The sequence below is a fragment of the Kitasatospora sp. NPDC028961 genome (assembly GCF_055564815.1).
On the sequence record NZ_JBVHVO010000003.1, the window covers coordinates 479909 to 535577 of the forward strand.

Sequence of the window (55669 nt, forward strand, 5' to 3'; positions counted from 1 at the left end):
CCGGGTGCCGTGCGGGGTCAGGCCGACCGGGCGGGTGTGCGGCACGCCCATCGGGATGCCGTGGAAGTCCAGCGTCAGCCGGACCTCGAAGCGCTCGACGAGCCGGCGCACGGCCGCGCCGAAGCGCTCCCACTCGACGTCCGGCTCGGGCCCGGTGAGCAGCAGGAACGGCGAGCCGGCCGCGTCGTGGACCAGTTGGAGGAGGATCTCCGGCGGCTCGTAGGAGGCCCAGTGCTCGCGGTCGAACAGCATCGCGGGGCGGCGGGCCCGGTAGTCCACCAGGCGGTCGTGGTCGAAGCGGGCCACCACCTGCGGCTCGCCCTCCTCCAGCAGGTGGGCGACCACCTGGCCGCCGGCCTCGCCGGCGTCCATGAAGCCCTCGAAGTGGTGGAGCAGCACCAGGCCCGCGCCGGTGTCGGCCAGCGCGGCCCTCGCCGCGGCCACGGCGGCCACGCCCTGCTGATCCAGCTCGTACAGCTCCTGGGGATCACGCACCGCGCACCCACACCCCGTTCTCTACTCGTCGACCGGTACCGGCTTGTCGTCGTCTCCAGCGTGCCGGACGCCGCCGGAATTCCCGCCGGCCGCGGCCGTCGCGCGGCCGCTTCCCCGGGGAACGCCCGGCGACCCGCCGGGGTGCCCCGGCGGCGCGCCGCGATGCCCTCCGGACCATGATCGCACCCGGCGGCAAACCCGCTGGTCACGGGCGCCCGAAGCCCCTCCCGGGCGTGCGTCCGGAAGGCCCGCGCGCCCATTCGTGTGCTGCGAGGTGACGCACCGCCTTCTGGCGGGTATCGTCCTCTCGCTGCCTCGCATCGCCGCGTCGTCGTCACGTCGTCCGTAACGCCGTCGATCACGTCCCGGCCCGGTGCTCGGCCAGTCACCCACGACGCATCTTGCCTTCATCTGGCCGCCTGCTCCCCTTCGCGCTCACGTTTCCTCTTCGGCCATCTCGCGGACGCACACTGTCCCCTCGCTCATCCCGCCGGACCGGTCCGTCGACCCGTGTCCGTTCCGGCACCGCGCTGCCCGCCTCCGGGGCCGCCGCCCCCACCCCGTCCGACCGGTCCTCCGGCGTGCGCGGTCACGGGCGGGCGGATTCCGGGGCCGGGGCGAACGTCCACGCAGCCCGAGCCGCACCCCGGCGCGGGACGCGCCCTCCGACCGATGAAGGACCGATGGTTCCGTGCCCGTACCTGTCATCCTCACCGGCCGCACCGTGCGGCTGGAGCCCCTTGCCGCGCACCATGCCGAGGCCATCGCCGAGGCCGGCGCCGAGGACCGTACGACCTACGCCTTCACCCCCGTCCCGCACGGCCTGGAAGCGGCCCGCGACTACATCGCGCGCGCTCTCGCCGACCGGGCCGCGGGCCGGGCGCTGCCGTTCGCGACGGTGAACCTCGCGGACGGCCGGGTGGTCGGCTCCACCCGGTTCCTCGAACTCGACTACTGGCAGGGCCCGGTCGTCTGGCCGCCGGTGCCCGGCGTGCCGTTCGGCGATCCGGCCACGGCCGTCCCGGACGCCGCCGAGATCGGCAACACCTGGCTCTCCCCGCGTGCCCAGGGCACCGGCGTCAACGCCGAGGCGAAGCTGCTGATGCTGCGGTACGCCTTCGAGGAGTGGCGGGTGCAGCGGATCTCGATGCGCGCGGACGCCCGCAACCTGCGCTCCCGAGCCGCGATCGAGCGCCTCGGCGCGACGTCCGAGGGCGTCCGCCGGGCACACTCGCGCGGGCTGGACGGGGTGGTGCGCTCCACCGCGTTCTACTCGATCCTCGACTCCGAGTGGCCCGCCGTGCGGGACATCATCGAGCTGCGGATCGCCGCCGCCACCTCGCCGAGCGCCCCGGAACGCGCGCTCAACCAGGAGTGCCTTAGACACGGCGGCGGTGCTGGGCAGCTGATCACGGCCTGACCGGCGGCCCGCCGGTCGCGGCGTGCTCCAGCAGCCGGGCGAGCAGCCCTGGATCGGCGCCCGCCGGCGGCGACCAGCGGCCGGGGGCGGCCTCCACGACGGCCGAGACCGGACGCCAGCCGCCCCGGACCCGGGCGACCGCGACGTCCCAGACGGCGTAGCCGCTCCGGTGGCACAGCCGGACGGCGCCGTCGCGGGTGTGGACGCGCCCCAGCCGGGGGTCGAGGGCGGCCGACGACGGGCCGGTCCGCAGCCGCTGCCACTGCGCGTCCGTCCACACCACGTCGGGGACGGGATGCGGGCGCGGCACCAGCATGCCGTCGCGGCCCGGGCCGTCCGGGACGCTGCCGGGCTCCGGGAAGGCCCAGGTCGGCAGCGGCTCCCGGGCAGCCAGCCAGTCCGCCGGGATGCCGGCGGAGCCGGTGCGCGCCGCCACCACGCCGCCGGTGATCGCGGCGACCGTGTCCATGTCCCCGCCGGCCGCGATCGCCTCCCGGACGGCGGCCGGGTAGTCGGCCAGCCGCCGGGCGGCGCACCAGAGCGCGTACGGGACGGTGTCGGCGGCGCTCGTCCGGCTCCCGTTGCCGAGCACCCGGGCGGCGGCGTCGACACCGGCGCCCGGCTCGGCGAGCAGGCCGACCGCCTCGGTCAGGCCGTTCCGGACGGCGCCGGCGGGCGTGTGGTGGCGGACCGCCGCCAGGAAGGCCTCCGGCGTCACCTCCCGGGCCCGCGCGCGCACCGCGAGGGCGGCCGCCACCGCGACGGCGATCGCGCCGTCCACGGCTTGCGGGTGGGTGTGGGTGATCACCGCCGTCGCGGCGGCCAACCGGACGACCTCGTCCAGGTCCGCGGCGCACGCGGCCCCCAGCGGTGCCACCCGCATCGCGGCGCCGTTGCCGTACGAGCCCTGGCCGTCGAAGAGTTCGGCGGCCAGGGCCCGGGCGTCACCGCCCTCGCGGATCAGCCGGAGCAGCCGGTTGGCCGCCGGGCCGTACCCCCGGTCGAAGTCGTGGCGGCAGGCGAAGGCGTAGGTGAGGTCGAAGCTGTCGAGGGCCCCGCGTTCGGTGTGGGCCGCGTACACCGAGCAGGCCATCTCGGTGTCGTCGGTCCACGGCCAGGGGCCGGGCGGGGCGGTGCGGGCGGCGAAGTGGGCCGCGGCGGTTCCGGGGACGAAGAACTGGGCGCCGAGGGCGTCGCCGACGGAGAGGCCGTTGAGCGCGTCGAGCGCGGGACCGGTGTGGAGGGAAGTCATCGCGGCCAGCCCACCCGCTGGAGCGGCGCGCGTCAACCCGATTGACGGCCCGCTCCCCCGACGGGCGATGTTCCGCATACCCCCGACCCGGGCGGGAAGCACCCCGGCATGACCCGCACGGACCTCCTCGACCCCCTGCTGCTGCTTGGCGCCGACCAGCAGCACATCGTCACCCGGGCACAGCTGCGCCGGCTCGGGGTGCCGTCCGGCACCATCGCGCACCGGCTGCGGCCCGGCGGCCCCTGGCAGCAGGTGCTGCCCCGGGTGATCTGCCTGCAGAGCGGGCGGCTGACCCCGCATCAGCGGCTGCGCGCGGCGCTCGCGTACGCAGCGCCGAAGGGGCGGTCGGCGCGGCCCGGCGAGGTGCTGCTGACCGGGGAGGCGGTCCTGGCCTCGGCCGGGCTGCCGTCCGCCGGGCACCCGGCGGACCTCGGGGACGTCGACGTGCTGATCGCGGGCCCGCGCCGGGTCTCGGACCGGGGTTTCGTCCGGATCCACCGGGCCGCCGGGCCGCTGCCGGGCGGGTTCGAGCGGGACGACGGGCTCTGGAGCACGACGGTCGCCCGGGCGCTGGCCGACCTCGTACCGCGGGAGGGCGGCCGGCGCCGGTTCCGGGCGCTCTGCGCGGAGGCGGTCCAGCGGCGGCACTGCGACCTCGGCGAGCTGCTGGACCAGTTGCTCGCCCGGCCGGGGGCGCCCGCACTGCCGCAGGTCGCCCAGGTGGTGGAGGACCTCACCGCCGGAGTGCGCTCGGTCGTCGAGGGCGAGGCCCGTGAGCTGGTCCGCGGGGCCGGCCTGCCGGAACCGCTCTGGAACCCGGTGCTGTTCCTGGACGGGCGCTTCCTCGCCGTCCCCGACGCCTACTGGCCGCAGGCCTGCGTGGCACTGGAGATCGACTCCCGGGCCTGGCACCTGCGCCCGGCCGACCACGAGCGCGGGCTGGCGCGGGCCAACCGCCTCACCGCGGCCGGACTCCCGGTCGTCCGCGCCACGCCGGTGCAGCTGCGGCGGGAGCCGGAGCCCGTGCTGCGGGAGCTGCGGACCCTGCTCGCCACCGGCCCGCACGGGCCGCACGCGCGGATCGGCTGGCGGCGGGCCCGGTAGGGCGAGGGCGGCGGGCCCGCGGGGGCGGCGGTGTGCGGGCGTAGCGACGTGCGGGCGTACCGGTGGGCGGGCGCGGTCCGGTCGGCGCGTGGGCTCAGGCCGGGTCCTGGGCGGCGCCGGCGGACTCGGCCGCGGCCACCAGCCGCTGGAGTTCGGCGAGGTGGGCGGCCAGCGCCTTGCGGCCGGCCTTGGTGGCGCCGAGCCAGGTCCGCGGACGCTTGCCGACGTACCCCTTCTTCACCACCACGTATCCGGCCTCCTCCAGGGCGGCCGCCGCCTTGCTGAGCGTCGAGTCGGAGACCTCGCAGTGGTCCCGGACGGTGGCGAACTCGGCCTCGGTGCAGGCGCTCAGGAAGGCCAGCACGATCAGCCGGGTCGGGTGCTGGAGCAGCGGGTCGAGCGCGGCCGGCATCAGCGGGCCGCCGGCATCCGGCGGATCGACGCGGTGAGCCGGTCCGTGGCCACCCAGAAGGCCGCGCCCGCCGCCAAGCCCGCCGCCGCGCCCATCCAGCGCGCACCGCCGCCCGCCAGCCAGGCGAGCAGCAGGGCGGCCAGGCCCACCAGGATCACCGCGAGGACGGCCAGGACCACCGGCCGACCGATGCCGGACGGCGCCATGCGGTGCACGATGCCGCCCTGGTTCACGGCGACCCGGGCCAGCGCACCCGTCAGGGCGGCGAAGAGCGCCCCGAACAGCCCGCCCAGCCAGCCCATCCCGGCTCCGATCGCCTGTCCGACGCCGGTGCCGTAGACGGTGAACGCCACCGCGAAGGCCGGTCCGTACCAGCCGGGAAGGCGGCCCGGTGCCTGGGCGGCGGCCCTGGCCCGGTCGGCCAGGCGCAGCGCCTCGGCGGCGGGCAGGTCGACGGCGGACCGGTCGGCGGCGGGCGGGTCGGCGGGTTCGGCGGCGTTCATGGATCCCCCTGGAGTGCCCGGAGCCCCGTGGGCGCCCCGGCGTTGCTGGTACTTCCACTATGGCATCTACTTTCCGATGTGGAAAGTACTTTCCAGGGCCGATGACTCAGCAGCGGGCGTCGATCTCCTGGAAGGAGCCGTAGTGGTCGGCCGTCCAGTACTGCTCACCGGTACCGCCGGTGACGACGCGTCGGGCGCCGCGGTCGCCGGAGCCCGGGGTCACGACGGTGTACTCGTGGTAGTAGCCGGAGGCCTTGCGCGGGAGGCGGTTCTCCCGGTTCTCGAAGACGATGCCGTCCGAGCGGTACGGGTAGGGGCCGCCCTTGGCGATCAGGCCGAGGGTGTCGACGGCCTGGGCGGGCAGTTTGGTGCGGCAGACGTCGGCCAGCGCGGGGTCGGTGGGCACCCAGACGCCGGCCGGGGCCGGGGTGGTGCCGGCGGGCGGGGAGGGCTTCGGAGCGGAGGGCTTCGGGCCGGTGGCGCTCGCTCCGGTGGAGGCGGCGCCGGTGGTTTTCGGGCTGTCCGCCCCGTCGTTCGAGAGCCGGCACCCGGCGAGCGCGGCGAGTGCGCAGAGGAGGACGGCCACCAGGGCGAACAGGCGGTGCTTGCTGGTCATGCGCTCCAGCTTGGCAGCCGGCCGGGCTGTGGCCGGCCAGCCACACGCGTGGCCGCGGCCACACCCGCGGCCGCTCGTCGGGTGCGACGGGCGGGCGGCGCGGGTGGGCAGAGGGACGCTATGGCGGACCGGACGGGCAGACCCGGGCGGCCGGGCGGGCACGCTCTTCGGCCCGGCGGCGGCCGGGCGCGCAGACCTTCGGGCAGAGTCCCCGCCGTTGCCCGCCGTTCTCCGCGGGCCCTCCGCACAGACAGACGAGCGGGGCGGGGACGGACGCCATTGTCCGTTCCCGCCCCGCTCGCGTTACGTACGCCGGTTCTCCTGCGCCGAGCTCCGGTGTACGCCCCTCCCCGGTGGGAGGGGGTGCGGTCAGTGACCGCGTCGGCGGTGCCCCGGCCGATGCCTGGCCGGGGCTCCGCGTCAGCGCGAGTCGCTGCCCGCCGTCTCGATGGCGGCGCGGCCTGCCTCCAGGCGCGCCACCGGGATCCGGAAGGGGGAGCAGGAGACGTAGTCCAGCCCCACCTCGTGGAAGAAGTGCACCGACTCCGGGTCGCCGCCGTGCTCGCCGCAGACGCCCAGCTTGAGGTCGGGGCGGGTGGCCCGGCCGGCCTCGACGGCGTGCTTGACCAGCGCGCCGACACCGTCGCGGTCGATCGTCTCGAACGGGGAGACCCCGAAGATGCCCTTCTCCAGGTAGGCCGTGAAGAACGAGGCCTCCACGTCGTCCCGGGAGAAGCCCCAGACCGTCTGGGTGAGGTCGTTGGTGCCGAAGGAGAAGAACTCGGCGGCCTCGGCGATCTGGCCGGCCGTCAGGGCGGCCCGGGGCAGCTCGATCATGGTGCCGAGCTTGATGTCCAGCTGGACGCCGGTGGACTGGGCGACCTCGGCCAGCACGCGATCGCACTCGTCGCGCACCAGCTCCAGCTCCTGGACGGTGCCGACCAGCGGGATCATCACCTCGGGACGGGGGTCCCCGCCGGCCAGCTTGCGCTCGGCGGCGGCCTCGGCGATGGCGCGCACCTGCATGCCGAACAGGCCGGGGATGACCAGGCCGAGGCGGACGCCGCGCAGGCCGAGCATCGGGTTCTGCTCGTGCAGCTTGTGCACCGCCTGGAGCAGTCGCAGGTCGTTCTCGTTCGGGTCCTTGCGGGCCTCGGCGAGGGCGACGCGCACCGAGAGCTCGGTGATGTCCGGCAGGAACTCGTGCAGCGGCGGGTCGAGCAGGCGAACGGTGACGGGCAGCCCGTCCATCGCCTGGAAGAGCTCCAGGAAGTCGCCCTTCTGCAGCGGCAGCAGGGTGGAGAGCGCGGTCTCGCGGTCCTTGTCGTTGTCCGCCAGGATCAGGTGCTCGACCTCCTTGCGGCGCTCCTCGCCGAGGAACATGTGCTCGGTGCGGCAGAGGCCGATGCCCTGGGCGCCGTAGCGACGGGCGCGGCCGCCGTCCTCGGAGTTGTCGGCGTTGGCCCGCACGGCCAGCCGGCGGCGGCCGTCGGCGTGCGACATCAGCCGGTGCACGGCCTGGACGAGACCGCCCTGGACGTCGGCGCCGGCGTGCAGGGTGCCCTCGAAGTACTCGACCACCGGGGACGGCAGGACGGGTACCTCGCCCAGGTAGACCTTGCCGCTCGCACCGTCGATGGAGACGATGTCGCCCTCTTCCAGCACCAGGCCGTCGGAGGTGGTCATCCGGCGGCGCTTGGTGTCGACCTCCAGCTCCTCGGCACCGCAGACACAGGTCTTGCCCATGCCGCGGGCGACGACGGCGGCGTGCGAGGTCTTGCCGCCGCGCGAGGTGAGGATGCCCTCGGCGGCGATCATGCCGTCCAGGTCGTCCGGGTTGGTCTCGCGGCGGACCAGGATGACCTTCTCGCCGGACCGGGACCACTTGACGGCGGTGTAGGAGTCGAAGACCACCTTGCCGATCGCGGCGCCGGGCGAGGCGGCCAGGCCCCAGGCGATCTGCTTGGACTCGGCGTTCGGCGCGAAGCGCGGGAACATCAGCTGGGAGAGCTGACCGCCGGTGACCCGCATCAGGGCCTCGTCCAGGTCGATCAGGCCCTGGTCGACCAGCTGGACGGCGATCCGGAAGGCGGCGGCGGCGGTGCGCTTGCCGACCCGGGTCTGGAGCATCCAGAGCTTGCCGCGCTCGATGGTGAACTCGATGTCGCAGAGGTCGCGGTAGTGGTTCTCGAGCTTCTGCATGATCGTCATCAGCTCGTCGTACGACTTCTTGTCGAGCTGTTCGAGATCGGCGAGCGGCAGGGTGTTGCGGATGCCGGCGACGACGTCCTCGCCCTGCGCGTTGGAGAGGTAGTCGCCGTAGACGCCGACGGCGCCCGTGGAGGGGTCGCGGGTGAAGGCGACACCGGTGCCGGAGTCCTCGCCGAGGTTGCCGAACACCATGGAACAGACGTTGACGGCGGTGCCCAGGTCGTTCGGGATGCGCTCCTGGCGGCGGTAGAGCCGCGCGCGGTCGCCGTTCCAGGAGTGGAAGACGGCGTGGATGGCGAGATCCATCTGCTCGCGCGGGTCCTGCGGGAAGGCCCGGCCGGTCTCGCGCTGGACGATGCCCTTGAACACCTCGACCAGTTCCTGGAGGTCGGAAGCGTCCAGGTCCAGGTCGTTGACGGTGCCCTTGGCGTGCTTGGCCTCGTCCAGGGCCTCCTCGAACAGCTCGCCGTCGACGCCCAGCACGGTCTTGCCGAACATCTGGACCAGGCGGCGGTAGGAGTCCCAGGCGAAACGCTCGTTGCCGGACTGCGCGACCAGACCGACCACCGAGGTGTCGGAGAGGCCGATGTTCAGGACGGTGTCCATCATGCCGGGCATGGAGAACTTGGCCCCGGACCGGACCGAGACCAGCAGCGGGTCGTCGGCCTGGCCGAGCTGCTTGCCCATCTCCTGCTCGAGGGCGTCCAGGTGGGCGCTGATCTCCTTGTGGAGGGAGGCGGGCTCGCTGCCGGTCTCCAGGAAGACCTTGCAGGCCTCGGTGGTGATGGTGAACCCCGGAGGGACGGGGAGGCCCAGGTTGGTCATCTCGGCCAGGTTCGCGCCCTTGCCGCCGAGAAGATCCTTGAGGTCCTTGTTTCCTTCGGTGAAGGAGTAAACAAACTTCTGCTGGGACGGCACGGGTCGGTCTCCTCGCACACGGTTGCCCTGACGCCGGAGAACATACCCATTTCGAAGGCACTTCCGCGCCGCCAATAGGCCGTATGAGGCCGGTACCCAGTGGTAACCCAACAGATCGAATGCACGTAAAGGCGTTCACCTCTGTTGGTGAAATCGTCCGGATGACGCGAGCATTCCTTCAAGTCTTGAACTCAAGGAAACAGGAAGATCACACGAGGGGGACGCAGGGTAGCGGTCGGCGGTCCAGCGTGTTGCCCCGGCTTGATTTCCTGCACCCCGAGCACCCGATCCCGCGCCACCCCCTTCGGGAAGCGATTCCCTGCCGACCTGTCCATTTCGTCACCTGAAGGGCCGTCAGTCGCCACCGTATGTGGCAAGCGTCACGGACGCATCTCGCCCGTCGGGCGTAGGTCTCCTCCGCCGATCGTCGCACTGCGTCCGGATTCGTGCCCGTTCCGTGATACTCGCGCACCAAAAAGGAGCCCTCTTGTCCAGATGGGACAAGAGGGCTGGGACGCGATGGCGAGAGGTCGCCGAGCGCCATTTTTGCCGAAGCGGCCAGATCAACCGCCAGAGGTGTCCGATTCGGCGTCTGCGCTGGGGAGAGCGCAGTCATACGGATCGTCCAACCAGCCTTCCGGCAGAACCACCCGGTTGTTGCCGCTCGTACGCCCGCGCGGCCCGTCCGCACCGGCCGGCCAGAGCTGTGACTGCTCCACCATGGACAGGGTTTCGGCCAATTCGGCCAAGGAGGAGGAGTTCGCCAGCTTCACCCGCAGCTCGGAGCCGACCGAGAAGCCCTTGGTGTACCAGGCGACGTGCTTGCGGAAGTCGATCACGCCGCGGGTCTCGTCCCCCAGCCACTCCCCGAGCAGCTGCGCGTGGCGCACCATCGCCCGCGCCACGTCGGCGAAGCTCGGGCGGGCGTAGTCGACCTCGCCCTCGAAGATCGAGACCAGGTCCTTGAACAGCCACGGCCGGCCGAGGCAGCCGCGCCCGACCACCACCCCGTCGCAGCCGGTCTCGCGCATCATCCGCACCGCGTCGTCCGCCGACCAGATGTCGCCGTTGCCGAGCACCGGGATGTGCGCCGGGACGGACTCGCGCAGCCGGGCGATCGCCGACCAGTCCGCCGTGCCCCCGTAGTGCTGGGCGGCGGTGCGCCCGTGCAGGGCGATGGCGGCCACGCCCTCCTCGGCGCCGATCCGACCCGCGTCCAGGTAGGTGAGGTGGTCGTCGTCGATGCCCTTGCGCATCTTCATGGTGACCGGGAGGTCCCCCGCGTTCGCCACGGCCTCGCGCAACAGCTCGCGCAGCAGGTTGCGCTTGTACGGCAGCGCCGAGCCGCCGCCCTTGCGGGTCACCTTGGGGACGGGGCAGCCGAAGTTGAGGTCGATGTGGTCGGCCAGGCCCTCGTCGGCGATCATCCGGGCGGCCTTGCCGACGGTCACCGGGTCCACTCCGTACAGCTGGATCGAGCGCGGCTTCTCGCTCGCGTCGAACTTGATCAGCTGCATGGTCTTGGCGTTGCGCTCGACCAGGGCCCGGGTGGTGATCATCTCGCTCACGTACAGGCCCTTGCCGCCGCTCTGCTCGCGGCAGAGGGTGCGGAAGGGTGCGTTGGTGATGCCGGCCATGGGTGCCAGGACGACCGGCGGCCACACCCGCATCGGGCCGATCGTCAGCGGCGCGAACTCGGAGCTGGTCGCGGGCGCGGCGGCGGTCGCGTTCGCGGCGGCGGGTGCCGTGGCGGACGCGGTCGCGGGCGCGGATGCCGTGGCGGGCGCGGTGGTGTCGAGCGTGGCTGTCATGCGCGGCTGACCTCGTGGACGGGGGCTCGGGACTCTTCATTGTCCCCCACCGCGCGCCGGGGCCGGTCGGCGCTGCTCACCGGGTCCTTCCGGGGGCCGGGCGGTGGGCCTTTGTCCGTCGGCCCGCGTCCGTCGGCCCGCGTCCGTCAGCCTTTGTCCGTGGGCCCGCGTCCGTCGGCCCTTGTCCGTCAGCCCGCCGCGGTGACGATGCGCACCGAACCCGAGGTAGTCACCACCCGGACGGTGTCGGAGCTGGTGGAGTCGGCCAGCTCGGGATCGATGTGGCGGTCGCCCGGACCGGCGGCGCCGCTGAAGTCGAAGGCGTACCGGGAGCCCTTCGGGAGTCCGATCGCCACCGACCCGGAGGTGGCACCGGCGTCCACCAGCTGCGGCGGCCGCACGAAGCCCAGGTCGATCTCCCCGGAGAAGGCCCTCACCTCCACCCGCGGCGACCCGAGGCCGGCGGCCTTCAGCTCCCCGGAGGTGGTGCGTGCGTACACCTGTCCGGAGAGCCCGGTCAGCCGGATCGCGCCCGAGGTCGCGGTGAGCCGGACGTCCCCGGTGAGGTCCCGGACCTCCAGGGCACCGGACGTCCCCCCGCCGGACACCGACGCCGCGGCCGGTACCTCCAGATCGATCGAGGCGCCGCAGCCGACGTCCACCGCCGGCAGCAGCTGGTTGCAGCGCATCCGGACGGTGAGGACGTCCCCCTGGAAGATCGCCGAGACCGTGGGCTTGCGGACCGTCCAGTCCAGGTAGTGCCTCATCGTCACCCGTCCGGGGACGCCCGGCTTGATCCGGACCTCCGCCGTCCCGGTGTCCAGCTCCACCCTGGTCACCGCGACCTGGTAGGAGTGCTCGGACACCGCCTTCTGCTGCACCACCACCGCCCAGGTCTGCACGGCGCCGAACAGCATGGCGAAGGCCAGCGTGAGCGTCCCGGTGATCTGCCAGGCCCGACGTGCGCCCACGGCTACCCGACCTCCAGGAACCGCAGCACCGCGAGCACCCGGCGGTGGCTGTTGTCGGCCGGCGGCAGTTCGAGCTTGGTGAAGATCGAGTTGATGTGCTTCGCCACGGCGCTGTCGCTGACCACCAGGGCGGCGGCGATCGCCGCGTTGGAGCGGCCCTCCGCCATCAGGCCGAGCACGTCCCGCTCGCGCGGGGTCAGCTTCTCCAGCGGATCGCGGTGGCGGCGGACCAGCAGCTGGGCCACCACCTCCGGGTCCAGCGCGGTGCCGCCCTCGGCCACCCGCTGGAGGGCGTCCACGAAGTCGTCCACATTGGCCACCCGCTGCTTGAGCAGGTAGCCCACCCCACTGGTGTTCGTGGCCAGCAGATCGGCCGCGTACCGCTCCTCGACGTACTGCGAGAGCAGCAGCACCGCGACCTCCGGCCACTGCCGGCGGATCATCAGTGCGGCCCGGACGCCCTCATCGGTGTAGTCGGGCGGCATCCGGACGTCCGCCACCACCACCGCCGGACGGTGCTCCTCGACGGCGGCGAGCAGCGCCTCGGCGTCCCCGACCGCGGCCGCCACCTCGAAGCCCACGGCCTCCAGGACCTTGACCAGACCGACCCTCAGCAGGACCGAGTCCTCGGCGATCACAGCACGCACGGCAACTCCACGGTGATGGTGGTGGGGCCCCCGAGGGGGCTCAGAACGGACAGCGTGCCGTCGACCGAGGCGGCGCGCTTGCGCAGCCCGGTCAGGCCGGTGCCGCGCGCGGCGTCCGCGCCGCCGACACCGTCGTCGCTGACGACCAGGCGCAGCCGGCCGCCCGCCGTCCGCACCGAGAGGTCGACCCGGGAGGCACGGGCGTGCTTCGCGACGTTGGTCAGCGCCTCGGAGACGGTGAAGTAGGCGACCGCCTCGACGGTCGGGGCGACCGGCTCGGTCAGGGCGACGTCGACGCGCACCGGTAGCGGCGAGCGGGCGGCGATGCCGGACAGCGCCGCGTCCAGGCCGCGGTCCTCCAGAACGGCGGGGTGCAGGCCGCGCACGAGGTCCCGCAGTTCGTCGATGGCGGCCTGGGCCTCCTCGTGCGCGTCCACTATCACCTGCATGACCTCGGGCGGGGCGTGTTTGAGGGTGCGCCGGGCCAGGCCCAGGTTCATCGCCAGTGAGGTGAGCCGCTGCTGGGCGCCGTCGTGCAGGTCGCGCTCGATCCGGCGGCGCTCGGCGTCGACGGCGTCGACCAGGCCGGCCCGGCTCTCGGCGATCTCCTCGACCCGGCGCTCCAGGGCCTCCGCCCGGCCGGGGCCGAGCAGCCGCAGGGCCGTCCACTCCTCCAGCCGGGCCAGCAGGACCGTCGCCCACGGCAGGACGAGGAGCAGCAGCACGCCGCCCACGGTGATCGCGACGTCCAGCGTGACCAGCGCCCTGCGGACCGGGCTCGACGACGGCATCATCCACGTCCAGCCGTAGACGGTGGCCATCACCAGGCCCGCACCCCAGGCGTAGAGCAGCCCGACGGCGCCGAGCGCGAGCAGCGGGCCCGCGAGCAGGTGGTAGCCGACCTGGCGCCAGCTCACCCCCGTGCGCAGCCCGGTCAGCAGACCGGCCGAGGTCCGGACCGGACGGAGCAGCGGCGGCACCTCGACCCCCCGCAGGGCGCGCAACCGGCCGCGCTGGGCCGTCGTCAGCAGGCGCATGCCGGCCAGGCTCAGGCCGAGGATCAGCAGGAACACCTTGAAGTAGAGGACGGCCAGCCAGATCGGCGCGGCCAGCGGGACGCCGGCGGCTATGAACCGGGTGTCGCGCCAGACGGCCGCCCACAGCGGCCGCCCGACGCTCCTGGCGAGCGCGCGGCGCAGCGGGGTGGAGGGCATGACGGACAGCGTAGGGCGCGAAGATCGACGGCCGCCATGAAGGGGAGTGGAGACCTGGGGTGTAGCTGGGTACACCCCTGATTCGGTGTGGTGCACTACCGACAGCGAGCGCCGTCCACGGAAGTCTTGACGGCATGACGAGCACTCCTTCGCACCCCACCACCGCGCCGCACCCGCGGCCCGCCGCCGGTCTCGGCGACGCCGGCGCCGCGTGGGCGCGGCCGGTCGGCCTGCTCGGGTCGGCGGGCCCGCTCGGGCTGCTCGGGCCCTGGTCGGTGCGGGGCGTCCCGGCGTCCCGGGGGCGGGCCGCGCTGGAGGTGTACGAGCACGGCGAGTTGGTCGACGTCGTGGTCGCGGCCCGGCTCGCCCCGGAGCTGCTGCGCGGCGCCCGGCGGTGCCCGGTCCTCGGCGCGCGGGAGTCGTACGGGCTGGTCTGGGGCCGGCTGCCGCAGGGCGGCCCGGCGCCCGCCGTGGGCTTCACCGCCGGGCGGCTGTGCCGGGCGGGGCGGCGGGCCAGGGTGGTCGAGGCACCCGAGGTGGTCACGGTGACCGGGGAGTTCTGGCTCGCCTGGGCACGGGGCCCGTTCGACGGCGTCCTGGTGGAGCACCCGGCCGGCCGGGTGCGGCGGTCGCTGGAGCGGGTCCGCCCGCGTGGCCGGAGCGCACGATGAGCGCCGTCCTGCCGGGAGCCCGGCCGACGCCGTTCAGCTGGCCGGCTCCGCGCGTCCGGCCGACCCGGCCGACCGCCCCGGCGCTGCCCGGCTGGGCTCCGCAGGTGCCCGCCCTGGCGGCGCTGGCCCTGCTGCCCTGGCTGGCCGTGCTGGTGCTCTGCCACGAGACCGTCTGGGTCGTCCTCGATCTGGGCGAGCTGAGCGCCCTGCTCTGGCTGGACGCGCTGCTGCGCCGCCGCAGTCCGGCCGCGCTCGGGCCCGCCTGCGTGGTGGCGCTGCTGCTCGCGGGCGACGCCCTGGCCGACGTCGGCACCGCCGGACGCGGGCTGCCGCTGCTCGCCGCCCTGGTGATGGCCTGCGGTGTCGAGCTGCCGCTGGCCGTCCTCTGCCTGGCGCTCGGTCGGGGCGCGGCGGCTGCCGAGCCGGTGTCGGGGCCGGTACCGGGCACGACGGGCCGGCTCGGCGGCGGCCGGGCCCGACGGGCGGCCCGACGGCCGTCCGGGTCAGAGGCCGCCCGCCATGAGGGCCATCCGTGCCCGGGTCTCCTCGTCCTGGGGGGTGTAGGCGATCAGGCGGGTGCTGGGGCGGGGCCCGAGCCAGAAGCTCGTGTAGTCGCAGTGCAGCAGCCCGACCCCCGGGATGAGGAACTGCTTGAGTCCGTTGCCGGGCCGCTGGACGTCGTGCCGCTGCCAGGCCGCCTCGAAGTCCGGCGAGGCCTTGCGCAGCCGGGCGAGCAGTGCCTTCCAGGCCGGTTCGGCGCTGTGGTCCGCCATGCCCGACCGGAACCGGGCCACCATTCCCTCGCGCTCCTGCTCGTGGTTCACCAGCACGTCCCGGAAGCGCGACGGTGTGAACGCCATCCAGACCAGGTTCCGCTCCTCGAACGGCAACTCGTCGACGTTCCCGACCAGGTGGGTGTAGGAGGGGTTGTGCGCCAGGATGTCGTACCGGGCGTTGATCACCGCCGCCGGCATCGGCGCCATCTGCTCCAGCACCAGCCGCACCGCCGGGGTCACCGTCGGGCACTCCAGCACCGGAGCGGGGTCCTCGGCGGCCGCCAGGGCGAACAGGTGCGACCGCTCGGCCGGATCGAGCCGCAGGGCACGGGCCACGGCGTCCAGTACCTGGGTGGAGACCTGGATGTCCCGGCCCTGCTCCAGCCACGTGTACCAGGTGACCCCCACGGCGGCGAGTTGCGCGAGCTCCTCGCGGCGCAGCCCCGGCGTCCGGCGGCGGCCGGTCGTCGGCAGGCCCACCTGCTCCGGTGCGATCCGCTCGCGGCGGCTGCGCAGGAACGCCGCCAGCTCGTGCCGTCGGGCCTCGGCGGCGAGCGGGGTCGACGGAGCGGCTGCGGGGCTCGCGGTCGCGGTCGACCCGGCGGGCGCGGCGGTGCTTCGGACGGGCGCGGTGGTCAGGCTCATGGACTCAGCATGCGCCATGCGGGAGCCGGGTGCCAGGTACTTCTGATACCTGGATAAGCACACTCTGGTACCAGGTTGTCGGACGGAAGATCGTATGACCCGTGACCCAACAACTCGCCGTCGCCACGACCACCACCGCTACCGCGTCAGCCCGCCCCACCGGCTCCACCACGGCCGGTACCACCACCTCTGCCGCCTCCGGCATCACCTCGCCGAGCACCACCTCGCGGGGCACCACCTCGCCGGGCACCACCTCGCCGAGCAGCGCTTCGATCGGCAGCGCTTCGATCGGCACCGCCGGGCTGGTCACCGTACTGCTCGGGGCGTTCCTGCCGATGCTCGACTTCTTCATCGTCAACGTCGCCCTGCCCACCATCGACCGCGACCTCGCCGCCGGCCCCGCCGTGCTGGAGCTGGTCGCCGCCGGGTACGGCATCGCGTTCGCCGTCCTGCTCGTCCTCGGCGGACGGCTCGGCGACATCTTCGGCCGCCGACGGCTCTTCGTGGTCGGCGCCGCCGCGTTCGCCCTCACCTCGCTCGCCTGCGGGCTCGCCCCCGGGGCCTGGTCGCTGGTCGCCGCCCGCGCCGCCCAGGGCGCCTCGGCCGCCCTGATCGTCCCCCAGGTCCTCGGCACCATCACCGCCGCCACCCACGGCGCCCGCCGCGGCCACGCGCTCAGCGTCTACGGCGCGGTCGCCGGGATCTCGGTGGTGGTCGGCCAGGTGCTCGGCGGGATGCTGGTCGCCGCCGACGTCCTCGGCACCGGCTGGCGCTCCGTCTTCCTGCTGAACGTCCCGTTCGCCCTGCTCGCCCTCGTCCTCGCCCTCCGGTACGTGCCGGAGAGCCGCTCCCCGCAGGCCGCCCGGGTGGACGTCCTGGGCACCCTGCTGCTCACCGCGACGATGCTCGCCCTGCTCGTCCCGCTGATGGAGGGCCGCGCCGCCGGCTGGCCGCTCTGGTCCTGGGTGCTGCTCGCGCTCTCCCCGGTGTTCGCGGTCGCCTTCGCCCTGGTCGAGACCCGCGCCGAACGCCGGGGCGCCACCCCGCTGGTGCCGCCCAGCCTGCTGCGGATCCCCGAGATGCGGCGCGGGCTCGGCATCGCCCTCCCCTACTTCGGCGGCTTCGGCGGCTTCATGTTCGTGATCGCGATCGCCCTCCAGCAGGGCCTGCGGCTCGGCCCGGTGGCGGCCGGCTGGGCGCTCGTCCCGATGGCCGTCGGCTACTTCGGGGCCTCGCTCGCCGGCCCCCGGCTGATCGGCCGCTTCGGCAGCCGGGTACTGACCGCCGGCGCCGTCGTCCAGGCGCTCGGCCTGGCCGCCCTGATCCTGACGGTGCTCGCCGACTGGTCGCACTTCTCCCCGCTGCGGATGGCCCCCGGGGTCGCGCTCGCGGGCATCGGGCAGGGCCTGATCGGCACCCCGCTGTTCCGGGTGGTCCTCTCCAAGGTGCCCGCCGACCGCGCGGGCGTCGGCAGCGGCGTCCTCGCCACCAGCCAGCAGTCCAGCCTGGCCCTCGGCGTGGCCACCCTCGGCAGCCTCTACCTGGCCCTCGCCCCGACCGTGGGCATGGACCGCGCGCTGGCCCTCTGCCTCGCCGTCCAACTGCTGGGCTCCTTCAGCATCCTGTACCTGACCACCCGGCTCCCCCGCTCCATCGGGTGACCCCGGACGGCCGGGTCACGACCGGCACCCGCACAGCCCGCGCGCCCGCCCGCGAAGTCGCGGTCGGGCGCGCTCGGGTGCGCGGGGCGTCGTCAGCCGGACCCGGCGACGGTCAGTCGGCACTGGCCGTCCGCCGTGCAGGAGCGCTCCAGGCGGCCCCGCGAGACGGTCTGGATCAGCCCGATCGTCCAGCACATCGGGCATCCGCGCAGGGCGAGCACGCCGATCGGGAGGAGCGGCAGCGCGGCCGGCCCCACCACCGGGAGCAGCGCGAAGGCGCCGATCAGGCCGCCGAACCCCACCGCGCCGCGCACCAGGTGGCGGGGCAGGGACGCACTCGCGAAGTCGGGTCGATCACTCACCGATGCCTCCAAGGACGGTCTCCGGCGCGGCCCGCAGCTCGCAGCGGACGGCCGATCGCGCCCGGTGCAGTCGTGACTTCATCGCCGCGCTGCTCAGCCCCAGCGCGTCGGCGACCGTCCGCCCGTCGAGGCCCTGGATGTCCCGCATGACCAGCACCCGCCGCTGGTCGGACGGGAGCGCGGCGATCGCCGCCGCCACCCGACCGGCCTCCAGGCGTCGCAGCACCTCCTCCTCGGCCGACAGCACGGTGTCGTCGGCCGACGGCACGGGGTCGCGCCGCAGTACCCGCGCCCGGCGCAGACACTCGTTGCGCACGATGCGGAACATCCACGACGCCAGCGCACCGGAGGCCCGCAGCATCCCGATCTTGCGGTACAGGATGATCAGCGCCTCCTGCGCCGCGTCCTCGGCATCCTCCGGCGAGGCGCACAACGTCCGGGCGAACCGCCGCACATGCGGGTGCGCTCCCGACACCAGCGCGGCGATCGAGTCGACGTCCCCCCGCTGCGCCGCGTGGACCAGGCGCTCCCCCGGCCAGCCCCCCGCGTCAGCCACGGCCCCGCCCCCGCTTCCTCATCACGACCACGGTGCAGGTGCACAGCAGCAACAGGGCGACAGCCACGGCGATGCCAACGATCACGAGAACCTCCCAGTCCGGTCCGACCCTTTCGTCGGAGACATCCATAAGAGGCACACCCCTGCGCAAAGGATTCAGCCCCGTTCCCGGAGCCGGTCACGGGCGGACCGCCCCGATCAAATCACTGGCACCACGGGCCCCTTTACGTCAGGATGACGATATGAGCAGCCTGGAGAAGGGGAACCCCCTCGACACCCGCAACCGGGCCGAGTTGGTGGCGGCCGTCGCCTCCGGCGCCGAGCCGAAGTGGCTGATGTTCTGGGGGCATCAGCCGCAGCAGGACGGTTCGGTCGGGCAGGGGGCGCTGAGCCAGTGGTGGCCGTCCCCCTTCACCGTGGACGGCGTGACGTACGCGAGCGCCGAGCACTGGATGATGGCCGGGAAGGCCCGGCTGTTCGGCGACGAGGCGATCGTGCCGCGGATCCTCGCCGCCCGGACCCCGGCCGAGGCGAAGAAGCTGGGGCGCCAGGTGCGGGGGTTCGACGAACCCATCTGGGCCGCCGGGCGGTTCGAGCTGGTGGTGACGGGCAATGTCGCCAAGTTCGGGCAGGACGAGGCCCTCCGCGACTACCTCCTCGGCACCCGGCAGCGCGTGCTGGTCGAGGCCAGCCCGGTGGACCGGCTCTGGGGCATCGGTCTCGCCGCCGACGACGAACGGGCCGCACGACCGGCCGACTGGCGCGGGGAGAACCTGCTCGGCTTCGCCCTGATGGAGGCCCGCACCCGGCTGGCCCGGTGAGCATCGCGAGCGCCACGAGCACGAGGAGCCGGACGAGCCGATGAGCACGATCGCCCCGGTCCTGGACGCCACCGCGGTGCTGTCGGTGGGCGCCGCACTCGCCCTCACCCCGAGGGTGCTCCGGCGGGAGGTCCGGCCCGGGCGCGGGGGAGCGCCCGGGCCGGAGGCGTTGCTCGCCGCCGTCGTAGCGCTGATCCTCCTCAACCAACTGGCCTTCGCCGTCTACGTCCAGCGCGTGCACGACGGCAGCACCGCGTTCGTCGCGCGCTACCTGCCCCCCGGATGGTTCGCCGTGCCCCGCGGCAACCCGTTCGTCGACTGGGTCGCCGCCCACACCCCCGCACCCGAGCTGCTCGCGCCGTCCGTGCTGCGGGTCCAGGCCTTCCTCGAACTCCCGCTCGTCCTGCTGGCCTTCCTCGCCGTGCTGCGCCGGCTCGACCGGCAGCTGTACGTCCGGGTGGCCCGCTCACCGCTGCTCCCGCTCGCCGCCACCTCGTACACCGTCGCGTTCTGCGCGGTGGAGTGGGAGCTGCGCAACCCGTACACGGTGGACGACCTGGTCATCCGGGTCGTGTCGGCGCTGGTCACCGCGCCGCTGCTCGCCCAGATGGCGGGGCGGGAGGCGGACACCGCGCCCCGCTCCCCCGGGCCGCTCGTCCTCGCGGTCGAGCTGTGGGCCTTCGGCTCCCTGATGCTGGCCCTCTACGACACCCTGCTGCTCTACAACCTCTCCCGGCTCGACGAACGGCTCGCGGGCATGATCACCGCGGTCGCCGTGCTCGGCGCGACCCGCTTCCTGGCGGCGAAACGGCCCGGCGCCCCGGCCGGCCCCCGCGTGGCCGCGCTCACGGACTCCCTCGGCCGGGGCCTCGCGCTGTTCCTCGTCCCCGCCCTCGCCCTCCGGTACGCCGGGAGCTTCGGCACGCCCCGGCTGGCCGCGGCGGCGGGCGCCGCGGTGCTGATCGCCGCCGTCGGCCGGCGCGCGGGCCGGCTCGCCCTGCCCGCTGCCGTCGGCGCGGTGGCGGGATACCTGGCCGTCCGGTGGTCCACCGACCCGTACTTCGAGGCGGCTCTGCTCCGGGCGGCCGTCGTCGGCTTGCTCACCGCCGGTGCCGTCTGCGCGGTCCTGGACGGCAGTCGCAAACATTTCGACGCACTCCCGTAACTCTGTCGCCGTATACCGACGCCAGGATGACCCGCAGTCAGGGTCGAGATGGACAGGGTGCGGCGATCATGCGGATACGGCACACGGAACAACCCCCGGCTCAGCACAGCGGCGAGAGCGAACAGGACGCGCTCGACCTCCGTGCCGAGCTGGACGAATTACTGCGAGCCCGGCAGTACGCCAACCAGCGCGAACGGCGGCTCGCCGAGGCCGTGCGGGCCGTCCCGGAGCGGCAGCGGCCGGACGCGGAACTGCTGCGGCAGCTGGCCCAGGCGCGGACGCTGCGCGAGGGGCTCGGCACCCGCTGCCTGGAGCTCAGCGAGCAGTTGACCGCGCTGGAGGACCGGCTGCGCCAGCCGCCGGTCCGCAATCCGGTGCCCCGGCAGCCCACCGGCGCCCGCTTCGGAGGCGTGCGGGGGGAGGAGGAAGGAGCGCACGCCCCGTCGGCGCGCCCAGCCGCTCCGCCGCCACCCGCCACTGGGGCCCGGTTCGGCGCCCCGCGGTCCCGCCCCGAGGAGGCCGGCGAACCGACCCCGCCCCGGACGGTCCCGGCGCCCCAGCCACCGCCCGCGCCCGAAGAGCCACCGGAGCCGCCCCGGCGCCGCTCCCCCGCCGAACTCACCGCCCTCGCCGAGCGGATCACCGCTCTGCACCGCCAGGGCGCCACCCAGGAGATCACCTCTCTGCTGGGCCAGGCCGCCGCCCTGCTCCTCCCGCTCGACACCGCCCGGCTGGCCGGGCTGCTCGCCCGCGGCGGCCCGCCCGACGCCTCCGTCCAGCTGGCCCGCGGCGCCGCGGCCGGCACTCCGACGCAGGCCGCCAGCACCCTCGCCGAACTGCGCTCCGCCGGCCTGGCCCAGGAGGCGACCGAACTGTTCCACGCCCTCTGGGCCTACCCGGCCGAGGCGCTGCCGGCCCTGCTGGTGGCCCTGGAACGGGCCGGCCAGCACGCGGACAGCGCCACCCTGCTCTGGGAGTGGGGCTCCGCGCCCACCGCCGAGCTGGCCGCCCTCGCGGCCGGACTGGAGCGGGCCGGCCGCTCCGAGGACGCCCGGACGCTGCTGCGCCAGGCCGCCGGCCGGCCCGCCGCCGAACTCACCGACCTGGCCGGCACCCTGCCGGAGCCACTGTCCGGCGTCCTGCTGCGCGACCTCGCGGCGCTGCGCCCGCCGGCCGAACTCGTCCGGCTCGCCACCGCGCTCGCCCCGCACCGGCGGCTCTACGACGGCCTGCTGGCCGCCCTCCTGGAGGACGAGGGCCGCCACCGCAGCACCCTCGCCTCGCTGCGCGGCGCCGGCCTGCCGACCGCCCCGGCCGGCCCGCCGCGCTCCCGCTGGGGCCGCCGGTAGGCCGGGGCCGGCGGGTTCGACGGGCCGGACGCGGGGAGCCCCCGCCCGCCGGAAGGCGGACGGGGGCTCCCTCGGCGCGACGGCCGGGTGTGCTGCGGTCAGCAGCCGATCAGCCGCGCGGCCAGGTACGACTTGACCTGGTCGAGCGAGACGCGCTCCTGCGACATGGTGTCGCGCTCGCGCACGGTCACCGCGTTGTCCTCAAGGGTGTCGAAGTCGACGGTGACGCAGAACGGCGTGCCGATCTCGTCCTGGCGGCGGTAGCGCTTGCCGATCGCGCCCGCGTCGTCGAACTCGACGTTCCACGCGGTGCGCAGGTCGGCGGCCAGGCCGCGGGCCTTCGGCGAGAGGTCGGCGTTGCGCGACAGCGGCAGCACCGCGACCTTGACCGGGGCCAGCCGCGGGTCCAGCCGCATGCCGACGCGCTTCTCCAGGACGCCCTTGGCGTTGGGCGCCTCGTCCTCGAAGTAGGCGTCGATCAGGAAGGCCAGCATGGCGCGGTTGAGGCCCGCCGCCGGCTCGATGACGTACGGGAAGTACCGCTCGCCGGACTCCTGGTCGAAGTACTTGAGGTCCTGGCCGGAGGCCTCGCTGTGCACCGTGAGGTCGTAGTCGGTGCGGTTGGCGACGCCCTCCAGCTCGGAGAACTCCTGGCCGCCGAAGTTGAAGCGGTACTCGATGTCCACCGTGCGCTTGGCGTAGTGGGACAGCTTCTCCTTCGGGTGCTCGAAGAAGCGCATGTTCTCGGTCCGCAGGCCGAGGTCGACGTACCAGTCCCAGCGCTGCTGGAGCCAGTAGTCGTGCCACTGCTCGTCCTCGCCCGGCTTGACGAAGAACTCCATCTCCATCTGCTCGAACTCGCGGGTGCGGAAGATGAAGTTGCCGGGGGTGATCTCGTTGCGGAAGCTCTTGCCGGTCTGGGCGATGCCGAACGGCGGCTTCTTGCGCGAGGTCGTCTGGACGGCCTTGAAGTTGGTGAAGATGCCCTGCGCCGTCTCCGGGCGCAGGTAGGCCAGGCCGCCCGCCTCCTCGGTGACGCCGAGGTGCGTCTTCAGCATGCCCGAGAACTCCCGGGGCTCGGTGAAGGAGCCCTTGGTGCCGCAGTCGGGGCAGTTGATGTCCTTGAGGCCGTTCGCCGGCGGGTAGCCGTGCTTGGCCTCGTACTTCTCCTCCAGGTGGTCGGCCCGGTGGCGCTTGTGGCAGGAGAGGCACTCGGTCAGCGGGTCGTTGAAGGTGGCGACGTGACCGGAGGCCTCCCAGACCTCACGGGCCAGGATCACCGACGAATCGAGCCCGACGACGTCCTCACGGGCCTGGACCATCGCGCGCCACCACTGGCGCTTGATGTTCTCCTTCAGCTCGACGCCCAGCGGTCCGTAGTCCCAGGCGGCACGCGTGCCGCCGTAGATCTCGCTGCAGGGGTAGACGAAGCCACGGCGCTTGCTCAGGCTGACGATCGTGTCGATCTTGTCGGCGGCCACAGTGCTCTCTTCAGTACGACGGCACGGTCAGGGCACGGCTGGTTGCGCGTACCCGAATACCTCAGGTTACCGGCCATACGGGTACGGGGTTCAAATCGGTATCGCCCGGCCCCGCCCAACCATCACCATCCACCGTTCACCCGTCCGAGTGATTTGACAATCATTTCCATCTAACCTGAGAATGGTTGTCATGATGATCCGACGACCTACCCGCACCGTCCTCGCCCTGACCGCGACCACCCTCGCCGGCGCCCTCCTGCTCACCGCCTGCGGCGGGGACGGCGGCGCCAAGGGCACGGACGGCAAGCTGGGCGTCGTCGCCTCGTTCTATCCGATGGAGTTCCTCGCCTCGCAGATCGGCGGCGAGCACGTCAAGGTCACCACCCTGACCCCGGCCGGCACCGAGCCGCACGACCTCGACCTCACCGCCAAGCAGGTCGCGAGCGTCAAGAAGGCCGACGCCCTGCTCTACCTCAAGGGCCTCCAGCCGACCGTGGACAAGGCGGTCGCCGACTCCGGCGCCAAGCACGTCGTCGACGCCACCGCCGCCAGCCCGCTGGTCGACCACCACCTCGGCGAGGGCGAGGAGGGCCACGCCGAGGGCGACGGCCACCAGCACGACGGCGCCCCCGGCGACCCGCACATCTGGCTCGACCCGACCCGCTACGCGGCGGTCGCCCAGAGCGTCGGCGCCGAGTTCGCCAAGGCCGACCCGGCGCACGCGGCCGACTACCGGAAGAACACCGACGAACTGGTCGGCAAGCTCACCACCCTGGACCAGCGGTTCCGGGACGGCCTCAAGGACACGAACACCAGGACCTTCGTCACCAGCCACGCCGCCTTCGGCTACCTCGCCGAGCACTACGGCCTCACCCAGGTCGCCATCAACGGCGTCGACCCGGAGTCCGAGCCCACCCCGGCCCGGCTGGCCGACGTCCAGAAGGCCGCCAAGGACAACGGCGTCACCACGATCTTCTTCGAGACCCTGGTCAGCCCCAAGCTCGCGGAGACCGTCGCCAAGGACCTCGGCCTCCGGACCGCGGTGCTGGACCCGCTGGAGGGCGTCAAGGACCCGGCCAAGGACACCTACCTGACGGTGATGGAGCGGAACCTCGCCAACCTGCGGGCCGCGCTCGGCACGGCCGGCGCCACCACCAGCTGAGGGGACGACAACACGCCATGACCCACCCGATACCCCCGGCCGTCCGCCTGCACGACGCCGTCGCCTCGCGCGGCGGCCGGCCGGTGCTGCGCGGCGTCGACCTCACGGTGCAACCCGGCGAGGTGGTCGCCCTGCTCGGCGCCAACGGCTCCGGCAAGTCCACCACCGTCAAGGCCGTCACCGGCGCCGTCCCGCTGGAGCACGGCAGCCTGGACCTGTTCGGCATCCCGTTCGCCAAGTTCCGTGCCTGGCACCGGGTCGGCTACGTGCCGCAGCGCACCACCGCCGCCTCCGGCGTCCCGGCCACCGTGCGCGAGGTGGTCTCCACCGGGCGGCTCCCGCAGCACCGGCTGCTGCCCTTCCGCCGCCGGGACCGGGACGCGGTGGACCGCGCGCTGACCGCCGTCGGCATGCTGGACCGGGCCGGGGACGGCGTCGCCGACCTCTCCGGCGGCCAGCAGCAGCGGGTGCTGATCGCCCGCGCCCTGGTCGGCACCCCCGACCTGCTGATCATGGACGAGCCGATGGCCGGAGTGGACGCCACCAGCCAGCAGGTGCTCGCCGACACCCTGCGCGCCGAGGTCGGACGCGGCGCGGCCGTGCTGCTGGTGCTGCACGAACTCGGGCCGCTGGAGCCGCTGATCGACCGCGCCGTGGTGCTGCGCGACGGCTGCGTGGCGCACGACGGCCCGCCCGTCCCCAACACCGGCCTGCACGCCCTGCCCGGCCACGACCACGTCCATCCGCACTCCGACCACACCCCGCCGAGGCTGCTCGCATGACCGAGATGCTCTCCTACGACTTCATGCAGCGCGCCCTGCTCGCCGCCGTCCTGGTCGGCATCACCGCGCCGGCCGTCGGCATCTACCTGGTGCAGCGGCGCCAGGCACTGCTGGGCGACGGCATGGGCCACGTCGCGATGACCGGGGTCGGCCTCGGCTTCATCTTCGACACCAGCCCGGTCTGGATGGCCGTCCTGGTCTGCGTCCTCGGCGCCGTCACCATGGAGCTGGTCCGCTCGCGCGGCAACCAGCGCGGCGACATCGCCCTCGCCATGCTGTTCTACGGCGGCATGGCCTGCGGCAAGCTGCTGGTCTCGAAGTCCGCCCAGGCCGGCGCCGGCAGCCTGGAGAGCTACCTCTGGGGCTCCATCCTGACCGTCGCCCCCGCCGACCTCGTCACCATCGGCGTCCTCGGCGCCGTGGTCATCGGCGTCACCGTGGGCCTGCGCCGCCAGCTCTTCGCGATCTGCCAGGACGAGGACTTCGCCCGGGTCACCGGCCTGCCGGTGCGCCTGCTCAACCTGCTGCTCGCGGTGATGGCCGCGATCACCGTCACGGTCGCCATGCGGGTGGTCGGGCTGCTGCTGGTCAGCGCGCTGATGGTGGTCCCGGTGGTGGCCGCCCAGCAGCTCACCCGCTCCTTCGCCGCCACCCAGGCCGCCTCGATCGGCCTCGGCGTCCTGGTCTCGCTGGCCGGCGTCACCGGCTCCTACCAGCTCGACGTCCCCTCCGGACCGGCCATCGTGCTGCTCGCCATCGCGGTGTTCGCGGTGTTCAGCGCGATCGCCGCACCGCTGGCCCGCCACCGGCACCGGACGGCGAAGGCCGACCCCGGCCCCGCGGTCTGCGACGTCCAACTGCCCGGGCAGAGCGCGTCCGACGCGACCACTCCGGACCGGAGGGCGGGGCTGGCACAATGAGGTGCGAGATGCCCACACCCCCAGGAGGACCCACGGTGACCACCGCAGGCCCGTCGCCGCGCGCCCGCTCGACCCGGCAGCGAGCCGCCGTCTCGGCGGCCCTGGACGAGATCGAGGACTTCCGCAGCGCGCAGGAGCTCCACGACATGCTCAAGCACCGAGGCGACTCGGTGGGTCTGACCACGGTCTACCGCACCCTGCAGTCGCTCGCCGACGCCGGCGAGGTCGACGTGCTGCGCACCGCCGACGGCGAGGCCGTCTACCGCCGCTGCAGCAGCGGGCACCACCACCACCTGGTCTGCCGGCACTGCGGCGCGACCGTCGAGGTGGAGGGGCCGGCCGTCGAACGCTGGGCCAACTCGGTAGCCGCCGAGCACGGGTTCAGCGACATCGCCCACACCCTGGAGATCTTCGGGACCTGTGCGGAGTGCGCCAAGAAGGCCTGATCCGGCCGCGCCGAAGGGCCCGTGGGAGCTGTCTCCCACGGGCCCTTCGGCGTACCCCGTCGGGCACGGTCCGCGTCCCGGCGCCGGGACGCGGAGCGCGCCCGACGGCGGCTCAGCGCTGCGCGGGGACCTCTGCGGCCTCGCCGGGGGCGACCTCGTTGGGGATCGCCCCGCCGAAGCGGCGGTCGCGCCGCGCGTACTGCTCGCAGGCCCGCCAGAGGTCCCGGCGGTCGAAGTCCGGCCAGAGCACGTCCTGGAACACGAACTCCGCGTACGCCGACTGCCAGAGCAGGAAGTTGGACGTCCGCTGCTCGCCGCTCGGGCGCAGGAAGAGGTCCACGTCCGGCATGTCCGGGTGGTACAGGTACTTGGCGATGGTCTTCTCGTTGACCTTCTTCGGGTCCAGCCGGCCCGCCGCGACATCGGCCGCGATGGCCGCCATGGCGTCCGCGATCTCCGCCCGGCCGCCGTAGTTGACGCACATGTAGAGCGTGACGGCGTCGTTCTCCCTGGTCTGCTCCTCGGCGACCTTGAGCTCCTGGACGACGCTCTTCCACAGCTTGGGCATCCGGCCGGCCCAGCGGACCCGCACGCCCATCGCGTCCATCTCGTCACGGCGGCGGTGGATGACGTCCCGGTTGAAGTTCATCAGGAACTTCACCTCGTCGGGCGAGCGCTTCCAGTTCTCGGTGGAGAACGCGTACAGCGAGATGTTCTTCACACCGAGCTCGATCGCGCCCTTGAGCACGTCCAGCACCACGGACTCGCCGACCTTGTGGCCCTCCGTGCGCGGCAGCCCGCGCTCCTTGGCCCAGCGCCCGTTCCCGTCCATCACGATCGCGACGTGGTTGGGGACCAGCTCGCCGGGGATCTTCGGGGGCTGTGCGCCGCTGGGGTGCGGGGTCGGGGGGAGGTACTCCCTTTGCTTGCCACCGCCGAAGAGCCGTCGCGCTGCCATGTGCTCACTTCTCCACGTATCTCATCGAGCGGATGCCCCGCTCCAGGTGCCACTGCAGATAGGCCGCGACCAGGCCGCTGCCCTCCCGCCAGTACCTCGGCTCGCAGGTGTCGGCCGTCCGCCAGTCCCCTGACAGCAGCGCCCCGAGCAGTACCAGTGTCTCAGGGGAGGGTACGGCACAACCGGGGACTCGGCAGTCTCCGCACAGCACGCCGCCCGCCTGGAGCGAGAAGAACCGGTTCGGGCCCTCCAGGCCGCACTTGGCGCAGTCGGTGAAGCTCGCGCCGTACCCGTTGACGGCCAGCGAGCGGAGCAGGAAGGCGTCCATCACCAGGTGCGACTCGTGCACCCCGGCCGCCAGCGTCCGCAGGCCGCCGACCAGCAGCAGGTACTGCTGGACGGCCGGCTCGCCCTCGTTCTCGGCGAACCGCTCCGCCGTCTCCAGCATCGCCGTCCCCGCGGTGTAGCGGCCGTAGTCGGTGACGATCGAGCCGCCGTACGGGGCGATCGTCTCCACCTGGGTGCAGAGCGGCAGCCCGCGCCCCACCAGCTCGCTCCCCCGGCTGAAGAACTGCACGTCCACGTGCGAGAACGGCTCCAGCCGGGCGCCGAACTTGGACTTGGTCTTGCGCACCCCGCGGGCCACCGCACGCACCTTGCCGTGCTGGCGGGTGAGCATGGTGATGATCCGGTCGGCCTCGCCGAGCTTCTGCGCCCGGAGCACCACGCCGTCGTCCCGGAACAGGCTCATGCGGCGGCCTCGCGGCCGGCGTCGAACAGTGTGGACATCCCACCATTGTCCCCCACCGGCCGACCTCCGGGCGGCAGCCGTGTGGCCCGCACCGGGGCCGTGGGGGAGACCCGATCGGTGCGGGGCACGGCGGGCCCGGGGTGGGGCGCCGCCCGGCCGGGGGGCCGGGGGGCGGTTCGGGCCCGGTTCGTGGGGGTCCCGGGGGGGCGGCCGTACGAGGGCCGCGTGGTGCGACGGCCGAGGCCCTTCCCGCGCGGCCGGGACGTGGCCCGCGCGGCCTAGTACGAAGCGCGGGTGGCCGCCTCCAGCAGCACCCCGACCCTTGCCTGCGGCAGGTCCAGGCAGCGCCCCACAGCGGCCAGCGCCTCCCGCTCCTGGGGCAGGTAGCGCCCGTCGGCCAGCGCGATCGCGGCCCCCTGCAGCAGCAGCCGCTCCCGGCCGTGGTGGGCCAGGTGCGGGGCGAGCGGTTCGAGCACCGCGTGCAGTTCCACCGCCAGCGCGCCGGCGTCCCCGAGCCCGGAGGACGCCTCCAGGTCGTGGGCGTCCCGGAGTTCGCCGCCGAGCCCGGAGAGCGCGGCCAGCGCGGCGAGCACCTGGGCCTCGCCGCAGTCGTCGAAACCGGCCTCCCGGACGGCCGCGCAGGCCGCCTCGCGGGCCGCCCGGTGCGCCGTCCCACCGGCCGCCAGCAGCGCGAGGGCCACGGTGTACTGCGCGTCGCGCAGCATCCCGCCGAGGCGCACGCAGGTGGGCTGGTCCAGGCTCTCCACGCCGTAGCGGCCGTGGCAGGTGGTGCACTGCACGCTGCGGACGACCGGGCCGAGCGGCAGCACCGCCGCGCCCAGCAACCGCAGCCACCGCCGGCCGTGCTGCCGGCGGTAGTTGCGGTCCCCGCCGCAGCCTGGACAGAAGAAGTCACCGAGAACGTCAGTCCGCCACCGCGGGCGAACACCCCACAACCCTGTCACGGCGCCACTCCCCAGACATGGCAGGCGGCCTGCACAACAATGGGCAGGTCACGCGACCGGACCCCGAGGCCGTCCCACCGACCCGGATTTCCGGTGGGTCGATGTTGCCATGGTTACCGGCACGTGTCAGTACCTCGAACGGCTTCCGGGCCGAAAAAATGTGGCGCAGGCCACAGCCGCCCACCCGGGACCGCCCACGACGACGGCGGGCCGCCCCGGAGGACGGCCCGCCACTACCACTCGTACGAACTACCCGCGCTGCGCCCGGTTGACGGCGCTGATCATCGCCTTCAGCGAGGCCAGCACCGTGTTGCCGTCGATGCCCACGCCCCACAGCACCTTGCCGTCGACGGCGCACTCGACGTACGCGGCGGCCTGGGCGTCGCCGCCCTCGCTCAGCGCGTGCTCCGCGTAGTCCAGCACCCGGACGTCCACCCCGATCCGGCCCAGCGCGTCGGCGAAGGCGGAGACCGGGCCGTTGCCGGTACCGGCCAGGGTGACCGGCGCGCCCTCGACCACGGCCTGGGCGGTCAGCGCGTCCCTGCCGTCCTCGGTGGTCAGGCTGCGCGAGCCGCTCAGCGAGATCCGGCCCCACGGGTTGTCGGTGGTCGGCAGGTACTCGTCCTGGAAGACCGCCCAGATCGCCGCCGGGGTGACCTCGCCGCCCTCGGCGTCGGTCTTGGCCTGGATGATCCGGGAGAACTCGATCTGCATCCGGCGCGGCAGGTCCAGCTTGTGGTCGTTCTTCAGGACGTAGGCGACGCCGCCCTTGCCGGACTGGCTGTTGACCCGGATGACCGCCTCGTAGGTGCGGCCGACGTCCTTCGGGTCGATCGGCAGGTACGGCACACCCCAGGTGTGCTCGCCCACCGGCACGCCGGCCGCCTTCGCGTCGGCCTCCAGGGCGTCGAAGCCCTTCTTGATCGCGTCCTGGTGCGAGCCGGAGAAGGAGGTGTACACCAGGTCGCCGGCGTACGGGTGGCGCGGGTGCACCTCCATCTGGTTGCAGTACTCGGCGGTGCGGCGCACCTCGTCGATGTCGGAGAAGTCGATCTGCGGGTCGATGCCCTGCGAGAACAGGTTCATGCCCAGGGTCACCAGGTCGACGTTGCCGGTCCGCTCGCCCTGGCCGAACAGGCAGCCCTCGATGCGGTCGGCGCCGGCCATGTAGGCCAGCTCGGCGGAGGCGACGGCGGTGCCGCGGTCGTTGTGCGGGTGCACCGACAGGCAGACGTGCTCGCGGCGGGACAGGTTGCGCGACATCCACTCGAACTGGTCGGCCTGGACGTTCGGGGTGGCCCGCTCGATGGTGGCCGGCAGGTTCAGGATGATCTCGCGGCCCTCGCCCGGCTGCCAGACGTCCATCACCGCCTCGCAGACCTCCAGGGCGAAGTCCAGCTCGGTGTCGACGAAGATCTCCGGCGAGTACTGGTAGCCGAAGACGGTGTCGTCGCCCAGCAGCTTCTCGGCGTACTCCATCACCAGCCGGGTGCCGTCGGTGGCGATCGCCTTGGTGGCCGCCCGGTCGTTGCGGAACACCACCCGGCGGAACAGCGGCGCGGTCGCGTTGTACAGGTGCACGGTCGCCCGCGGCGCGCCGACCAGCGACTCGACGGTCTTCTCGATCAGCTCCTCGCGGGCCTGGGTCAGCACCGAGATGGTGACGTCCTCCGGGATCGCCCCCTCCTCGATCAGCGACCGTACGAAGGCGTGGTCGGTGGCGCCGGAGGAGGGGAAGCCGACCTCGATCTCCTTGTAGCCCATGCCGACCAGCAGGTCGAACATCTTGCGCTTGCGGGCCGGGGACATCGGGTCGATCAGCGCCTGGTTGCCGTCCCGCAGGTCGGTGGAGAGCCAGCGCGGCGCCTTGGTGATGACCTTCGACGGCCAGCTGCGGTCCGGCAGGTCGACCGTGCCGAACGGCAGGTAGCGGCCGTGGCGCATGCCGGCGCCCCGCTGGCGCACGGTCGCGGCGGTGATCGGCGTCGGACGGTCGACGAACGCGCGACCGGCGGGGATGGACGCGGCGGAGCTCTGCTCGGTCATGGAGGTGACTCTCGGCTTCCTGTGATGCGGGGCTTGTCGGGGTGAGATGGACACCCGACCGGCCGGCCTGCTGCCGCGCACGACCCCTCGGTGGGCCGCAGTATTGCAACGCGCACAGCACAGTCCCCGCGGCGAGGGAGCCGGCCCTGGTGGACTACAGGCCCTCGACGCGGCAGCTAAGAAGAAGCAGCCCGTTGCGCATGATGTCGTCCAGCGTAACCGAGGAGCACGCGCCCCCGAAGTGAGCCGGGCGGACATTCCACCCCTTGAGACGGCGCCCGATTCCGTCCACGCCGGTGACAAGGGGTCACGAATGCCTCACTCTTGGCCACATGACCGCCGAACCGCCGCTCTGCGCGATCGTTCCGCCGTACGTCCTGGACCGCCTCGCCGAGGCCGGTCACGAACCCGCCGCCCGCTCCCTCGCCCTGGATGCCGCGCACCGCACGGCCCGCCTCACCGCCACTGCGCCGCAGCCCGGCGGCACCCGCCTGGAGCGGGTGATCTGCGACGCCGGACACAGCGAACGGCTGCCCGGCCGCACCGTCCGCCGGGAGGACCAGGGGCCCGTCCCCGACCGGTCCGTCAACCACGCCTACGACGGCCTCGGCGACACCTTCGCCCTGTTCGCCGACGCCTTCGGCCGCCGTTCGATCGACGACCAGGGTCTGCGGCTGGACGCCACCGTGCACTACGGCCGCGACTACGACAACGCCTTCTGGGACGGCCGGCGGATGGTCTTCGGCGACGGCGACGGCGAGGTGTTCGGCGACTTCACCGCCTGCGTCGACGTGATCGGCCACGAACTCACCCACGGCGTCACCCAGTTCACCGCCGCACTGGAGTACCGGGGCCAGCCCGGCGCGCTCAACGAGTCCGTCTCCGACGTGTTCGGCTCGCTCGTGAAGCAGTACGCGCTGCGCCAGGACGCCGGCGAAGCGGACTGGCTGATCGGCGCCGGCCTGCTCGCCCCGGGCGTGCAGGGGGTGGCACTGCGCTCGATGAAGGCGCCCGGGACCGCGTACGACGACCCCCGGCTCGGCAAGGACCCGCAGCCGGCCCATCTGCGCGACTACGTCCGCACCGCCCAGGACAACGGCGGCGTGCACATCAACTCCGGCATCCCGAACCACGCCTTCTACCTGCTGGCCACCGCGCTCGGCGGGCCGGCCTGGGAGCGGGCCGGGCGGATCTGGTACGACGCGCTGACCGGCCGGCAGCTGCCCGGGGACGCCGACTTCGCGGCCTTCGCCCGGGCCACCGTGGCGGCCGCCCGGGCCCGCTACCCCGAACCCGCGGTGGGCGACACCGTGACGGCGGCCTGGGCGAAGGTCGGGGTCAGTACGGCCTGAGCCGCCCGACCGCGGTCGAGCCCGACTTGAGCGGTCATAAGGTTTAAGAGCGCATAAGGTCAAGGTCCTGGAAAAGCCCGGCAAACGCCATCCCTGCGTAGCACCATGGACACCATGCGTATCCAGGTGACCCGGACCGGCGGCCTCGCGGGGAACGTCCGCCGCGCGGAGCTCGACACCACCGCGCGGACGGACGCCCCGCACGTGCACGCGCTCGCCCGCGAGGCCGTCGCGGGCGGGCTGCGGGCGCCCTCCTACGGGGTGCCGGACGGCTTCCACTACGAGATCACCGTCGACGGCCGGACGGTGCACTGCGCCGACCCGAAGCTCACCGAGTCGCAACGGGAGCTGGTCTCGCTGGTGCTGCGCGAGGGCGCCTAGGGGGGACGCCGCAGGGCCCGTCCGGACGCGGTCGTCCGGACGGGCCCTGCTCGGTGCGGGCGGGGTCAGAAGCCCAGCTTGCGCAGCTGCTTCGGGTCGCGCTGCCAGTCCTTGGCGACCTTGACGTGCAGGTCCAGGTAGACCGGCGTGCCGAGCAGCGCCTCGATGTGCTTGCGGGCGGTGGTGCCGACGTGCTTCAACCGGGCGCCCTTGGCCCCGATCACGATCGCCTTCTGGCTCTGCCGCTCGATGTAGACGTTCGCGTGGATGTCCAGCAGCGGCCGGTCCGCCGGGCGGTCCTCGCGCGGGATCATCTCCTCGACGACCACGGCCAGCGAGTGCGGGAGCTCGTCCCGGACGCCCTCCAGGGCGGCCTCCCGGATCAGCTCGGCGACCATGATCACCTCCGGCTCGTCGGTGAGGTCGCCGTCCGGGTAGAGCGGCATGCCCTCCGGGAGCAGCTTGGTGATCAGCTCGGCGACCAGCTCGACCTGCTTGTCGCCGACCGCCGAGACCGGGATGATCTCGGCCCACTCGATGCCCAGCTCGGCACCGAGCTGGTGGACGGCGATCAGCTGCTCGGCCAGCCGCTTGGAGTCGACCAGGTCGGTCTTGGTGACGATGGCCACCTTGGGGGTCTTCTTGATGTCGGCGAGTTCCTTGGCGATGAACTTGTCGCCGGGGCCGAGCTTCTGGTCGGCGGGCAGGCAGAAGCCGATCACGTCGACCTCGGCCCAGGTGGAGCGGACGAGGTCGTTCAGCCGCTCGCCGAGCAGGGTGCGCGGCTTGTGCAGACCGGGGGTGTCGACCAGCACGAGCTGGGCGTCCGGGCGGTGCACGATGCCGCGCACGGTGTGCCGGGTGGTCTGCGGACGGTCGGAGGTGATCGCGACCTTCGTCCCCACCAGGGCGTTGGTCAGGGTCGACTTGCCCGCGTTGGGCCGGCCGACGAAGCACGCGAAGCCGGAGCGGTACGAGGAGGAAGGGGCACTCATGGGCTCCATTCTCCCTGATCACCGGGCGCCCGGCGGACAGCCCGCCCCCGTCAGCCCTTTTTGCCGCCCAGAACGGCGGAGATCCCGCTGATCAGGACGATGAGGAGGAAGGCGACGGAGCCCCAGAGCCAGAACGGCGACCCGGTCTCCTGCCACTTGCCCATCCCCATGACGCCCAGCAGCAGGCCCGCGAAGAACGCGAACGGTCCCATGCCCCCAGCCCCCTCACCGCGACCTGCTCACCATCTGTACCGGTGAGATTATCTGCGGATCCTGGAGGCCCGGGCGCCCGGGCTGCCCCGGGCTGCCCCGGGCGCCCCGAGCCGTCCCCCGGCGGACCCCGGCGGCGCCCGGTACGCCGTCGACGCGCCTCAGCGCGCCTCGGCCGCCACCTTGAGCGCCCCGTCCGGTCCGGCGAGCAGCACCGGCGTCCCGGCCCCGCCGAGGTCCCGCACCGCGGCCAGATCGGCCTCGGCCGGCTCCCCGGCCTCGCTCACCACGGCGGCCGCCTCCAGCGACCTGGCGCCGCTGGCCACCGCCATCGCCACCGCCGTCTGCAGCGCGCTGAGCCGCAGCGACTCCAGCGCGACCGTGCCCGCCACGTAGGTGCGCCCGGTCTCGTCACGCACCGCGGCCCCCTCCGCGACGCCGTTGCGGGCGCGCGCGGAGCGGGCCAGGGTGATGATCTTCTTGTCTTCGGGATCCAGCTCGACGATGTCACTCATGGCGCCGAGCATAGGACGCCCCGCCGACCGGCCGTCCGCGCCCTGCGACGCGGACGGCCCCGCCGGCCTCAGTGGCCTCAGTGGCCTCAGTGGCCGATCGGATTGGGCGGCCCGGGCCGCATGACCTTGACGAAGGTCTTCGGACCGTTCGGCAGCGGCTCCTCCTCGGCGGACCGCTTGCGCCAGTACGGGTTGTCGTGCGGCAGATGGCTGCTGACCCTGCCGTACATCCCGAAGGTCACCACGACCAGTCCGAAGATGAACGCGAACAGCACGTTGGACATCCGGAAGTTGAGGATGTTGGCGTCCGGCCGGCCGAGCACCGTCAGCCCGTAGAAACCGGAGAGCACGAAGAGGATGCCGACCACCATGTTGAGGTTGGCGGCGAAGTTCCCGCCGATCACCGCGCCGGCCACCAGGACCGCGCCCATCACGATGGAGAGGATGCTCAGCGCTCCGTTGGTCGACATCCCGGCGATGTCGTCGCCCTCGGTGGACAGGAAGCCGGGATGGTCCGCCAGCCCGAGGATGCCGAACACGATCAGGAAGATCCCGCCGAGTCCCGCCCCGGTCCGCCAGACCAGGAGCAGCCGGTGGTCGACCGGCAGTTCGTCTTGCAGCTTCATGGTGACCTCCACCATGGCGACGTCGAAACGGCCTTCGTTCACGCTACTCCGACCGCGGAGCGGGCGCACGGCCTGGCTTCCGGGGGGCGGTACCCCCGCATGTGCCTAGCTGTAGGGGTGGCTCCCCTGCATGTGCGGCACCTCGTGCATGTACAGCGAGCCGCACTGCTGACAGCAGCGCAGCCCGGTGCCCCACTCCTGGTCCGGCCGGGTCTCGGCGTCGGTGTCCATCGTGCGGCCGCAGAGGGCCGCCGCGGGTTCGGCGGCCCGGACGACGTGCCAGGTCTTCGCCCCGGCCGACCGACCCTGCGGGCCGTACTCCGCACGCAGTAGATGAGTCATGACGCCATCGTCGCCCCGCGGCCGCCCGAACGCTACTCGCCGGACTCCTGGAGGGCCTCGGCCGAGACCCGGACCGGGATCGCGACCATCGAACCGATCCGGTTGCGGCGGCCGGCCGAGCTCTCCGCGGTCAGCCGGATGGCGGTCAGGTCGGTGGCCGCGTCCTCGGGCAGCGGGATCTCGCAGGACGAGCCCGGGATCGGCACCCGGCCGAGGTGCTTGGCGAGCAGGCCGCCGACGGTCTCGACGTCCTCGTCCTCCAGCTCGATCCCGAAGAGCTCGCCGAGGTCCTCGACCAGCAGCCGGGCGGTGATCCGGTACGAGCCGTCACCGAGGTCCTCGACCGGCGCGATCTCCCGGTCGTACTCGTCGGTGATCTCGCCGACGATCTCCTCCAGGATGTCCTCGATGGTGACCAGTCCGGCCGTGCCGCCGTACTCGTCGATCACGATCGCCACGTGCGAACGGCGCTGCTGCATCTCGCGCAGCAGGTCGCCGGCCGGCTTGGAGTCCGGGACGAAGACGGCCGGCCGCATCACCGCGCCGACCTCCTCCGACTCGGCCTCGCGGTTGATGTGGGTGCGCCGCACGAGGTCCTTGAGGTAGACGATGCCGACCACGTCGTCCTCGTTGTCGCCGACCACCGGGATCCGCGAGAAGCCCGAACGCAGCGCCAGGGTCAGCGCCTGACGGACGGTCTTGTGACGCTCGATCATCACCAGGTCGGTGCGCGGCACCATCACCTCGCGGACGATGGTGTCGCCCAGCTCGAAGACCGAGTGCACCATCCGGCGCTCCTCGTCCTCGATCAGGTCGTCCTTCTCGGCGAGGTCCACCAGGGCGCGCAGCTCCGCCTCGGAGGCGAACGGCCCCTCGCGGTAGCCCTTGCCCGGGGTCAGCGCGTTGCCGAGCAGGATCAGCAGCCGCGGGATCGGGCCGAGCACGCCCGCCAGCGGCAGCAGCACGAAGGAGGCCGCCGTGGAGGTGGTCAGCGGGTGCTGGCGCCCGATCGTGCGGGGCGAGACGCCGACCGCCACGAAGGAGACCAGCACCATCACGCCGAACGCCAGCAGCACGGCCTGCCAGGTGGAGTCCAGGCTCCGCACGCAGACCACGGTGACCAGGACCGCCGCCGCCATCTCGCTGGCCACCCGGATCAGGGTGGCCAGGTTGAGGTAGCGGATCGGGTCGGAGGCCAGCGCCAGCAGCCGGGCCGAGCCCCGCCGGCCGGCCCGGACGGCCTCCTCCGCGCGGAACCGGGAGACCCGGGAGATACCCGCCTCGGCGCAGGCCGCCAGCCAGCCGAGGACGACCAGCAGCACGGCGCCGAGGATGAAACTCGTACTCTCACCACTCACAGGGGTTCGGGCTCCGCGCTCAGTGGGTGGTGGGGGCCGGGGAGATCCCGCCCAGGCCGCGGCCGGCCCGCCAGCCGTCGAGGATGGCCTTCTGGAGGCCGAACATCTCCTCCTCCTCGTCCGGCTCCTCGTGGTCGTACCCGAGCACGTGGAGCACCCCGTGGACGGTGAGCAGCTGCAGCTCCTCGTCCATCGAGTGCTTGGACGGAGCCGCCTTGCCCTGCTGCTCGGCCACCTCGGGGCAGAGCACGATGTCGCCGAGCAGGCCCTGCGGCAGCTCCTCGCCCTCCTTGCCGGGACGCAGCTCGTCCATCGGGAAGGACATCACGTCGGTCGGGCCGGGGAGGTCCATCCACTGGATGTGCAGCTCCTCCATCGCCGCACCGTCCACCAGGATCACGGACAGTTCTGACTGCGGGTGGATCCGCATCTTGTCCAGCGCGTAGCGGGCGACGTCGAGGATGGACTCCTCGTCGGCGTCCCAACCGGACTCATTGGCGATGTCGATCGACATGACGGGCTGGTTACTCAGCTTTCGGTGCGATGGGACTGTCGGGGTGCGCGCGGTGCGGTCGTCTTGCCGGGGCGCCGCTGGCCGGGCTTGCGGGCCGACGGAGCGTTCTCCTCGGCCTCCTGCCGGGCGTCCCAGCGCTCGTAGGCGTCCACGATCCGGCCGACCAGCTTGTGGCGGACCACGTCGGTGCTGGTGAGCACGGAGAAGTGGATGTCGGGCACGTCGACCAGGATCTCCTGGACGACCTTGAGGCCGCTGCGGGTGCCGCCCGGGAGGTCGATCTGGCTGGTGTCGCCGGTGACGACCACCCGGGAGTTGAACCCGAGGCGGGTGAGGAACATCTTCATCTGCTCGGGCGAGGTGTTCTGGGCCTCGTCGAGGATGATGAAGGCGTCGTTGAGGGTCCGGCCGCGCATGTAGGCGAGCGGGGCGACCTCGATGGTGCCGGCCGCCATCAGGCGCGGGATGGAGTCCGGGTCCATCATGTCGTGCAGCGCGTCGTAGAGCGGGCGCAGGTACGGGTCGATCTTGTCGAAGAGGGTGCCGGGCAGGAAGCCCAGCCGCTCCCCCGCCTCGACCGCCGGACGGGTCAGGATGATCCGGTTGACCTCCTTGGCCTGGAGGGCCTGGACGGCCTTGGCCATCGCGAGGTAGGTCTTGCCGGTACCGGCCGGGCCGAGCCCGAAGACGATGGTGTGCTTGTCGATCGCGTCGACGTAGCGCTGCTGGTTGAGCGTCTTGGGGCGGATGGTGCGGCCCCGGTTGGACAGGATGTTCGCGGTGAACACCTGCGACGGCGCCGGGCTGTCCGGGTCGTCGACGGCGCTCCGGAGCATGGCGATGGAGCGCTCCACGGCGTCCTCCGTGAGGGGTTGGCCGGTGCGCAGCACCAGCATCATCTCGTCGAAGAGCTGCTTGACGAGGGCGACCTCGGCGCGCTCTCCGGTGGCGGTCACCTCGTTGCCGCGGACGTGGATGTCCGCGGCGGGGAAGCCTCGCTCGATCACCCTCAGCAGCGAGTCCGCGGTGCCGAGCAGGGTGACCATCGGGTGCTTCTCGGGGATGACGATCCGGGCGCTGGTACGGCCCTCGTCGGCCGGTTCGGGGCGCGGCTGTCCGTTCGTACGGGTCTGCGATGTGTCACTCATAGGTCGGCGCTGGGGCCTGCCTCATCCCAATCCGTGGTCTCGTGGTGCCGCGCGGTCCTTCCGGGGCACCAGGGTACGCCGCGAGCGTGATCGCTGCGGCGGGCGGCGGGGCCGCTCCCGACGATGCTGGGGCAGATCGCGGAGCGGCGCGAACGGTTTTCCGCCCGGGACCGGTGCCCCGCCCGGGCGCACGGCCACCGGCCCGCGGCTCCGCGCGCCCGGCCGCTCACGGCCGCCGGCGGGGCGGCACGGGCACCCGGGCGAGGTCCTCGGCGAGCACGACGGTGCCGTCGAAGTGCTTGCGGGCGTCGGCGAGGTGCTGGCCGAGGTCCGGGTAGCGCTGCGAGAAGTGGGTCAGCACCAGGGTGCCCGCGCCGGCCTCGGCGGCGACCTTGCCGGCCTGGCCGGCGGTGAGGTGGCCGTGCTCCTCGGCGAGCCGGGTGTCGGCGTCGGTGAAGGTGGACTCGATGACCAGCAGGTCGGCGCCCTCGGCGAGTTCGTGGACGCCCTCGCAGAGCCGGGTGTCCATCACGAAGGCGAACCGCTGGCCCCGGCGGAACTCGCTGACCTCGTCGAGGGTGACCCGCCGGCCGCCCGACTCGATCGCTCCCCGGTGCTGGAGCCGGCCGACGTCCGGGCCGGCGATGCCGAGCGCGGCCAGCCGCTCGGGCACCAGCCGGCGGCCGTCCGGCTCGGTGAGCCGGTAGCCGAAGGACTCGACGGGGTGCGAGAGCCGGACGGCGTCCAGCGCGAAGCGGGCGCCGGGCGCCGGCAGCGGCCCCGGCCCGTCGATCGGGCGGGGGCGCAGCACGGCGGTCTCGTGGAACGCGGTGGCGTGCCGCAGCCGCTCGAAGTAGACCTCCCCGGAGGCCGGGAAGTAGATGTCCACCGGGTGCGGGACGCGGTCCAGGTTGATCCGCTGGATCACCCCGGCGAGGCCCAGGCTGTGGTCGCCGTGGAAGTGGGTGACCGCGATCCGGGTGATCTGGGTGGCGGAGACCCCGGCGTGCAGCATCTGGCGCTGGGTGCCCTCGCCGGGGTCGAACAGCAGGCCCTCGCCGTCCCAGCGCAGCAGGTAGCCGTTGTGGTTGCGGTGCCGGGTCGGGACCTGGCTGGCCGTGCCGAGGACGACGAGTTCGCGCTGTGACACGTCGTTCAGACCATGCGCTCGTTCATCGGCATGCCGCCGAGCACGTGGACGTGGGCGTGGAAGACGGTCTGGCCCGCGCCCGCGCCGGTGTTGAAGATCAGCCGGTAGTCGTCGAGGCCCTCGTCCCGGGCGACCTCGCCGGCCTCGGCGAGCAGCTCGCCGGCGATCCGCGGCTCGGCGGCGGCCAGCGCGGCGGCGTTCGGGTAGTGGGCGTGCGGGATGACCAGGACGTGGGTCGGAGCCTTCGGGGCGATGTCCCGGAAGGCGAGGACGCGCTCGGTCTTGCGCACCACGGTGGCCGGGATCTCGCCCGCCACGATCTTGCAGAACAGGCAGTCGGACTGCGGCTCGCCGGCCATCGGGGTCTCCTCGCGGTGTCGCACGGTGTCGGTCGGGGCGTACGGCCGCATGCTAGCCGAGCGGCCCGGTCGCCTGCTGGCAGTCGCGCCCGCCCCCGCGGACCCGCCGCCCGCGAGGGGCGTACGGCCCGTGGGGGTGCCCGGTCAGCTGCCCGGGCACCCCCGCCGGACCTGCGCCCGTCCTACCCGGCGTCCTGCCCGGCACCGTGCCCGCCCTCCTGCCCCGCGCCCCGCGGGGCGTCCGGCGCCGGGCCCTGCTCCCAGGGCAGCGGCGGCGGCGTGCTGCCCGGGGTCTCGGTCAGCGCCGCCAGGGCGATCCGGACGCCCTCGGCGAGCTGCGGGTCCTCCCCCGCGGCCCACTGGTGCGGCGCGACCGGCACCTCGACGTCCGGGTCGACGCCGTGGTTCTCCACGCCCCAGCCGTAGCCCTCCAGCCAGAACGCGTACTTCGGCTGGGTGACCAGGGTGCCGTCCACCAGGCTGTACTTGCTGTCGATGCCGATCACGCCGCCCCAGGTCCTCGTCCCGACCACCGGGCCGAGCTTCAGCGCCTGGATGGCGGCGTTGACGATGTCGCCGTCCGAGCCGGAGAACTCGTCGGCCAGCGCCACGATCGGCCCGCGCGGCGCGTCACCGGGGTAGGGCACCGGGTTGGCGAGGTCGCGGGCGACCGTCCAGCCGACGATCCGCCGGGCCAGCTTCTCGATCACCAGCTGCGAGGTGTGGCCGCCGCGGTTCTCCCGGATGTCGACGATCACGCCCTCCCGGGCCATCTCCGACCGCAGGTCGCGGTGGATCTGGGCCCAGCCGGTGCTCTGCATGTCGGGGATGTGCAGGTAGCCGAGCCGCCCGCCGGACAGCTCCCGGACGGCGGCCCGCCGCCCGGCCACCCAGTCGTGGTAGCGCAGCGGCTCGTCGTCGGCGAGCGGGACGACCACCGGGTACCGGCGGTCGGTGCCGTCCTTGCCGGCCACGGTCAGCTCGACCGGTTGTCCGGCGGTGCCGGCCAGCAGCGGGGCCGGGCCGGCGGTCGCGTCCACCGGGCGGCCGTTGACGGCCAGCACCGCGTCGCCCGGGCGGACGGCGGCGCCCGGCGCGGCCAGCGGCGAGCGGGCCCGCGGGTCCGAGGACTCGCCGGGCAGGATCCGGGCGATCCGCCAGACCTCGCCGTCCTTGACCAGGTCGGCGCCGAGCTTGCCCTGCCGGCGGGCGGCCTCGGTGTGGATGCCGTAGGGCTGCACGTAGGCGTGCGAGGTGCCCAGCTCGCCGTGCACCTCCCAGAGCAGGTCGACCAGGTCGTCGTGCGAGCCGAGCCGCTCCACCAGCGGCCGGTAGCGGTCGAGGATCTCGGCCCAGGGCAGGCCGCCGAGGTCCGGGCGCCAGAAGTTGTCGCGCATCAGGCGGCCGTTCTCGTCGTACATCTGCCGCCACTCGGCGGCCGGGTCGACGGTCACCCGCAGCCGGTGCAGGTCGACGTCGATCTCGTCGTCGTCGCCCACCGCCTTGTGGTCGGCCGGGACGATCCGCAGCTCGCCCTCGTCCAGCACGGCGACCCGGGTGCCGTCGCCGCTGACCGCGAACTCGTCGAGCCCGTCGACCAGTTGCTCGACCCGGCGCTTGCGCAGGTCGAACCGCTCCAGGGTGGGGCGCGGCTGCTCGTCCTCCGGGGTGGCCGCGTCGTCGCCGAGTTCGCCGGTGAGCGGGATCCGCGTCCAGAGCACGCCGTCCTTGGCGGCCGCCAGTTCGCCGAACCGGCCGCCCTCGACCGGGAAGGGGATGATCCGGTCGGCGATCCCGTCCAGGTCGACCCGGGTGGCGGGCGGGGCGTCGGCCGCCCCCTCCTCGCCGTCCGCCTTCTTGCCCTTGGGCTCGTCGTCCTCCCCGCCGGCCGGCCGCCCGGCCCGGCGCGGGCCGAACGGGGAGGGGGTGTCGGCGGCCAGGGTGACCAGGTACGGGCGGCAGCCGTTGGGGAACGACAGGTCGAAGACGTGCGAGTCGTAGACCGGGTCGAAGTTGCGCACCGAGAGGAAGGCCAGGTGGCGGCCGTCGGCGGTGAAGGCCGGCGAGGTGTCGATGAAGCGCGCCGGGGTGACCTCGCCGACCGTGCGGGTGGCCAGGTTGGCCAGCACGATCTGGCGCAGCGACCAGGCCCCGAAGCCCGGGCTCGGCCGTGACCAGGCGAGCCAGGCGGAGTCCGGGCTGAACGCCAGCCCGCTGACCTCGCCGTCCGTGCTGCGGTCCAGCTCGTGCACCGTCCCGTCGGCGAGCGACACCAGGAGGACCCGGCCGTCGTGCGCGCCGACCGCCGCCTGCTTGCCGTCCGGCGAGACCGCCAGCGCGCGGACCCGGCCCAGCTGTCCGCCGGCCAGCCGGCGGCGCTCCTCGCCGAGCACGGCGGGGGCGTACTCGACGGCGTCCTCGCCGTCGGCGTCGGTCACCCAGAGCACGCCCTGCGCGCCGTCCTCGCCCGGCACCACGTGGGCCCGCCGGGCCCGGACGCCGGGCGTCTCGTCCAGCACCCGGGCGGGGCCCTCCCGGTGCGGCAGCCAGTGCACGCTGCCGCGCACCACCACGGCGCCGGCCCGGCCGGTGCGGTCGGGGGCGGCGCTCTCCAGCCAGTGCGCGGCCGGCACCGGGCGGGGCCGCCGGCCGGCCCGGGGGCCGGACGGCCGGACGTCCAGCCGGCGCGGCTCGGCGCCGTCGAGGTCGTCCAGCAGCCAGAGGTCACCGGCCCGGTGCCAGATCACCCGGGTGCCGTCGCTGGTCGCGCCGCGGGCGTAGAAGCCCTCCGGGGAGGTGGTGTGGCGGCGCAGGCCGCTGCCGTCGGGGAGGCTGGAGTAGAGCTCGCCGACGCCCTCGTGGTCGGCCAGGAAGGCGATCCGGGCGCCGCCGGGCGCGTCGACCCAGAGCGGCGCCTCGATGTGCCCGTCCAGCTCCTCGTGGACGCGGGCGAACCGCTCGGCGCCGATCCAGAGCTTGCCGACCCGGCCGCCCCGGTAGCGCTTCCACCGCGCGGGCTCCGCACCGGCCGCCGAGAGCAGCAGCACCCGGTCGCCGCCCGGCTCGTACGCCACGCCGCCGACCGGCCCGTACGGCAGCCGCCGCGGCTCGCCGCCGTCCAGCGGTACGGCGTGGGCCCAGGTGCGGCGCAGGGTGGCCTGTCCGGCGGAGGTGGTGGCGACCGGGCTGCCGTCGGCCGTCCAGCCCTGCAGCTGCGTCTGGTCGCTGCCCCAGTACGTCAGCCGCCGGGACGGCCCGCCGTCCACCGGCGCGACGTGCACCTCGGGCGCGCCGTCCCGGGTGGAGACGAAGGCGATGTGCCGGCCGTCCGGCGAGAAGCGCGGGCGGCGGACCGGGACGTGATCGGCCGTCAGCCGCCAGGGCCGGCCACCGTCCAGCGGGGCGAGCCAGACGTCGTTCTCCGCGACGAAGGTGATCAGGTCACCGTGCAGGTGCGGATGGCGCAGGTAGGCGCCGGCAGGGGTGCTCGGGGATTCGCTCACAGCCGCACCCTACGCACCCGCCGGGGCGGCGCGCCTCCGGTTTCGCGCAGGCCGCCCCCTACGGGGGACGAACCGCCGGGGAACGAACCGCCGGGGAACGAACGGTCCGTGCGGCGACCGGCCCGCTCAGCCCCAGCGGCCGGTGCGGCCCAGCAGCAGGGCGCCGGCGGCCACTCCCGCGGTCGAGGTGCGCAGCACCGAGGACCCGAGCCGGTACGGCCTGGCACCGGCCTCGGCGAAGGCGGCCAGCTCCTCCGGGGAGACCCCGCCCTCGGGGCCGACCACCAGGACGATGTCCCCGCCGCCGGGCAGCGCGGCGCCGGCCAGCGGCTCGGCGCCGTCCTCGTGCAGCACCGCGGCGAGCGCGGCCCCGGCCAGGACGGGCGCCAGCTGGCGGGTGGTGGCGAGTTCGCGGACCTCGGGGAAGCGCAGCCGGCGGGACTGCTTGCCCGCCTCGCGGGCGGTGGAGCGCCACTTGGCGAGCGCCTTGGCGCCGCGCTCGCCCTTCCACTGGGTGATGCAGCGGGAGGCGGCCCAGGGGATCACCACGTCCACGCCGACCTCGGTCATGGTCTCCACCGCCAGCTCGCCGCGGTCGCCCTTGGGCAGCGCCTGGACGACGACGATCCGCGGCGCCGGCTCGGCCTCCCGGCGGACCGCGGCGAGCGTCACCTCGACGGCGTCCTTGCCGTGCACGGCCGTGACGGTGCCGTCGGCGCCCAGGCCGAGCCCGTCGGCCAGGGTCACCGCCTCGCCCGGCTCCAGCCGCTTCACGGCGGCCGCGTGCCGCCCCTCCGGGCCGTCCAGCCGGACCACCGCACCGGGGGCGGCGGAGGCGAGCTGCGCGGTCTCGACGATGAACACGGGCGCGGTCATGGCGGTTCCTGGAGTGGGGGTGGGGGGACGGACGGGGGAACGACGGCGCCCGGTGACCCGCCGGGAGCGGGGCACCGGGCGCCGGTACGGTCAGCGGCCGTTGAAGGCGTCCTTCAGCCGGGAGAACAGCCCCTGCTGGCCCGGCGCGAACTGCCCGGAGGGCCGCTCCTCGCCGCGCAGCACCGCGAGCCGGCGCAGCAGGTCCTCCTGCTCGGGGTCGAGCTTGGTGGGCGTCTGCACCTCGACGTGCACTATCAAGTCGCCCCGGCCGCCGCCGCGCAGATGGGTGATGCCGCGGGCGTGCAGCGGGATCGACTGGCCGGACTGGGTGCCGGGCCGGATGTCGACCTCCTCCAGCCCGTCCAGGGTCTGCAGCGGCACCTGGGTGCCGAGCGAGGCGGCCGTCATCGGGATGGTGACCGTGCAGTGCAGGTCGTCGCCGCGGCGCTGGAAGGTCGGGTGGGTGCTCTCGGCGATCTCGACGTAGAGGTCGCCGGCCGGGCCGCCGCCGGGGCCGACCTCGCCCTCGCCGGCCAGCTGGATCCGGGTGCCGTTGTCGACACCGGCCGGGATCTTCACGGTCAGGGTGCGGCGGGCCCGCACGCGGCCGTCGCCGGCGCACTCCGGGCACGGGGTCGGCACGACGGTGCCGAAGCCCTGGCACTGCGGGCAGGGCCGGGAGGTCATGACCTGGCCCAGGAAGGACCGGGTGACCTGGGAGACCTCGCCCTTGCCGCGACACATGTCACAGGTCTGCGCGGAGGTGCCGGGGGCGGCGCCCTCGCCGCTGCACGTGGTGCAGGTGACGGCGGTGTCGACCTGGAGTTCCTTGGTGGTGCCGAACGCGGCCTCCTCCAGGGTGATCTCCAGCCGGATCATGGCGTCCTGGCCGCGCCGGGTGCGCGAGCGCGGGCCGCGCTGACCGGCGGCCGCGCCGAAGAACGCGTCCATGATGTCGGAGAAGCCGAACCCGGCCGCGCCCGCGCCGAAGCCGCCCGCGCCCCCGCCGTTGGGCGAGAGGGGATCCCCGCCGAGGTCGTAGACCTGCCGCTTCTGCGGGTCGGAGAGGACCTCGTAGGCGGCGTTGATCTCCTTGAACCGCTCCTGCGTCTTCGGGTCGGGGTTGACGTCCGGGTGCAGTTCGCGCGCCAGGCGCCGGAACGCCTTCTTGATCTCGTCCTGCCCCGCATCCCGTCGGACGCCGAGTACCGCGTAGTAGTCCGTGGCCACCAAATGCTCCGCTTGTTCCGCCTGTAGAAGTGCTTGCGACTGGTACCGGTGTCACCTGTGTGACACCGGTCGTTCCCTACGACTCGGCCAGGATCTGGCCCACGTACCGTGCCACCGCTCGCACCGCCCCCATTGTGCCCGGATAGTCCATCCGGGTCGGACCGATCACACCCAGTTTGGCCACGCTCTCGTCGCCCGAACCGTAACCGACCGAGACGACCGAGGTGGAATTGAGCCCTTCGTACGCGTTCTCCCGGCCGATCCGGACCGTCATCCCGGCGTCCGCCGTCTCACCCAGGAGGCGCAGCAGGACGACCTGCTCCTCCAGCGCCTCCAGCACCGGCTGGATGGTGAGCGGGAAGTCGTGGCCGAAGCGGGTCAGGTTGGCCGTACCGGCCAGCATGATCCGCTCCTCGTTCTGCTCGGCGAGCGCCTCGAAGAGCGTCGCCAGGACGATGGTGACGGCCGGCCGGTCCACCGCCTCGAACATCGCCGGGAGCTCGTCCAGCAGCCCCGGCACGTCGGGCAGCCGCACGCCGACGGCCCTCGTGTTGATCTTGGCACGGAGGTCCGCGAGGACCACCTCGCCGACCGGACCCGGGCAGTCGACCATCCGCTGCTCGACCCGGCCGGTGTTGGTGATCAGGACCAGCATGACCTTGGCCGGAGCCAGCGCGACCAGCTCGATGTGGCGCACCGTGGAGCGGGAGAGCGACGGGTACTGGACCACCGCCACCTGCCGGGTGAGCTGGGCGAGCAGCCGGACCGTCCGGGCGACCACGTCGTCCAGGTCCACCGCGCCGTCCAGGAAGTGCCGGATCGCCCGCCGCTCGGGCGCGCTCATCGGCTTGACCTCGGCGAGCCGGTCGACGAAGAGGCGGTACCCCTTGTCGGTGGGGATCCGCCCGGCGCTGGTGTGCGGCTGGTGGATGAAGCCGTCCTCCTCCAGCGCGGCCATGTCGTTGCGGACGGTGGCCGGGGAGACCCCGAGGTTGTGGCGTTCGACGAGAGCCTTGGAGCCGACCGGCTCCTCGGTGCCCACGTAGTCCTGGACGATGGCGCGGAGCACGGCGAGCTTGCGTTCGTCGAGCTGGCGGACCTCACCGGCCATGGGGCACGCACCTCCCTCTTCGCACGTTGTCCGTGGTGACGTGTGTCGTTCCGGCATGGTGCGGTCCGCCGGGCGGACCGCGGCCTTTGGCACTCTGAACAGAGGAGTGCCAGAACCGTACCTGCCAGTGTAAGGCCCGGGTCCGACGGCAGGAACGGCACCGCCGGGGTGATCCTGCCCGCATCGCGCGGCGCGCGGGTGATGCCGCGGGACCGGCCGGGTGGCAGCATCGATAGCGAACGGCGAACGGAGGACCAGCGATGTCGACCTCGGGCCAGCCCACCCGCTTCGCCCCGGACCGCGGCCTGACCGGCCGGATGGTCGGGACCATGTTCGTGATCGGGCTCCTGTACGTGGGTTTCACCGGCCTGCTGATCGCGCTGCTGCGCGGCGCCTGGCCACTGATCGTGCTGATCTCCGGCGGGCTGTTCGTGGCCCAGTTCTGGTTCAGCGACAAGATCACCGAACGGGCGATGGGCGCCCACCGGGTGACCCCGGAGCAGTACCCCCAGCTGCACGGCACCGTCGACCGGCTCTGCGCCCTCGCCGACATGCCCAAACCCCGGGTGGCGGTCGCCGACAACGACATGCCGAACGCCTTCGCGACCGGCCGCAACCCGCAGAACGCGGTGGTCTGCGTCACCACCGGGCTGCTGCGGCGGCTGGAACCGGAGGAACTGGAGGGCGTCCTGGCGCACGAGCTGTCGCACGTCGCCCACCGGGACGTCGCGGTGATGACCATCGCCGGCTTCCTCGGCGTACTGGCCGGGGCGATGACCCGGATCGCGATGTACGGCGGCTTCATGGGCGGCGGCCGCAACAGCAACGACTCCAACGCCGCGATCGCCGCGCTGGTCATCCCGCTGGTGTCGGTGGTGGTGTACGCGATCAGCTTCCTGCTGACCCGGCTGCTCTCCCGCTACCGGGAGCTGGCCGCCGACCGGGCCGCCGCCCAGCTCACCGGCCGGCCCAGCGCACTGGCCTCGGCGCTCACCAAGGTGACCGGCCAGATCGCCGCGATCCCGACCAAGGACCTGCGCCAGGCCCAGCCGTACAACGCCTTCTACTTCGCCCCCGCGCTGAGCGCCCGGGAGGCCGCCTCGCAGCTGTTCTCCACCCACCCCTCGCTGGAGAAGCGGCTGGAGCAGCTGGCGAAGATCTCCACCCAGCTCGGCCGCTGAGCCGACGACACGCCCCGGAGGGGACCGCCGTGGGAATCCTGGACGCACTGTTCGGCCGCACCAAGCCCGTCCGGCCCGACCTCGATCAGCTGTTCGGCGTGCCCTCGGCCGCGCTGACCCTGGAGGCGGCGGCCGGCTTCCGGCCGACCGGCGTCGGGTCGGTCTGCTTCTCCTCGGTCGAGGGCGGCGCCTTCGTCGAGGTCGAGCGGCAGGTCCGGGCCCTGCTGGACGCCGACACCGAGCGCGGCGGCGTCCCGGTGGAGGCCTCCAAGGACGCCTACGGCTACTCCTGGCTGCTCGCCCGGCACACCCCCGAGGAGCTGCCGGAGCTGGTCAACGACCTGCACGCGGTCAACAGCGAGCTGGAGGGGAACGGCTTCGGCCCGCAGCTGCTCTGCTCGCTGGTGGCCTTCCGCGGCGCCGAGGGGCAGCCGCTGGCGCTGGTCTACCTGTACAAGCGCGGCACCTTCTACCCGTTCGCGCCGGTGCCGGGCGGCGGGGAGAAGCGCGACAGCCCGCTGGAACTGCAGGTCAACGCCATGCTGGGGAACGACCTGCGGCTGGAGAAGGACCTCACCCGCTGGTTCCCGGTCTGGGGCGCGCCGGGCCTGTGACGCCCCGTCGGGCCTGCCTATAGTCACCTGCATGCGCAGCCGCCAGTACGGACCCGACCTCACCCCGCCGTGGAAGCGGCAGCAGCCCGCCCCCGAGGTGCCCGCCGACCGGGACCTCGTGGTCGAGGAGGCCGCGACCGGCTTCTGCGGCGCGGTGGTGCGCTGCGAGAAGACCGCCGAGGGGTTCACCGTCACCCTGGAGGACCGGTTCGGCAAGCGGCGGGTGTTCCCGCTGGTGCCGCGCGGCTTCCTGCTGGAGGGCCGGACCGTCACCCTGGTCCGCCCCGCCGCCGCGGCGCCGGCGCCCCCGCGCGCCCCGGGCCGGACGGCCTCCGGCTCGGTCGCCGTCCCCGGAGCGCGGGCCCGGGTGGCCCGGGAGTCGCGGATCTACGTCGAGGGGCGGCACGACGCCGAACTGGTCGAGCGGGTCTGGGGGGACGACCTGCGGATCGAGGGCGTCGTCGTGGAGTACCTGGAGGGCATCGACGACCTGCCCGCGATCGTCGCCGACTTCGCCCCCGGCCCGGGCCGCCGGCTGGGCGTCCTGGTCGACCACCTGCTCCCCGGCACCAAGGAGCACCGGATCGCCGCCCGGGTCACCGGCGACGCCGTGCTGGTCGTCGGCCACCCGTACATCGACGTCTGGCAGGCCGTGAAGCCCTCCTCCGTCGGCATCCCCGGCTGGCCGGACGTCCCCTACGGCGAGGACTGGAAGGGGGGCGTCTGCCGCCGTCTCGGCTGGCCGGCCGACACCCCCGCCGCGTGGAAGCGGATCCTCGCCTCGGTCGACTCCTTCAAGGACCTGGAGCCCGCCCTCCTGGCGAAGGTCGAGGAACTGATCGACTTCGTCACCCTGGAGGACTGACCGGTCAGCCGTGGGCCCGCGACCGCGAGCCGGCGGCTGACACCACGGCAACGACTCTCAGTCCACCAGGTCGCGGACCACGGCGTCGGCCAGGAGGCGGCCCTGGAGGGTCAGGGTGGCCCGGCCGCGCTCGTGGGTGGTGCGGTCGAGCAGGCCGTCGGCGAGGTGCCGGTCGGCGGCCGCGCGGCCGGTCGCCGTGAGCAGGTCCAGCGGGATGCCCTCGGCGAGGCGCAGTTCCAGCAGGATGCGCTCGACCCGGCGGTCCTCGTCGGTGAGCCGCTCGCGGCCCTGGGCCGGGGTGCGGCGCTCGGCGAGGGCGCGGGCGTAGCCGGCCGGGTGCTTGGCGTTCCACCAGCGGACGCCACCGACGTGGCTGTGCGCGCCGGGGCCGGCGCCCCACCAGTCGCCGCCGGTCCAGTAGAGCTCGTTGTGGCGGCAGCGGCCCTGCGGGGTGGTGGCCCAGTTGGAGACCTCGTACCAGGAGTAGCCGGCGGCGGCGAGCGCCTGCTCGGCGATCAGGTAGCGGTCGGCGTGCACGTCGTCGTCGATCATCGGCAGCTCGCCGCGCTTGACCCGGGCGGCCAGCTTGGTGCCGTCCTCGACGATCAGCGAGTAGGCCGAGACGTGGTCCGGCCCGGCGCCGATCGCGGCGTCCAGGGAGGCCCGCCAGTCGTCGTCGGACTCGCCGGGGGTGCCGTAGATGAGGTCCAGGTTGACGTGCTCGAAGCCGGCCGCGCGGGCCTCGGCCACGCAGGCCTCCGGGCGGCCCGGGGTGTGGTGGCGGTCGAGCAGCCGCAGGACGTGCGGCCGGGCGCTCTGCATGCCGAAGGAGACCCGGTTGTAGCCGCCCTCGCGCAGTTCGGCGAGGTAGGCCGGGTCGACCGACTCGGGGTTGGCCTCGGTGGTCACCTCGGCGTCGTCGGCGAGCCCGAACTCCGCCCGGATCGCCGCCAGCATCTTCACCAGGTCCCGGGCGGGCAGCAGGGTGGGCGTGCCGCCGCCGAGGAAGACGGTCCGCACGGGCAGGTCGGTGTCGCCGAGGACCTCGCGGGCCAGCCGGATCTCGGCGACCACGTTGTCGGCGTAGGTCTCCTGGGAGGCGACGGCGCCGGAGGAGCGCAGCTCGGTGGCGGTGTAGGTGTTGAAGTCGCAGTAGCCGCAGCGGCTCGCGCAGTACGGCACGTGCAGGTAGAAGCCGAACGGCCGCGACCCGAGCCCGGCGAGGGCGTGCGCGGGCAGGGAACCGTCGGACGGCACGGGTTCGCCGTCGGGGAGTGCGGAGGGCATGACCCCATTGTCCCGTACGGCCCCGGTGATCATCGCGGCCGTACGGGACGACGGACGGATCAGGCCTCGTTCGCGCCCGCGTACATCTCGGTGACGGCGTCCGCGTACGTCCGCTCGACCACCGGCCGCTTGATCTTCAGGCTCGGCGTCAGCTCGCCGTGCTCGATGTCCAGGTCGCGCGGGAGGAGGGTGAACTTCTTGATCGTCTGCCAGCGCTGGAGGTCGCCGTTGAGGCGCTGCACGAAGCCGTCGACCAGCTGGTGGACCTTCGGGTCGCCGACCACCTCGGCGTAGGACTTGCCGGCCAGGCCGTGCTCGGCCGCCCACGGCATGATCACCGACTCGTCCAGGCCGATCAGCGCGGTGCAGTAGTTGCGGCCGTTGCCGATCACCAGGATGTTGCTGACGAACGGGCAGACCGCCTTGAACTTGCCCTCCACCTCGCTCGGCGCGACGTACTTGCCGCCGGAGGTCTTGAACATATCCTTCTTGCGGTCGGTGATCCGCAGGAAGCCGTCCTGGCCGATCTCGCCGATGTCCTCGGTGTGGAACCAGCCGTCCGGCTCCAGCACCTCGGCGGTCTTCTCCGGCAGGTTGTGGTAGCCGCGCATGACGCCGGGGCCGCGCAGCAGGATCTCGCCGTCCTCGGCGATCCGGATCTCGCTGCCGGGCAGCACGGTGCCGATGGTGCCGACCCGGAGGTCCTCGGCGGGGTTGACGCAGATCCCGGCCGAGCTCTCGGTCAGGCCGTAGCCCTCCAGGACGGGCACGCCGACGCCGGCGAAGAAGTAGCCGATCTCGGGTGCCAGCGCGGCACTGCCGGAGACCGAGCCGCGCATCCGCCCGCCGAACGCGGCCCGGATCTTGGCGTACACCAGCTTGTCGGCCACCGCGTGCCGCACCCGCAGCCCCAGCGGGGCGCTGTCGTGCCCGGTGGCGATCCGGTTGGCCTGGGTGACCCGGGCGTAGTCGCGGGCGGTCTTCGCCGCCCACATGAAGATCTTGTACTTGGCGCCGCCCTCGGCCCGGGCCTTGCCGGCGATGCCGTTGTAGACCTTCTCGAAGATGCGTGGCGCCGAGGCCATCATGGTCGGGCGGATCACCGGCAGGTTGTGGATGATCCGGTCCACCCGGCCGTCCAGCGCCATCACGTGACCGGTGGCGATCTGGCCGCAGATCAGACTCTTGCCGAACACGTGCGACAGCGGCAGCCACATGAACTGCACGTCGTCCGCGCGCAGCAGCCCGCTCTCCTCCTGCGCCCGCCCCTGGTACGCCCAGCAGTCGTGGACCAGCCGCACGCCCTTGGGGCGGCCGGTGGTGCCGGAGGTGTAGATCAGGGTCGCCAGCTGCTCCTTGTCGAGCGCGTCGACGGCCTGCCGCACGGCGTCCGGGTGCTGCTCCAGGTACTCGGCGCCGAGCTGCTCCAGCTCGGCCAGGGTGAGCACGTTCAGCCCGGGCGCCCCGGCGACCGGGCCGGTGCCGTCGAAGAGGACGGCGGTGCGCAGCTCGGGCAGCTGGCCGAGCTCGCCGACGACCTTGGCGAGCTGCTTCTCGTTCTCGACGAAGATCGCCCTGGAGCCCGAGTCGGAGAGGATGTAGGCCGTCTCGTCGGCGTTGGTGCTCGGGTAGACGGCCGTGGTGGCCGCCCCCGCGCACATGTTGCCGAGGTCGGCGATGACCCACTCCAGCCGGGTGGAGGACATCAGCGCGACCCGGTCCTCCGGGCTGATGCCCAGCGACAGCAGGCCGGCGGCCACCGCGTACACCCGGGTGGCGGTCTGCGCCCAGGTCAGCGAACGCCACTGCTCGGCGCCGGGGGCGCCGTCCGCCGCGTGCTCGTCCACCGGGACGGGGAAGCGGTAGGCCTCACCCGCCGGCGTGGCGGCGACCCGCTCCAGGAACAGGTGGGCGACGGAGGCGGGCCGCCCGGCGACGATGTCGGCACGGCCGGAGTCGATCAGGGACTGCGCGGAACTCAACGAGGACCTCCGGGGGCGGGTGGCCGTCTGAGGGATGTCGCGGCGCCCGTGGGGGCGGTCGCCGGGCCCCCGGGCAATCGATCCGATACCGGTGAGTAACAAGGGGGCAATCAGCAGCCTAGGGGGAAACCGGTCATTCCGTAAGAGGGTGAGGACAGCTGGCACACTGGCGAGCCGCCGGTGCACGGCGCAACCGGGCCCGCCGGTGCGTTCAGCAAAGGACTGGACAAACCTCGGGGCGCGGGGCCGGAATCAACTGTGCGAGTCCACAGAAGCATGAGAATTGGGATGCGAACCCCACTGCCGAAGACAAGAGTGTGCCAGTGCTGATCAGACTGCTGAGGGCGTACCTGCGCCCGTACTCCCGACCGATCTCCCTGCTGGTGCTCCTCCAGCTGGTGTCCACGCTCGCCCTGCTCTACCTGCCGACGCTGAACGCCGACATCATCGACCAGGGCGTGGTCAAGGGCGACACCGGTTACATCCTGCGCATCGGCGGTGTGATGATCGCCGTCACCGTCGCCCAGGCGCTCTGCTCGATCGGTGCCGTCTTCTACGGCGCGCGCACCGCCATGGCGTTCGGCCGGGACGTCCGGGCCGCCGTCTTCGACCGGGTGCAGACCTTCTCCGCCCGCGAGGTCGGCTCCTTCGGTGCCCCCTCCCTGATCACCCGGACGACCAACGACGTCCAGCAGGTCCAGATGCTGGCCCTGATGACCTTCACCCTGATGGTCGCCGCGCCGATCATGTGCGTCGGCGGCATCGTCATGGCGCTCAACCAGGACGTGCCGCTCTCCGCGCTGCTGCTGGCCGTCGTCCCCCTGCTGGGCGTCGTGGTCGCCCTGCTCGTCCGCGCGCTGCGCCCGAAGTTCCGCAGCATGCAGAAGAAGATCGACACGGTGAACCGGGTCCTGCGCGAGCAGATCACCGGCATCCGGGTCATCCGCGCCTTCGTCAAGGACGACCACGAGCAGGCCCGGTTCGCCGGCGCCAACCGGGACCTGACCGGGGTCGCCCTCCAGGTCGGCCAGCTGATGTCGTTCATGTTCCCGGCCGTGATGCTGGTGGTGAACGCCTCCAGCGTCGCCGTGCTCTGGTTCGGCGCCATGCGCATCGACAGCGGCGGCATGGAGATCGGCGGGCTGACCGCCTTCCTCTCCTACCTGATGCAGATCCTGATGAGCGTCATGATGGCCACCTTCATGTTCATGATGGTGCCGCGCGCCGAGGTCTGCGCCGAGCGCATCCAGGAGGTCCTGGACACCAGCTCCAGCGTCGTCCCGCCGGCCACCCCCGTCACCGAACTCCTGGCCCGGGGCAAGCTCGAACTGCGCGCCGTCGAGTTCCGCTACCCCGGCGCCGAGGCCTCCGTCCTGCGCGGCGTCGACATCACCGCCCGCCCCGGCGAGACCACCGCCGTCATCGGCTCCACCGGCAGCGGCAAGTCCACCCTGCTCGGCCTCGTCCCCCGGCTCTTCGACGCCACCGCCGGACAGGTCCTGCTGGACGGCGTGGACGTCCGCGAACTCGCCCCCGAGACGATCGCCGAGACCGTCGGCCTCGTCCCGCAGAAGCCCTACCTGTTCACCGGCACCGTCGCCAGCAACCTGCGCTACGGCCGGCCCGACGCCACCGACGAGGAGCTCTGGCACGCCCTGGAGGTCGCCCAGGCCAAGGAGTTCGTCGAGCGCTTCCCCGAGGGCCTCGACGCGCCCATCGCCCAGGGCGGCAGCAACGTCTCCGGCGGCCAGCGCCAGCGCCTGGCGATCGCCCGCGCGCTCGTCCGCAAGCCCGGCGTCTACCTGTTCGACGACTCGTTCTCGGCGCTGGACTACGCCACCGACGCCAGGCTGCGCAGGGCCCTCTCCCGGGAGACCGCCGACGCCACCGTGCTGATCGTCGCCCAGCGCGTCTCCACCATCCGCGACGCCGACCGGATCGTCGTCCTGGACGAGGGCGCGGTCGTCGGCAGCGGCACCCACGGCGAACTGATGGCCGACAACCCGACGTACCGGGAGATCGTGCTCTCCCAGCTCACCGAGCAGGAGGCGGCGTGACCACCCCGCAGAAGAAGGCGCCCATGACGAAGGGCCCCGGCTCCGGCGAGGTGCCCAGCGACTCGCAGGCCGCCGCCGCCCGCCGCGGCCCGGCCGGCCCCGGCCGGTTCATGGGCGGCCAGGGCTCCGAGAAGTCGATGGACTTCAAGGGCTCGGGCAAGCGGCTGCTCGCCCTGCTCCGCCCCGAACGCGCCCTGCTCAGCGGCGTGCTGGCCCTCGGCGTGCTCAGCATCGGCTGCGCCGTGACCGGGCCCAAGGTGCTCGGCAGGGCCACCGACCTGATCTTCGCCGGCGTGGTCGGCCAGCAGTTCCCGGCCGGCATCTCCAAGGCGCAGGCCGTCGCGGACGTGCGGGCGCACGACGGCGGCGCCGCCGACCTGCTCTCCGCGGTCGACTTCACCCCCGGCCAGCACATGGACTTCGGCGCGATCGGCACCGTACTGCTCTGGGTGCTGGCGATCTACGTCGCCTCCGCCGCCTTCGGCATCGTCCAGGGCCGGCTCGCCACCAAGGCGATCCAGCGGGCCAGCTACCGGCTGCGCCAGGACGTCGAGTCCAAGCTCGCCCGGCTGCCGCTCAGCTACTTCGACAAGCAGCCCCGCGGCGAGGTGCTCAGCCGGGTCACCAACGACATCGACAACATCGGCCAGTCCATGCAGCAGACCATGGGCCAGGTGGTGAACTCACTGCTCACCGTAATCGGTGTGCTCGCCATGATGTTCTGGATCTCCCCGCTGCTCGCCCTGATCGCCCTGATCTCCGTCCCGCTGTCGGTCGTGGTGGCGACCAGGGTCGGCAAGCGGGCGCAGCCGCAGTTCGTCCAGCAGTGGAAGTCCACCGGGCAGCTGAACGCGCACATCGAGGAGATGTACACCGGCCACGCCCTGGTGAAGGTCTTCGGCCGGCAGAAGGAGTCCGCCGA

52 protein-coding genes (2 of these 52 cut by a window edge) are annotated in these 55669 nt (G+C 73.3%); 18 read left to right on the forward strand and 34 right to left on the reverse strand.

Translation table 11 applies throughout. The annotated features are described in order from the left end of the window. On the reverse strand, positions 1-495 hold the 5' portion of the coding sequence (locus tag ACZ4UX_RS09605; RefSeq protein WP_465706218.1) for a PAC2 family protein. 450 nt of this gene lie to the left of the window's left edge; the window shows 495 of its 945 coding nt (coding positions 1-495); the start codon lies at positions 493-495; its stop codon lies off the left edge, out of view. Positions 496-1186: 691 nt separating this feature from the next. On the opposite strand from ACZ4UX_RS09605, the gene ACZ4UX_RS09610 reads away from it, so the two are divergent. After that, a complete protein-coding gene (locus ACZ4UX_RS09610; protein WP_380389223.1) occupies positions 1187-1915 on the forward strand; it encodes a GNAT family N-acetyltransferase in 729 nt (242 codons plus the stop codon). On the opposite strand, the gene ACZ4UX_RS09615 is transcribed toward ACZ4UX_RS09610, so the two are convergent. Then, on the reverse strand, positions 1905-3167 hold the full coding sequence (locus tag ACZ4UX_RS09615; RefSeq protein WP_465706219.1) for an ADP-ribosylglycohydrolase family protein: 1263 nt from the start codon (positions 3165-3167) through the stop codon (positions 1905-1907). The genes ACZ4UX_RS09610 and ACZ4UX_RS09615 overlap by 11 nt on opposite strands. A 108-nt stretch (positions 3168-3275) precedes the next feature. Between ACZ4UX_RS09615 and ACZ4UX_RS09620 the strand changes: the two genes are divergently transcribed. Continuing rightward, positions 3276-4271, forward strand: coding sequence for a hypothetical protein (locus tag ACZ4UX_RS09620; protein ID WP_465706220.1), 996 nt, complete (start codon positions 3276-3278; stop codon positions 4269-4271). Between the two features lie 94 nt (positions 4272-4365). On the opposite strand, the gene ACZ4UX_RS09625 is transcribed toward ACZ4UX_RS09620, so the two are convergent. From ACZ4UX_RS09625 to ACZ4UX_RS09660, 8 genes are all read right to left on the reverse strand, one after another. Then, complete coding sequence (locus tag ACZ4UX_RS09625) at positions 4366-4683, reverse strand: winged helix-turn-helix domain-containing protein (protein ID WP_329487535.1); 318 nt, start codon at positions 4681-4683, stop codon at positions 4366-4368. After that, positions 4683-5186 carry a hypothetical protein gene (locus ACZ4UX_RS09630; protein ID WP_465706221.1) on the reverse strand — a complete coding sequence of 168 codons (504 nt, stop codon included), beginning with the start codon at positions 5184-5186 and terminating at the stop codon, positions 4683-4685. The genes ACZ4UX_RS09625 and ACZ4UX_RS09630 overlap by 1 nt, the downstream gene beginning before the upstream one ends. 106 nt (positions 5187-5292) lie before the next feature. Further along, entirely contained in the window at positions 5293-5802 is a 510-nt protein-coding gene (locus ACZ4UX_RS09635) for a ribonuclease (RefSeq protein ID WP_465706222.1), read from the reverse strand. Positions 5803-6222: 420 nt separating this feature from the next. Beyond that, positions 6223-8931 carry a pyruvate, phosphate dikinase gene (ppdK, locus tag ACZ4UX_RS09640; protein WP_359802950.1) on the reverse strand — a complete coding sequence of 903 codons (2709 nt, stop codon included), beginning with the start codon at positions 8929-8931 and terminating at the stop codon, positions 6223-6225. Between the two features lie 563 nt (positions 8932-9494). Further along, positions 9495-10601: a tRNA dihydrouridine synthase DusB gene (gene dusB / locus ACZ4UX_RS09645; protein WP_329492091.1), complete on the reverse strand. Its 1107-nt coding sequence runs from the start codon at positions 10599-10601 to the stop codon at positions 9495-9497. Positions 10602-10930: 329 nt separating this feature from the next. Then, positions 10931-11713 (reverse strand): DUF4097 family beta strand repeat-containing protein, encoded by a 783-nt coding sequence (locus tag ACZ4UX_RS09650; RefSeq protein ID WP_465706223.1) that lies wholly within the window; start codon positions 11711-11713, stop codon positions 10931-10933. A gap of 2 nt (positions 11714-11715) precedes the next feature. Beyond that, positions 11716-12360 carry a response regulator transcription factor gene (locus ACZ4UX_RS09655; RefSeq protein WP_352289806.1) on the reverse strand — a complete coding sequence of 215 codons (645 nt, stop codon included), beginning with the start codon at positions 12358-12360 and terminating at the stop codon, positions 11716-11718. After that, entirely contained in the window at positions 12348-13574 is a 1227-nt protein-coding gene (locus tag ACZ4UX_RS09660; protein WP_465706224.1) for a sensor histidine kinase, read from the reverse strand. The genes ACZ4UX_RS09655 and ACZ4UX_RS09660 overlap by 13 nt, the downstream gene beginning before the upstream one ends. Before the next feature lie 134 nt (positions 13575-13708). On the opposite strand from ACZ4UX_RS09660, the gene ACZ4UX_RS09665 reads away from it, so the two are divergent. Continuing rightward, positions 13709-14245 carry a hypothetical protein gene (locus ACZ4UX_RS09665; protein ID WP_465706225.1) on the forward strand — a complete coding sequence of 179 codons (537 nt, stop codon included), beginning with the start codon at positions 13709-13711 and terminating at the stop codon, positions 14243-14245. A 503-nt stretch (positions 14246-14748) separates the two neighbouring features. Here ACZ4UX_RS09665 and ACZ4UX_RS09670 read toward each other — a convergent pair. After that, positions 14749-15666: a helix-turn-helix transcriptional regulator gene (locus ACZ4UX_RS09670; protein WP_465706226.1), complete on the reverse strand. Its 918-nt coding sequence runs from the start codon at positions 15664-15666 to the stop codon at positions 14749-14751. 335 nt (positions 15667-16001) lie between these two features. On the opposite strand from ACZ4UX_RS09670, the gene ACZ4UX_RS09675 reads away from it, so the two are divergent. Beyond that, positions 16002-17327 (forward strand): MFS transporter, encoded by a 1326-nt coding sequence (locus ACZ4UX_RS09675; RefSeq protein ID WP_465706307.1) that lies wholly within the window; start codon positions 16002-16004, stop codon positions 17325-17327. Positions 17328-17419: 92 nt separating this feature from the next. Here the strand turns inward: ACZ4UX_RS09675 and ACZ4UX_RS09680 are convergent, their stop codons facing one another. Together ACZ4UX_RS09680 and ACZ4UX_RS09685 are read right to left on the reverse strand one after the other, a co-directional pair. Further along, positions 17420-17689 carry a hypothetical protein gene (locus ACZ4UX_RS09680; protein ID WP_380393314.1) on the reverse strand — a complete coding sequence of 90 codons (270 nt, stop codon included), beginning with the start codon at positions 17687-17689 and terminating at the stop codon, positions 17420-17422. Continuing rightward, a complete protein-coding gene (locus ACZ4UX_RS09685) occupies positions 17682-18245 on the reverse strand; it encodes an RNA polymerase sigma factor (RefSeq protein WP_465706227.1) in 564 nt (187 codons plus the stop codon). The genes ACZ4UX_RS09680 and ACZ4UX_RS09685 overlap by 8 nt, the downstream gene beginning before the upstream one ends. 242 nt (positions 18246-18487) lie before the next feature. On the opposite strand from ACZ4UX_RS09685, the gene ACZ4UX_RS09690 reads away from it, so the two are divergent. The 3 genes from ACZ4UX_RS09690 (at position 18488) to ACZ4UX_RS09700 (ending at position 21580) form a co-directional block, all read left to right on the forward strand. Further along, on the forward strand, positions 18488-19066 hold the full coding sequence (locus tag ACZ4UX_RS09690; RefSeq protein WP_465706228.1) for an NADAR family protein: 579 nt from the start codon (positions 18488-18490) through the stop codon (positions 19064-19066). Positions 19067-19106: 40 nt separating this feature from the next. Continuing rightward, complete coding sequence (locus tag ACZ4UX_RS09695) at positions 19107-20231, forward strand: hypothetical protein (protein WP_465706229.1); 1125 nt, start codon at positions 19107-19109, stop codon at positions 20229-20231. Positions 20232-20299: 68 nt separating this feature from the next. Then, positions 20300-21580 carry a hypothetical protein gene (locus ACZ4UX_RS09700; protein WP_465706230.1) on the forward strand — a complete coding sequence of 427 codons (1281 nt, stop codon included), beginning with the start codon at positions 20300-20302 and terminating at the stop codon, positions 21578-21580. A 98-nt stretch (positions 21581-21678) separates the two neighbouring features. Here ACZ4UX_RS09700 and ACZ4UX_RS09705 read toward each other — a convergent pair whose 3' ends face one another. After that, positions 21679-23061 (reverse strand): glycine--tRNA ligase, encoded by a 1383-nt coding sequence (locus tag ACZ4UX_RS09705; RefSeq protein WP_329487560.1) that lies wholly within the window; start codon positions 23059-23061, stop codon positions 21679-21681. A gap of 190 nt (positions 23062-23251) precedes the next feature. On the opposite strand from ACZ4UX_RS09705, the gene ACZ4UX_RS09710 reads away from it, so the two are divergent. The 4 genes from ACZ4UX_RS09710 to ACZ4UX_RS09725 are packed head-to-tail and all read left to right on the forward strand — an operon-like array spanning position 23252 to position 26371. Beyond that, the gene (locus ACZ4UX_RS09710; protein ID WP_465706231.1) at positions 23252-24223 is read left to right on the forward strand and encodes a metal ABC transporter substrate-binding protein; all 972 of its coding nucleotides are present in this window, start codon (positions 23252-23254) and stop codon (positions 24221-24223) included. 17 nt (positions 24224-24240) lie between these two features. Continuing rightward, positions 24241-25005: a metal ABC transporter ATP-binding protein gene (locus ACZ4UX_RS09715; protein ID WP_465706232.1), complete on the forward strand. Its 765-nt coding sequence runs from the start codon at positions 24241-24243 to the stop codon at positions 25003-25005. Continuing rightward, positions 25002-25925: a metal ABC transporter permease gene (locus ACZ4UX_RS09720; protein WP_329487564.1), complete on the forward strand. Its 924-nt coding sequence runs from the start codon at positions 25002-25004 to the stop codon at positions 25923-25925. The genes ACZ4UX_RS09715 and ACZ4UX_RS09720 overlap by 4 nt, the downstream gene beginning before the upstream one ends. Before the next feature lie 35 nt (positions 25926-25960). Continuing rightward, positions 25961-26371 carry a Fur family transcriptional regulator gene (locus ACZ4UX_RS09725; protein ID WP_329487566.1) on the forward strand — a complete coding sequence of 137 codons (411 nt, stop codon included), beginning with the start codon at positions 25961-25963 and terminating at the stop codon, positions 26369-26371. 112 nt (positions 26372-26483) lie between these two features. Here ACZ4UX_RS09725 and ACZ4UX_RS09730 read toward each other — a convergent pair whose 3' ends face one another. The 4 genes from ACZ4UX_RS09730 to leuA form a co-directional block, all read right to left on the reverse strand. Continuing rightward, the gene (locus ACZ4UX_RS09730; protein ID WP_329487567.1) at positions 26484-27329 is read right to left on the reverse strand and encodes an isoprenyl transferase; all 846 of its coding nucleotides are present in this window, start codon (positions 27327-27329) and stop codon (positions 26484-26486) included. Between the two features lie 4 nt (positions 27330-27333). Continuing rightward, positions 27334-28080, reverse strand: coding sequence for a DNA repair protein RecO (gene recO, locus ACZ4UX_RS09735; protein ID WP_329487568.1), 747 nt, complete (start codon positions 28078-28080; stop codon positions 27334-27336). Between the two features lie 278 nt (positions 28081-28358). After that, positions 28359-29045, reverse strand: coding sequence for a TerB family tellurite resistance protein (locus tag ACZ4UX_RS09740; RefSeq protein WP_465706233.1), 687 nt, complete (start codon positions 29043-29045; stop codon positions 28359-28361). Between the two features lie 249 nt (positions 29046-29294). Then, positions 29295-31091, reverse strand: a complete 1797-nt coding sequence (leuA, locus tag ACZ4UX_RS09745) for a 2-isopropylmalate synthase (RefSeq protein ID WP_329487570.1) — start codon at positions 31089-31091, stop codon at positions 29295-29297. 332 nt (positions 31092-31423) lie between these two features. Between leuA and ACZ4UX_RS09750 the strand changes: the two genes are divergently transcribed. After that, positions 31424-32443, forward strand: coding sequence for a M4 family metallopeptidase (locus tag ACZ4UX_RS09750; protein WP_465706234.1), 1020 nt, complete (start codon positions 31424-31426; stop codon positions 32441-32443). Between the two features lie 114 nt (positions 32444-32557). Further along, entirely contained in the window at positions 32558-32824 is a 267-nt protein-coding gene (locus tag ACZ4UX_RS09755; protein ID WP_329487572.1) for a protealysin inhibitor emfourin, read from the forward strand. Positions 32825-32889: 65 nt separating this feature from the next. Here the strand turns inward: ACZ4UX_RS09755 and era are convergent, their stop codons facing one another. The 14 genes from era to hrcA all read right to left on the reverse strand — a co-directional run bounded on the left by era (position 32890) and on the right by hrcA (position 46761). Next, the gene (gene era, locus ACZ4UX_RS09760) at positions 32890-33819 is read right to left on the reverse strand and encodes a GTPase Era (RefSeq protein ID WP_329487573.1); all 930 of its coding nucleotides are present in this window, start codon (positions 33817-33819) and stop codon (positions 32890-32892) included. Between the two features lie 50 nt (positions 33820-33869). Further along, entirely contained in the window at positions 33870-34031 is a 162-nt protein-coding gene (locus ACZ4UX_RS09765; protein ID WP_329487576.1) for a hypothetical protein, read from the reverse strand. 159 nt (positions 34032-34190) lie between these two features. After that, positions 34191-34544, reverse strand: a complete 354-nt coding sequence (locus ACZ4UX_RS09770; RefSeq protein WP_329487578.1) for a cytidine deaminase — start codon at positions 34542-34544, stop codon at positions 34191-34193. 86 nt (positions 34545-34630) lie between these two features. Further along, positions 34631-35212: a DUF4383 domain-containing protein gene (locus ACZ4UX_RS09775; RefSeq protein WP_329487579.1), complete on the reverse strand. Its 582-nt coding sequence runs from the start codon at positions 35210-35212 to the stop codon at positions 34631-34633. Between the two features lie 63 nt (positions 35213-35275). Further along, positions 35276-35512, reverse strand: a complete 237-nt coding sequence (locus tag ACZ4UX_RS09780) for a hypothetical protein (protein ID WP_329487580.1) — start codon at positions 35510-35512, stop codon at positions 35276-35278. A 32-nt stretch (positions 35513-35544) separates the two neighbouring features. Then, complete coding sequence (locus tag ACZ4UX_RS09785; RefSeq protein ID WP_329487581.1) at positions 35545-36870, reverse strand: hemolysin family protein; 1326 nt, start codon at positions 36868-36870, stop codon at positions 35545-35547. 19 nt (positions 36871-36889) lie between these two features. Next, positions 36890-37384 carry an rRNA maturation RNase YbeY gene (gene ybeY, locus ACZ4UX_RS09790; RefSeq protein WP_329487582.1) on the reverse strand — a complete coding sequence of 165 codons (495 nt, stop codon included), beginning with the start codon at positions 37382-37384 and terminating at the stop codon, positions 36890-36892. 14 nt (positions 37385-37398) lie between these two features. After that, positions 37399-38532: a PhoH family protein gene (locus ACZ4UX_RS09795; protein ID WP_396487028.1), complete on the reverse strand. Its 1134-nt coding sequence runs from the start codon at positions 38530-38532 to the stop codon at positions 37399-37401. Positions 38533-38758: 226 nt separating this feature from the next. Further along, positions 38759-39682 (reverse strand): ribonuclease Z, encoded by a 924-nt coding sequence (locus ACZ4UX_RS09800; RefSeq protein ID WP_329487583.1) that lies wholly within the window; start codon positions 39680-39682, stop codon positions 38759-38761. Positions 39683-39687: 5 nt separating this feature from the next. Then, positions 39688-40041 (reverse strand): histidine triad nucleotide-binding protein, encoded by a 354-nt coding sequence (locus ACZ4UX_RS09805; protein WP_329487584.1) that lies wholly within the window; start codon positions 40039-40041, stop codon positions 39688-39690. Positions 40042-40223: 182 nt separating this feature from the next. Continuing rightward, positions 40224-43544 carry a S41 family peptidase gene (locus ACZ4UX_RS09810; RefSeq protein ID WP_465706235.1) on the reverse strand — a complete coding sequence of 1107 codons (3321 nt, stop codon included), beginning with the start codon at positions 43542-43544 and terminating at the stop codon, positions 40224-40226. 126 nt (positions 43545-43670) lie between these two features. After that, complete coding sequence (locus ACZ4UX_RS09815) at positions 43671-44420, reverse strand: 16S rRNA (uracil(1498)-N(3))-methyltransferase (protein ID WP_465706236.1); 750 nt, start codon at positions 44418-44420, stop codon at positions 43671-43673. Positions 44421-44510: 90 nt separating this feature from the next. Beyond that, positions 44511-45650 (reverse strand): molecular chaperone DnaJ, encoded by a 1140-nt coding sequence (dnaJ, locus tag ACZ4UX_RS09820; protein WP_329487587.1) that lies wholly within the window; start codon positions 45648-45650, stop codon positions 44511-44513. A gap of 76 nt (positions 45651-45726) precedes the next feature. After that, positions 45727-46761 (reverse strand): heat-inducible transcriptional repressor HrcA, encoded by a 1035-nt coding sequence (gene hrcA, locus ACZ4UX_RS09825; RefSeq protein WP_329487588.1) that lies wholly within the window; start codon positions 46759-46761, stop codon positions 45727-45729. Between the two features lie 260 nt (positions 46762-47021). On the opposite strand from hrcA, the gene htpX reads away from it, so the two are divergent. The 3 genes from htpX to ACZ4UX_RS09840 are packed head-to-tail and all read left to right on the forward strand — an operon-like array spanning position 47022 to position 49421. Further along, on the forward strand, positions 47022-47942 hold the full coding sequence (gene htpX, locus ACZ4UX_RS09830) for a zinc metalloprotease HtpX (protein WP_352289092.1): 921 nt from the start codon (positions 47022-47024) through the stop codon (positions 47940-47942). A gap of 29 nt (positions 47943-47971) precedes the next feature. Next, on the forward strand, positions 47972-48556 hold the full coding sequence (pspAB, locus tag ACZ4UX_RS09835) for a PspA-associated protein PspAB (protein ID WP_329487590.1): 585 nt from the start codon (positions 47972-47974) through the stop codon (positions 48554-48556). Between the two features lie 31 nt (positions 48557-48587). Next, entirely contained in the window at positions 48588-49421 is an 834-nt protein-coding gene (locus ACZ4UX_RS09840) for a DUF3097 domain-containing protein (RefSeq protein ID WP_329487591.1), read from the forward strand. Between the two features lie 57 nt (positions 49422-49478). Here the strand turns inward: ACZ4UX_RS09840 and hemW are convergent, their stop codons facing one another. Together hemW and ACZ4UX_RS09850 are read right to left on the reverse strand one after the other, a co-directional pair. After that, positions 49479-50708 carry a radical SAM family heme chaperone HemW gene (gene hemW, locus ACZ4UX_RS09845; RefSeq protein ID WP_329487592.1) on the reverse strand — a complete coding sequence of 410 codons (1230 nt, stop codon included), beginning with the start codon at positions 50706-50708 and terminating at the stop codon, positions 49479-49481. Positions 50709-50767: 59 nt separating this feature from the next. After that, complete coding sequence (locus ACZ4UX_RS09850; RefSeq protein WP_465706237.1) at positions 50768-52690, reverse strand: AMP-dependent synthetase/ligase; 1923 nt, start codon at positions 52688-52690, stop codon at positions 50768-50770. A gap of 323 nt (positions 52691-53013) precedes the next feature. Between ACZ4UX_RS09850 and ACZ4UX_RS09855 the strand changes: the two genes are divergently transcribed. Then, the gene (locus tag ACZ4UX_RS09855) at positions 53014-54747 is read left to right on the forward strand and encodes an ABC transporter ATP-binding protein (protein WP_329487594.1); all 1734 of its coding nucleotides are present in this window, start codon (positions 53014-53016) and stop codon (positions 54745-54747) included. A gap of 23 nt (positions 54748-54770) precedes the next feature. After that, positions 54771-55669: the 5' portion of an ABC transporter ATP-binding protein gene (locus ACZ4UX_RS09860; protein ID WP_465706308.1), read on the forward strand. Its footprint extends 1084 nt past the window's final position; only the first 899 of its 1983 coding nucleotides appear in the window; the start codon lies at positions 54771-54773; the stop codon falls past the right edge of the window.

Excerpts from the sequence above, each read along its gene's own strand:
- ACZ4UX_RS09675 (WP_465706307.1), top strand. The coding sequence starts at position 16,002 with ATGCTCGACTTCTTCATCGTCAACGTCGCCCTGCCCACCATCGACCGC.
- ACZ4UX_RS09815 (WP_465706236.1), bottom strand. The coding sequence starts at position 44,420 with ATGACCGCGCCCGTGTTCATCGTCGAGACCGCGCAGCTCGCCTCCGCC.
- ACZ4UX_RS09635 (WP_465706222.1), bottom strand. The coding sequence starts at position 5,802 with ATGACCAGCAAGCACCGCCTGTTCGCCCTGGTGGCCGTCCTCCTCTGC.
- ACZ4UX_RS09765 (WP_329487576.1), bottom strand. The coding sequence starts at position 34,031 with ATGGGACCGTTCGCGTTCTTCGCGGGCCTGCTGCTGGGCGTCATGGGG.
- hemW (WP_329487592.1), bottom strand. The coding sequence starts at position 50,708 with ATGCCCTCCGCACTCCCCGACGGCGAACCCGTGCCGTCCGACGGTTCC.
- ACZ4UX_RS09770 (WP_329487578.1), bottom strand. The coding sequence starts at position 34,544 with ATGAGTGACATCGTCGAGCTGGATCCCGAAGACAAGAAGATCATCACC.
- ACZ4UX_RS09625 (WP_329487535.1), bottom strand. The coding sequence starts at position 4,683 with ATGCCGGCCGCGCTCGACCCGCTGCTCCAGCACCCGACCCGGCTGATC.
- ACZ4UX_RS09620 (WP_465706220.1), top strand. The coding sequence starts at position 3,276 with ATGACCCGCACGGACCTCCTCGACCCCCTGCTGCTGCTTGGCGCCGAC.
- ACZ4UX_RS09710 (WP_465706231.1), top strand. The coding sequence starts at position 23,252 with ATGATGATCCGACGACCTACCCGCACCGTCCTCGCCCTGACCGCGACC.
- leuA (WP_329487570.1), bottom strand. The coding sequence starts at position 31,091 with ATGACCGAGCAGAGCTCCGCCGCGTCCATCCCCGCCGGTCGCGCGTTC.
- ybeY (WP_329487582.1), bottom strand. The coding sequence starts at position 37,384 with ATGTCGATCGACATCGCCAATGAGTCCGGTTGGGACGCCGACGAGGAG.
- ACZ4UX_RS09840 (WP_329487591.1), top strand. The coding sequence starts at position 48,588 with ATGCGCAGCCGCCAGTACGGACCCGACCTCACCCCGCCGTGGAAGCGG.
- ACZ4UX_RS09615 (WP_465706219.1), bottom strand. The coding sequence starts at position 3,167 with ATGACTTCCCTCCACACCGGTCCCGCGCTCGACGCGCTCAACGGCCTC.
- ACZ4UX_RS09805 (WP_329487584.1), bottom strand. The coding sequence starts at position 40,041 with ATGGCCGGCGAGCCGCAGTCCGACTGCCTGTTCTGCAAGATCGTGGCG.
- ACZ4UX_RS09780 (WP_329487580.1), bottom strand. The coding sequence starts at position 35,512 with ATGACTCATCTACTGCGTGCGGAGTACGGCCCGCAGGGTCGGTCGGCC.
- ACZ4UX_RS09755 (WP_329487572.1), top strand. The coding sequence starts at position 32,558 with ATGCGTATCCAGGTGACCCGGACCGGCGGCCTCGCGGGGAACGTCCGC.
- recO (WP_329487568.1), bottom strand. The coding sequence starts at position 28,080 with ATGAGCCTGTTCCGGGACGACGGCGTGGTGCTCCGGGCGCAGAAGCTC.
- ACZ4UX_RS09730 (WP_329487567.1), bottom strand. The coding sequence starts at position 27,329 with ATGGCAGCGCGACGGCTCTTCGGCGGTGGCAAGCAAAGGGAGTACCTC.
- ACZ4UX_RS09715 (WP_465706232.1), top strand. The coding sequence starts at position 24,241 with ATGACCCACCCGATACCCCCGGCCGTCCGCCTGCACGACGCCGTCGCC.
- hrcA (WP_329487588.1), bottom strand. The coding sequence starts at position 46,761 with ATGGCCGGTGAGGTCCGCCAGCTCGACGAACGCAAGCTCGCCGTGCTC.
- htpX (WP_352289092.1), top strand. The coding sequence starts at position 47,022 with ATGTCGACCTCGGGCCAGCCCACCCGCTTCGCCCCGGACCGCGGCCTG.
- ACZ4UX_RS09665 (WP_465706225.1), top strand. The coding sequence starts at position 13,709 with ATGACGAGCACTCCTTCGCACCCCACCACCGCGCCGCACCCGCGGCCC.
- ACZ4UX_RS09690 (WP_465706228.1), top strand. The coding sequence starts at position 18,488 with ATGAGCAGCCTGGAGAAGGGGAACCCCCTCGACACCCGCAACCGGGCC.
- dusB (WP_329492091.1), bottom strand. The coding sequence starts at position 10,601 with ATGCGGGTGTGGCCGCCGGTCGTCCTGGCACCCATGGCCGGCATCACC.
- ACZ4UX_RS09720 (WP_329487564.1), top strand. The coding sequence starts at position 25,002 with ATGACCGAGATGCTCTCCTACGACTTCATGCAGCGCGCCCTGCTCGCC.
- ACZ4UX_RS09670 (WP_465706226.1), bottom strand. The coding sequence starts at position 15,666 with ATGAGCCTGACCACCGCGCCCGTCCGAAGCACCGCCGCGCCCGCCGGG.
- ACZ4UX_RS09695 (WP_465706229.1), top strand. The coding sequence starts at position 19,107 with ATGAGCACGATCGCCCCGGTCCTGGACGCCACCGCGGTGCTGTCGGTG.
- ACZ4UX_RS09795 (WP_396487028.1), bottom strand. The coding sequence starts at position 38,532 with ATGAGTGACACATCGCAGACCCGTACGAACGGACAGCCGCGCCCCGAA.
- era (WP_329487573.1), bottom strand. The coding sequence starts at position 33,819 with ATGAGTGCCCCTTCCTCCTCGTACCGCTCCGGCTTCGCGTGCTTCGTC.
- ACZ4UX_RS09700 (WP_465706230.1), top strand. The coding sequence starts at position 20,300 with ATGCGGATACGGCACACGGAACAACCCCCGGCTCAGCACAGCGGCGAG.
- ACZ4UX_RS09630 (WP_465706221.1), bottom strand. The coding sequence starts at position 5,186 with ATGAACGCCGCCGAACCCGCCGACCCGCCCGCCGCCGACCGGTCCGCC.
- ACZ4UX_RS09750 (WP_465706234.1), top strand. The coding sequence starts at position 31,424 with ATGACCGCCGAACCGCCGCTCTGCGCGATCGTTCCGCCGTACGTCCTG.
- ACZ4UX_RS09660 (WP_465706224.1), bottom strand. The coding sequence starts at position 13,574 with ATGCCCTCCACCCCGCTGCGCCGCGCGCTCGCCAGGAGCGTCGGGCGG.